Genomic DNA, 55,251 nt, shown 5'->3' on the forward strand with positions numbered 1-55,251 from the left:
CATTCCGACAATGTCCAGGCGACCGGCTTCGTCGAGCATCTGAAGCTGCCGCACTATGTCGACTTCCAGGCCGAGCTCGGCCTCGTTCGCCGCATGCGCGCCGAATACGAGGCGCGGGAAAACGAGGACAAGACCGCCGAGGAAAAGCGGGAGGCGGCGGAATGACCCTAACGCCCGCCGCCACCGAACCACAAGCCGATAAAACCACGCGCGCCAGCAACGGTCTCGCCACGTGGAGGCGCCTTTGGCGCGGGCAGGACCATCTTCCACAGCACAAAGGCCACGATGCCGGCAAACAACAGCAGCAGCACGCCAAGATGCAACCAGCCGGTGGAGTCCATGTGGGCCCGCTCCCGCGTCTTAAGCACCAATTTCTTACCACAGAGCGGACGTGATCGCCATGACCGACATCGCTACCTATAACTTCGCCTATCTCGACGAGCAGACCAAGCGGATGATCCGCCGCGCCATCCTCAAGGGCATCGCCATTCCCGGCTACCAGGTGCCTTTCGCCTCGCGCGAGATGCCGATGCCCTATGGCTGGGGCACCGGCGGCGTGCAGGTCACCGCCTCGATCATCGGCCCGGATGATGTGCTGAAAGTCATCGACCAGGGCGCCGATGACACCACCAACGCCGTCTCGATCCGCGCCTTCTTCAAGAAGGTCGCAAATGTCGCTGTCACCACGGAGACGGCGAAGGCCACCATCATCCAGACCCGCCACCGCATCCCGGAACAGCCGCTGACGGCCGGCCAGGTGCTGGTCTTCCAAGTGCCGATCCCCGAGCCGCTGCGCTTCCTCGAGCCGCGCGAGACCGAAACGCGCAAGATGCATGCGCTGGAGGAATACGGGCTCATGCATGTGAAGCTCTATGAGGACATCGCCAGGCACGGCCGCATCGCCACCACCTATGCCTATCCGGTCAAGGTCGAGGGCCGTTATGTGATGGATCCTTCGCCGACGCCGAAATTCGACAATCCGAAGATGCATCGTTCGCCGGCTTTGCAATTGTTCGGCGCCGGCCGCGAGAAGCGCATCTACGCGGTGCCGCCTTTCACCGATGTTGTCAGCCTCGATTTCGAGGATCATCCGTTTGAGGTGCAGACCTTCGACCAGCCCTGCGCGCTCTGCGGCGCCGAGAATGTCTATCTCGACGAGGTCATCCTCGACGACCATGGCGGCCACATGTTCGTCTGCTCGGACACCGACCACTGCGAGAAGCGGCGTGAAGAAGGCCATCGCGGCCACCTTTCCCCCGAGACGATGGAGCCGGCCGAATGACCGACGAACCGCTGCTGCGCGTCTCGGCGCTGTCCAAATTCTACGGCTCGCGCGTCGGCTGCGAGAACGTCACCTTCGACCTCTGGCCGGGCGAGGTGCTGGCGGTGGTCGGCGAGTCCGGCTCCGGCAAGACGACGCTGCTCAACTGCCTGTCGACCAGGCTGCTGCCGTCTTCCGGCACGGCGAGCTACCGCGTGCGCGATGGCCAGTGGCGCGAGCTTTACCGCATGAGCGAGGCCGAGCGCCGCTTCCTGATGCGCACCGACTGGGGCTTTGTCCACCAGAACCCGGCCGATGGCCTGCGCATGACGGTGTCCGCCGGCGCCAATGTCGGCGAAAGGCTGATGGCGGTCGGCGACCGCCACTACGGCAAGATCCGCGCCACCGCGGTCGACTGGCTGTCGCGGGTCGAGATCGACGAGGATCGCATCGACGACGAGCCGCGCGCTTTCTCCGGCGGCATGCGCCAGCGCCTGCAGATCGCCCGCAACCTGGTGACCGGACCGCGCCTGGTGTTCATGGACGAGCCGACCGGCGGCCTCGACGTTTCGGTGCAGGCGCGCCTGCTCGACCTGTTGCGCGGGCTGGTCACCGATCTCGGCCTTGCCGCGATCGTCGTCACCCATGACCTCGCCGTCGCGCGGCTCTTGTCGCAGCGCATGATGGTGATGAAGGACGGCCGCGTCGTCGAAAGCGGCCTCACCGACCGCGTCCTCGACGACCCGCGCGCGCCCTACACGCAGTTGCTTGTTTCTTCGATCCTGCAGGTGTGATGATGGCGCTTGAACACCCCCCTCTGGCCTGCCGGCCATCTCCCCCTCAAGGGGGGAGATTAGCAGCTTTCATGCCCCGCTCGTTCTGCAACGCGGGCGAGTGGCGAAACCGAATGCGACAGCCGATCTCCCCCCTTGAGGGGGAGATGCCCGGCAGGGCAGAGGGGGGTGCTGTCCCGCTAACGAATGATGATTGGAGCACCTTCTGATGGCCACGCCACTCGTTGTCTCCGATGTCGAGAAAAGCTTCACCATGCATCTGCGCGACGGTGTCACGCTGCCGGTGGTGGCGGGCGTCTCCTTCTCGATCCGCGCCGGCGAATGCGCCGTGCTCGGCGGCCCGTCCGGCGCGGGAAAGAGCTCGATCCTGAAGATGCTCTATGGCAACTACGCCGTCGATGAAGGCCAGATCATTGTTCAGCACGAGAACGGCCTGATCGATCTCGCCAGCGCCAGCCCGCGTACTGTACTTGCCGTGCGCCGCCGCACCATCGGCTATGTCAGCCAGTTCCTGCGCACCGTGCCGCGCGTCTCGGCGCTCGACGTCGTCGCCGAGCCGCTGGTCGAGCGCGGCGAGGACAGGGAGGCGGCGCGAGCGAAGGCTCGTTCGCTGTTGGCGCAGCTCAACCTGCCGGAAAAGCTTTGGGCCCTGCCGCCCGCGACCTTCTCCGGCGGCGAGCAGCAGCGCGTCAACATCGCGCGCGGCTTCATCACCGAGCATCCGATCCTGCTGCTCGACGAGCCGACTGCGTCGCTCGATGCGAAGAACCGCGATGTCGTGGTCGAGCTGATCGCCGCCAAGAAAGCGGCGGGCGTCGCCTTGCTCGGCATCTTCCATGATCTGGACGTGCGCGACGCTGTCGCCGATCGCGTCATCGACGTCACCGCTTTCGCCGCAGGCAAGGTAGCCGCATGATGAAGCTTTCGGAAACGCCGCTGATCCATCCGACGGCGCAGGTCGAGAACTCGACGCTCGGCCGCTGGACCGAGATCGCCGAGCGCAGCCGCGTCGCCGAATGCGAGCTCGGCGACTATTCCTACATGATGCAAGACTGCGCCGTCTGGTGCGCGACCATCGGCAAGTTCTCCAACATCGCGGCAAGCGTGCGCATCAACGCCACCAACCACCCGACCTGGCGGCCGACGCTGCACCACTTCACCTACCGCGCTTCCGATTATTGGGACGACGCCGAGCACGAGAGCGAATTCTTCGCTCAGCGCCGCGCCAAGCGCGTCACCATCGGCCACGACACCTGGCTCGGCCACGGTTCGACGATCCTCCCCGGCGTGACCGTCGGCGACGGCGCGGCGGTCGGGGCGGGTGCGGTGGTGTCGAAGGATGTCGCGCCCTACACAATCGTCGGCGGCGTGCCGGCAAAGCCGATCCGTGAGCGCTTCGACCGCCGCACCGCCGAACGCTACCAGGCTTTAGCCTGGTGGGATTGGGACCATGCAAGGCTGCGCGCCGCGCTCGATGATTTTCGGGAACTGCCGGCCGAAGCGTTTCTGGAGAAACACGGCGGCTGAAGACGGGCGTGTTTTCGCGTGTGTCCATGAACATGCGCATATGCTAAAATGAGGTATGTTTGAGGGGTTCATGCAGCCCTTGCGAAAAGACGTGCCGGCCCGCCGACAGCCGCTGCGGAGCCGGGAATGGTGACTGCCTTTGTGGTCCTGGTCTTTCTCCGCCGTATCCTTGCCGCTATTTGGTTCTGATCCGTTTCCATCTCGCGCGAGACCCTGCCCGTGCCGATCATTCGTCCCGCCACACCGGCCGACACAAATGCGATCTGGTCCATTCTCGAACCTGTCCTGCGGGCCGGTGAAACTTATGCGCTGCCCCGCGACTGGAACCGCGACCAGGCGCTGGGCTACTGGTTTTCCGATGGCCACGACGTGTTCGTGGCCGAGGAAACCGGCGACGTGGCAGGCTGCTACTATCTCCACGCCAACCAGCGCGGTGGCGGCGCGCATATCGCCAATTGCGGCTACGTGACATCGGCCGCATCGACCGGGCGCGGCATTGCGACCGCGATGTGCGAGCATTCCTTGCAGCGGGCCGTCGAACTCGGCTTCCGCGCCATGCAGTTCAACTTCGTCATCAGCAGCAACGAGCGCGCGGTGAAGCTGTGGCAGCGGCTCGGCTTCGACATTGTCGGCACGATCCCGCAAGCATTCGACCATCCGCGGCTCGGCTATGTCGATGCGTTCGTGATGCACCGCATGCTGTAGACATATATGGGTTTCACATCCTTGACACATGAGTCGGACACGAGACGATCTCCCCCAGGAGATCGCCATGCTCGACACAATCAGACCCTCGCTCGCCGGATTCTTTGAAGGCACCAACCCGGCGCCGCCCACGCATCTCGGCACCCGTTACGACGCGTCGGGCAACTTCCTCCTCGAACCCGGCAACACGGTCGTCTGCCATCTGGTCGAAGGCTCGCCTTCGCAAGCAGCAATTGTCGAGGTACGCGAGCGCATGCTCGCAATGCCCGATGCAGATCGCCTCGCCTTCACGCCGATCTCCAGCCTGCACATGACGCTCTTCCAGGGCATCATCAAATACCGGCGGCGCCTCCCCTACTGGCCTTCGGACGTGCCGCTCGACACCGACATCGACGGCATGACCCGCCTCTATCTCGAACGGCTGCAAGGCTTCGAGAGTCACGATCCCTTCAAGATCAAAGTTGTCGAAGTCGTGCCGACCGGCCTCACCGTCGCCGGCGCCACCGAGGAAGACCGCAGGATCCTGAAAGCCTGGCGCGACGCGCTTTCGGTGCCGTTCGGCTACCGCCACCCGGACCACGACGCCTATGTCTTCCACGTCACCTTCGCCTACCAGATCCGTCGGCTCGCCGACGAACGCGCGGCCGCCTGGCAGGATCTGTTCGACGATTGCCTGTCGTTCCTCGAACGCGAGGCTTCGGTGATCGAATTGCGCCCGCCGGCCTTCTGCAGCTTCAAGGATATGAAGCATTTCGAGGAATTGCTTATCCTGGAGTAACCCCGCCAAGCCTGTGGGCGGTAACAAAACTGACATCAATCCGACACCCCAGCTTCACGTGCCTGCGCTAGCGAAGGTTAACAGACCTTCAAACGGCGACGGACTGGAGTTTTGGTATGTCAGCATCATCGGCCTCGCTCGAAATCCGCGGCGTAACCCGACGATTTGGCAAGAACACCGCTGTCAGCGACATCAACATTTCCATACCGCGCGGCCAGATGGTCGGCATCATCGGCCGTTCCGGCGCCGGCAAGTCGACGCTGCTGCGCATGATCAACCGGCTCATCGATCCCAGCCATGGGTCGATTTTCTTCGACGGCGCCGAGGTGTCGAGCCTGCAGGGTTCGCCGCTGCGCCGCTGGCAGCGCGACTGCGCCATGATCTTCCAGCAGTTCAACCTGGTGCCGCGCCTCGACGTTTTGACCAATGTCCTGCTCGGCCGCCTCAATCACCGCTCGACGGTTTCCAACCTGCTCGGCATGTTCACGCGCGTCGAATGCGCCGAGGCTGTCGCCGCGCTCGAGCGCCTCGACATCGCTCGCACCGCATTGCAGCCAGCCGGCACGCTGTCCGGCGGCCAGCAGCAGCGCGTCGCGATCGCCCGCGCCATGATGCAGCAGCCGAAGGTGCTCTTGGCCGACGAGCCGATCGCCTCGCTGGACCCGCTCAACGCCAGGGTGGTGATGGACTCTCTGCGTGATATCAATCTGCGCGAAGGCATCACCGTCGTCACCAACCTGCACACGCTGGACACGGCGCGCGCCTATTGCAACCGCATCATCGGCATGGCCGCCGGCAAGGTCGTCTTCGACGGCGCTCCGGAAGACCTCGACCGCGACGCCGTGCGCACTGTCTACGGCGCCGATGCCAGCGGCGCCGAGATCTCCGAAGCCATCACGTCGACCAGCGTGACCATCAGGCCGAAGATCACCGCATCCGCCGGACCGCTTGAACCAGCCTTCCCTGGCTACTGAGTCCACCGCCTCGAGCCGATGGCTCGAGCCAATCGTGGATTTCAGCAGAGCAACCCGGATCGCCCGCCAGCGTCAAAGGCAAGACTTGGAAAAATCAGAACGCCGCCGGCGCGCAGCCGGAACAACAGGAGAGAGATCAAAATGTTCAGGAAGATGGTTTTTGGAGCAGTTTCGCTGCTCGCCATGGCGGCAAGCGCCGCGCACGCCGCTGACATCAAGGAGTTCCGCGTCGGCATCCTCGGCGGCGAGAACGAGACCGATCGCTTGCGCAACTACCAGTGCCTCGCCGACCATTTGAAGTCGGAATTCGGCTTCGAGAAGGTATCGCTGTTCCCGGCCGCCGACTATGACGGCGTGATCCAGGGCCTGCTCGGCGGCACGCTCGACTTCGCCGAGCTCGGCGCATCCGGCTACGCCAGCGTCTATCTCAAGGACCCGAAGGCGGTCACCCCGATCCTCACCACCAAGCAAACCGACGGCTCGACCGGCTATTATTCGGTTGGCCTGGCGCTGAAGACGTCCGGCATCACCGACATCAAGTCGGCCAAGGGCAAGAAGCTCGGCTACGCCGATCCGGACTCGACCTCGGGCTACCTGATCCCGCTGACCCAGATTCCGAAGGACACCGGCGCCTCCAACGAGACCTATTTCGCCTCGACCCAGTTCAACGGCGGCCACGAAAACAACGTTCTGGCCGTGCGCGACGGCAAGGTCGACGTTGCCGTGGACGATTCCTCTGGCATCGGCGACTTCAAGAACGGTTACACCTCGGGCACCTTCCACAAGGAAGTCGCCAAGGGCGCCGTCGACCCGAACGATTTCGTCGAAGTGTGGCGCTCGGGCCTGATCCCGAACGGCCCGCTGGTTGTGCGCACCGCGCTCGGCGACGACATGACCGCCAAGCTCACCGCCTTCTTCACCGCCCTGCCGGCCAAGGACAAGGCCTGCTTCGAAGGCGTCGAGGGTGGCGATTTCACCGGCTATGTTCCGGTGAAGCCGGACTTCTACAGCGTCATCGTCGAGGCCCGCAAAGCCGCTATCGGCGGCTGACGGCATCAGAAAAGGGCGGCGTGGTGAAACGCCGCCCTTTTTGCATGTTCCAATCATGACAGTCTCGGCGACAATCCATTCCGAAGCCACCCGGCAGCAAGCCAACGCCTGGCGGCGCCAGACCTCGCTGCGCCGCTTCTACACCGCGCTCGGCATCGCGCTGCTGCTTGTCGCCATGTGCGCCACGATGTGGTTCGCCGACGAGGCCAATGCCGGGCATTTCTTCGACCGGCTGCCGCATATTCTCGACTTCCTGAGCTGGCTGGTACCGAAGGACTGGAGCGATGTTTGGCGGGCGCTTTTCGATATCGCCTCGCCGAATGACAAGGGCACGCAGGAGTTCAACTTCCCGCTTGGCCGCGTCTACGTCTGGGGCGGCTTCTATATCCCTGAATATTTCGAGCTGATGCTGACCACGGTGAACGTGGCGCTGGTCTCGACCTTCATCGGCTTCGTGTTTGCCGTGCCCTTCTCCTTCATCGCCGCGCGCAACCTGACGCCGAGCCCGGTCCTACGGCTTGTCGTCAAGCGCTTCATGGAATTGCTGCGCGCCTTCCCCGAGATCGTCATCGCCGGCCTGTTCGCGGCCATCGTCTCGATCGGCCCGGTCGCCGCCATCATCGCCATCGGCCTGCATTCGATCGGCGCGCTGGGCAAGCTTTTCTACGAGATCAACGAGAACATCGACATGCGTCCCGAGGAGGGCCTGCGCGCGGTCGGCGCCAACTGGTTCGAGCGCGTGCGCTTCGCCGACCTGCCGCAGGTGCTGCCCAATTTCATGTCCTATACGCTGCTCCGGATCGAGATCAACGTGCGCATCTCGACCATCATGGGCGCGGTCGGCGGCGGCGGCATCGGCGAGGAGTTGAAGCTTTCGATCTCGCGCGGCTTCGGCGCCAAGACGCTGGCGCTCGTGCTGCTGCTCTTCATCACTATTTTCCTCGTCGACCAGTTCTCCGCCTGGCTGCGCCGCAAGCTTGTCGGCGAGCAGGCTTTCCTGATGAGCGCTTGATATGGCTGCTATGACCGCCGACGAAATCAGCGCGATCGAACGACGCTTTCCGGACGTATTCCACCGCCCTGCCTACAAGCGCTTCTGGCCGCTGTTTCTGATCGCCGGCACGGTCCTCTATCTCGTTTACGCCTTGTGGTTCTTCAGCCTGCCGCAGGTGCTGCGTGAGTCGCATTGGGAGCGCCTGCCGCTCTTCCTGTCGCAGTGGATCAGCTACGACCTGCAGCCGGAATTCCGTCTCGACCAGCCGCAGATCACGCCCAAATATCCGCGCTTCTCGGCGCTCGGCGAAAACCCCAATCCCGATTGGGTGATCAAGAACCCCGACGGCACGTTCACGGTTCAGATCGACGGCGATGCAAAGTCCGTCACCTTCGACAAGACCAGGGCGACGATCACCCACGATGGCGTGACTGTGCCGATAGCGCTGACCGGCGGCAAGCCGGTCGTCACCGGTCCGGTGCCTGACTGGGTGACCGTCCATGACGATGAAATCGTCGCTAGGATGGGTTTTGCCGGCGAGGTGCGCGTCACCGTCGACCGTGTCAAGGTGCGCAAGCGTTTCCTCGGCTGGGCGAACTTCGTCTTCGACACGCGCTCGCCCTTCTTCGGCAAATCGGCCGGCGAAGTGATCTCGCTGATCGTCTCGGGACCTGAGCTCCGGCCCGGCACGTCGAACCTCGCTCTTGCCGCCGACAACATCTGGAACAACGCGCAGTGGCAGCATGGCGACGTCTGGACCAAACTGTTGCAGACCATCGTCATGGCGTTCCTCGGCACGCTGCTCGGCGGCATCGTCGCCTTTCCGCTCGCCTTCTTCGCCGCCCGCAACATCACGCCGAGCGGCCTGCTCAGCCAGGTGCTGAAGCGCTTCTTCGATTTCATGCGCTCGGTCGACATGCTGATCTGGGCGCTGTTCTTTACCCGCGCCTTCGGCCCCGGACCGCTGGCCGGAAGTGCGGCGATCTTCTTCACCGAGATAGGCACGCTCGGCAAAACCTATTCCGAGGCGCTGGAGAACATCGACGACAAGCCGCGCGAGGGCGTGGCCTCGACCGGCGCCAACGGCCTGCTGGTGCAGCGCTACGGCGTGCTGCCGGAAGTGGTGCCGGTCTTCATCAGCCAGACGCTCTACCAGTGGGAATCAAACACCCGCGGCGCGACCATCATCGGCGCCGTCGGCGCCGGCGGCATCGGCCTGAAATTGTGGGAAGCGATGCGCACCAACTCGAACTGGGCCAACGTCTTCTACATGGTGCTGTTAACGCTGATCGTCGTTTTCATCTTCGACAACATCTCGAACTTCCTGCGCCGCAGGCTGAGCCGCACGCTGCATGATTACAATCGGCTGCAGGCTGCGCAGGGTTAGCTCGTACGCCGTGATATGACATCTCACGACAGGTCGGCCGGACAGCACCCCCCTCTGTCCTGCCGGACATCTCCCCCGCAAGGGGGGAGATCGGCTGTCATGTCGGCCTTCGCAATCTCCAGCGTTGGAAAGAAGGCGTCGCCAGCGGAACCGCCAATCTCCCCCCTTGCGGGGGAGATGTCCGGCAGGACAGAGGGGGGTGTGAAGGAACGCGGCGGAGGGTGTTGAACGGCTTGGCTCCACCCACGATGACGAAGGCGCCTAAGCCGCTCTCTTCCACCCATCCCTGATATGCCTGTACCCCTCGCGGTAAACCGCCTCCGAGCTCTCCGCAAAATCGCGCCACACCTTGGTCGCCGCCGCTAGGTCCTTCAGCGAACGCCCAAACGACTCGATGGTCAGCCAGTCGTCATAGCCGCTCTTGCGGATCGCCGCGAAAGTCTCCTTCCAGGGGATGTTGCCGCGCCCCGGCACGCCGCGGTCGTTCTCCGAAATGTGGATATGGACGACATTCCGGCGGTTGCTTGTATAGGCGCCGATCGGGTCGGCTTCCTCGATATTGGCGTGGAAGGTGTCGTACATCGACTTGATATGTGGCCTGTCGATCGCGTCGATATGCTCCGACAGGTCGGCCATGGTGTTGACCAGATAGCATTCGAAACGGTTGAGCGCTTCCAGCCCGATGGTCACGCCCTTCTTGCCGGCATGGTCGCCGATGGCGCGCTGCGAGGCGACCGAGCGCTTCTTCTCGGCCGCCGTCGGGCCGCTGCCGGAAAAGGCGCCGAGCGTCGAATGCAGCGGCCCGCTCAACCTGTCCGCGCCGAGCGCGGCGCTGCAGTCGATCGCCCATTTCATGTAGTCGATACCGGCCCGACGCGTCGTGGCGTCCGGCGAGATCAGGTTCATCGCCGGATCGCCCATGGCCGAAACTGCCGTGCGCTCGAGGCCGATGCGGTCGAGCATCTCGCCGAGTTTCCTGTAGTCGTCGGGCACCCCGGCGAAAACCGGTATCTCGACGCCGTCGAAGCCGGTCGCTTTGATGTCCTTCAACAGCGCCTCGTGTTTCTTCGAGACGCTGGTCGTCCACAAGAACATGCACATGCCGATTTTCATCGACATCCTCCCCTCTACAGCCAGCGGCTCCCTCCCCGCCGGCCTCGCCACATGCTCTTGGCTACAGTTTGGTCCACGCCCCGTTCTTCTTCGACGACTTCACGCAAGCCTCGATGAAGGCCATGCCCTCGACGCCGTCCGCGATCGTTGGGAAGACGACATCCTTAGCCGGCTTGCCGCCTTTGCGCCTTGCTGCCCGGATCGCTCGCGCGGCCTCCTGGTAGATGTTGGCGAAACCTTCGAGATAGCCTTCCGGATGGCCGGACGGCACGCGGCTGACGCGCGCCGCGACCGGCATCGCGCCGGCGCCGGCACGCGTCAAAAGCTGCTTCGGCTGACCGAACGGCGTATACCAGAGGTAGTTCGGGTCGGCCTGCACCCATTCCAGCCCGCCCTTTGAGCCGTAGACGCGCAGCTTCAGCCCGTTCTCATGGCCGGGCGCCACCTGGCTTGCCCAGATCATGCCCTTGGCCGGATGCTTGCTGCCGACCGGCTTGAAGCGAAGCATGACGTTGATATTATCGTCGAGCTGGCGGCCCGGCACGAAGGCGTCGAGGTCGGCCGCCAGGGTATCGAGCTCCAGCCCGGACACGAAGCGGGCAAGGTTATAGGCATGCGTGCCGATGTCGCCCAGCGCACCGCCGGCGCCCGCCTGCTTGGGATCGGAGCGCCAGGAGGCCTGCTTCTGGCCGGTGGCGGCGAGATCCTCGGTCAGCCAATCCTGCGGGTATTCCGACTGCACGATGCGGATGTCGCCGAGCTGGCCCTTGGCCACCATCTCGCGCGCCTGGCGGATCATCGGATAGGCTGTGTAATTGTGGGTAAGCACGAACACCTTGCCGGTCTTCTCGACAAGGGCGGCAAGCTTCTTCGCCTCGGCCAGCGAGGTCGCCAGCGGCTTGTCGCAGATGACATGGATGCCGGCCTCCAGGAAGGCCTTTGCCGCGGGCACATGGACGTTGTTGGGCGTGACGATCGCCACCGCCTCGATGCCGTCCGGGCGCTTGGCTTCGGCTTTGGCCATCTCGGCATAGGAGCCGTAGCTGCGCGACGGATCGAGCCCGAGTTCCTCGGCCGAGGCCTTCGCCCGCGCCGGGTCCGACGACAGCGCGCCGGCCACCAGCACGAAGTCGTTGTCCATGCGCGCCGCTATGCGGTGCACCGCGCCGATAAAGGCGCCCTGCCCGCCGCCAACCATGCCGTAGCGGATCGGGCCGCCTCCCGCTTCCGACTTCGATGCGCCGACCATGTTTGTCTCCCTCGTCTGAGATTCCCCTCCCCTAAAGGGGGAAGGTTTAAGCGCTAGATTCCCATCATCGCCCGCAACAACTTCTTGTCGGTCGTGCCGGCGGCGAAGTCATCGAAGGCCTTCTCGGTCACCCGGATGATGTGGTGCTGGATGAAGGGCGCGCCTTCGGCGGCGCCGTCCTCGGGATGCTTGAGGCAGCATTCCCACTCCAACACCGCCCAGGAATCGTAGTTGTACTGGGTGAGCTTGGAGAAGATGCCACCGAAATCCACCTGACCGTCGCCCAGCGAGCGGAAGCGGCCCGCCCGGTTCACCCAGCCCTGATAGCCGGAATAGACGCCCTGCCGCCCGGTCGGGTTGAACTCGGCGTCCTTGACGTGGAACGCCTTGATCCGCTCGTGGTAGATGTCGATGAACTCGAGATAGTCGAGCTGCTGCAAAAGGAAATGCGACGGGTCGTAGTTGATGTTGCAGCGCTTGTGGCCGCCGACCGCGTCGAGGAACATCTCGAAGGTCGCGCCGTCGAACACGTCCTCCGAGGGATGGATTTCGTAGCCGACGTCGACGCCATTGTCCTCGTAGACATCGAGGATCGGCTTCCAGCGTTTGCCGAGTTCGCCGAACGCTTCCTCGATGAGTCCCGCCGGCCGCTGCGGAAAGGGGTAGAGGTAGGGGAACGCAAGCGAGCCGGTAAACGACACCGAAGCATTCAGCCCAAGATTGCGCGATGCTTTGGCGCCGAACTTCATCTGCTCGACAGCCCACTTCTGCCGCGCCGTGGGATTGTTGTGCACCTCGGCCGGCGCAAAGCCGTCCATTTGCGCGTCATAGGCCGGATGAACCGCGACCAGTTGCCCCTGCAGATGCGTCGACAATTCGGTGATCTCGACGCCCGCCTCAGTGCAGATTCCTTTCACCTCGTCGCAATAGGCCTTCGACGACGCCGCTTTCTTGAGGTCGAACAGGCGTGCGTCCCAGGTCGGGATCTGCACGCCCTTGTAGCCCAGGCCGGCCGCCCATTTGGTGATCGAAGCCAGCGAGTTGAACGGCGCGGCGTCGCCCGCGAACTGCGCCAGAAACAGGCCGGGACCCTTCATCGTTGTCGGCATCGGCATCCTCCCTCTCTTGTTTTCACGACCAAGCATAGCGCCGATTGGAGCGAGGGCCAGCCTGTTTGGTCAATCCTGCCAGCATCTCAGCGCTATGCCATTCTGGTATTACCAAATCTCATATTTCGGTCAAGCGCCCGAAAACCTCCAGGAAGCGACGAACGCGCTGTCAGACGGGCAAAATTACCTTATAAAATCATGGCATTGCCTGACAGACAGGGCATCCCCTGCCCACTTCTTGCCGCGCATGAAAATTTACTGTAGAGGTCATGGTGGACCCAATTGGTCGAACCAGTTTCAGGGAAAATGCTGGCAACGCCTTGGGGAGGAATCATGCGGCCGCCTCGTCGGAGGCGTCGCGGGGTAAGTGTGACTGGCGAATTCTGGGAAGGATAGACCATGCATCTTTCGACGCACAATTGGATGCGGGCGGAGCCGCTGGAGGTAACGCTCAAGCGCATCAAGAAATTCGGCTACGAATCGATCGAGATTTCCGGCGAGCCCGAGCAGTACAAGACCAAGGAGACGCGCGCGCTCCTGAAGGAGCACGGCATTCGCTGCTGGGGTTCGGTGACGCTGATGCTGGGCGAGCGCAACCTCGCCGCCAGGGACCAGGGCCAGCGCGAGCGCTCCGTCAAGTACGTCAAGGACGTGCTCACCATGGTGAGCGAACTCGACGGCGAGATCATCACGCTGGTGCCCGCGACCGTCGGCAAGGTCGTGCCGGACGGCACCGAGGCGGAGGAATGGGGCTGGGTGGTCGACGCCACGCGCGAATGCTTCACGCACGCCAAGAAGGTCGGCGTCAGGATCGCGGTCGAGCCGCTCAACCGCTTCGAGACCTACCTATTCAACCGCGGCGCCCAGGCGCTGGCGCTCGCCGACGCGGTGAGCCCCGAATGCGGCGTGTGCCTCGACGCCTACCACATCCACATGGAGGAATTTAACGTCTATGACGCGGTCCGTCAGGTCGGAAAGCGCCTGTTCGACTTCCATGTCGCCGACAACAACCGCTTCGCCGCCGGCCTTGGCCAGATCGACTGGCCAAAGATCGTGCGCACGCTGAAGGAGGTCGGCTATGACGGCGCGCTGACCAACGAGTTCGTCGCGCCCGTCGACCGCACACCGGCCGCACCCTATCCCGAGATGGTCGAGCGCAATCCGGTCGACATCTCGCCCGAGCAGCTCAAGTTCATCCAGGACCACGGCTCAAGCGTGCTCACGGAAAAATTCTACACGGACCAGATGCGCATCACCGCCGAAACGCTGCTGCCGCTGATCAAGTAGACCTCCGATTGAAGCTTATCCCTTCCGCCCGACGGGCGGAGGGGCCGAAGGGAAAACATGCGCATCAAAAGCGTCCAGGCCTGGTGGGTTCGTGTCCCGATCGAAGTCGCGAAGCAGCATCGCAGCGACTTCGGTCAGGTGACGACGTTCGACGCCGCCATTCTGCGCATCGAGACCGTTGACGGCCTGGTCGGATGGGGCGAAGGCAAGAACGCCGCCGGCAGCGCCGGAAGCTATGGCGCGCTCGTCCATATGCTCAACCACGAGATCGCCCCGCAGCTCATCGGCCGCGATCCAGCCGACATCGGCATCATCTGGGAAATGCTCTATAACGGCGTGCGGCATGAAACGGCGGCGCATGCCGGCCACGCCATGCCGCAGCTGGCGCGGCGCGGCATGAGCGTGGCGGCGATCAGCGCCGTCGACATCGCGCTCTGGGACATCCTCGGCAAATCGCTCGGGCAGCCGGTGTGGCGGCTGCTCGGCGGCCGCAAGGTCGAGCGCATGCAGGCCTATGCCTCGGGCGGCTGGGCCCCAGCCGACGCGATCGGCGAGCAGTTGAAATCCTACATCGCCAAGGGCGGCTTCAAGGCACTCAAGATGCGCGTCGGCGCCATGGACGGCGCCCCGCATGTTTCGGCCGCGCGCGTGCGTGCCGCAAGGCAGGCGATCGGCCCGGATGTCGAGCTGATGGTCGACGCGCACGGCACCTACACCGTCGCCGAGGCCAAGCGTTTCATCGGCCTCACCGCCGATCTCGACCTCGCCTGGTTCGAGGAGCCGCTGATCGCCGACGACAAGTCGGGCATGGCCGAAGTGCGCGCCTCGGGCTCGACGCCGATCGCCACAGGCGAAAGCGAGGCGACGCGCTATGCCTTCCGCGATCTGGCGGTGCTGAAATCGGCCGACATCTTCCAGCCGGATCCGGCGTTTTGCGGCGGCATCAGCGAGGCGATGAAGATCGGCACCATCGCCAGCGCCTTCAACCTGCGTTTCGCGCCGCACCTGTGGGCCGGCGCGCCCTGTTTCTTTGCCGGGCTGCATGTGTGCGCCGCCTCGCCCGCCAGCTTCATCATCGAATATTCGCTCGGCGCCAATCCGATGATCCACGACCTGGTCGAGGAGACTGTCGAAGCGAAGAACGGTATGATAGCGATCCCTGAAAAGCCTGGACTGGGATTCACCATCTCGGAGCGGTTCCTGGAGGCGCACGCGCAACGCGGCTGACGATGAAAGAAAAGAACCTTCTCGCGGAACTTGCCGCCTATCTCTTCGCCAACTCGGACAACGAGTCCGGCCGCACGCCGTCTGAACGCGAGCTGGCGGAGCATTTCGGCGTCAGCCGCGGCCAGATCCGCGAAGCGCTCGCCATCCTCGAGGCCATGCGCATCGTCGAGCGACGCGCCAAGTCCGGCATCTATATCGACACCAAGCAGGCGAGCGTGGAAGCGCTGGCGCTTTTCGCCCGCGCCGGCCTGCCGCTCGATCCGGTGCAGATCTACGAGACCGTCGAGCTGCGCAAGATCCACGAGATCAAGGCGGCCGAGCTTGCCTGTTCGCGCGCCACCGAAGAAAACTTTGAGCGACTGCGCGAAATCCTCAAGGCTTCCGAAGAGCGCATTGCCGCCGGCGAAGGCCTCGCCAAGGAGGATCGCGAGTTCCACCTCGAGATCGTGCGCGCGACCAAGAACAGCGTATTTCACAACATCTGCAGCGTCTATTACCTGATGGGCGAGCAGCGCCTGCCGATCTACTTCAACGATCCCGAGCGCAGCGTACGCTCGCATGCCGAGCACATCCAGATCTACGAGGCGCTGTTGCGCCGCGACGGCAATCTCGCCCAGGCGCTGATGAGTGCGCACCTGCAGGGCGCCGAGAGCTACTGGAAGGGCATCATCGAAGGCCGCGCAATGGAATCGAAAAGCGCGACGCTCGAAAAGGCTTGAGTTGATGCGCAAAATCCTGTCGACGCATCCGCTGCACCCGCGCGCCACGGCCATGCTGGCCGGCGCCGGGCGGCTCGCAATCGCTTCCGCCCTCGATCCCAAAACCCTGGCAGCCGAAGCCCGCGACGCCGACATCGTCATCGTGCGCGCGCCGCTGCCGCCGGAGCTGTTCGCCGGCGCGGCGAGCCTGCGCGCCGCGATCCGCCACGGCGCCGGGCTGGACATGATCCCGGTCGAGGCCGCGACCGCCGCCGGCGTGCTGGTCGCGAACGTGCCCGCGGTCAATGCCCGCTCGGTCGCCGAGCATGTGATGTTCACCGCGCTCGCGCTCGCGCGGCGCTTCCGCGTGATGGACCGCGACCTGCGCGCCAAGGGCTGGCTCGCCGGGCGTGAGCACGCCAACTCGACCAGCGAGCTGGCCGGCAAGACGATCGGCATCGTCGGCCTCGGTGCGGTCGGCCAGGCTGTCGGTCATATCGCCGCCAATGGCTTCGATCTCAACGTCGTGGCGACGACGCGCAGCCTGCGCCCGGCGCCCGAGCGTGTCGGCTTCCTGTCGATCGACGCGCTGGTCGAGCAGAGCGACATTGTCGTGCTGTGCTGCCCGCTGACCGAGGAAACGCGCGGCCTGATCAGCCGCGAGCGCATCGCCCGCATGAAGCCCGGTGCGCTGCTGATCAATGTCTCGCGCGGCCCGGTAGTCGACGACGAGGCGCTGATCGAAGCCCTGCAGAAAGGTCGCATCGGCGGCGCCGCTTTGGACGTCTTTTCCACGCAGCCGCTGCCGTCGAACCATCCCTATTTCGGCTTCGACAATGTCATCGTCACCCCGCATATGGCCGGCATCACCGAGGAATCGATGATGCGCATGGGTGTCGGCGCCGCCGGCGAGGCATTGCTGGTGCTCGCCGGCAAACTGCCCGTCAACTTGCGCAATCCGGAAGTCATCGAGCACTACCGGCGACGCTTTGCGCTCGGCGGTTAGACCATCGCGGTTTCGCCCCAATTGTTCGCGACGTTGTGCTCATGTCCGGTCGCCGTTTCGCATTGCTGGGTTTCGTCGCCGCATCGATCTGCGCCACGCCGGCATTTGCCGCGGCCGAAAGCAGCTATGTCTATTGCGACAACGGGTTGCGCTGCTTCAAGGCGCCCTGCCCCTCCAACAGCGCGCTCGACCTCACGACCGGCAACATCATCAAGGGTGTCTCGATCGACACCGATGGCTTGCCGCAGGAGGACAAGGCGCTCGACCTTTCTGGCAAGCTCTACGCCGGCAAGATCGTTGTCAGAGGCTCGATCGAGAATCGGAAGCAGACCGTCACCGGCAAGGAATATACCTTGCCCTGGCTGCTCGCGACCCGCGTCGTGCGCGCCGCCAAGGACAGCGAACGCAAGCATTGTTCGGCGCATTGATTACCCGCGCAGCAACGTCTCGATCCCCGCGGCGATGCGCAGCAGATGGCGGTCGTGCCCGTTCTTGCCCACCAGCATCAATCCAGCCGGCAGCCTGGTGCCGGGCATCGGCAGGGAAATCGCGCAAAGGTCGAACTGGTTGGCCACCTGCGTGTTGCGCAGCAGCAGTCCTTCCGTCCTGTCGCGCAGCGCTTCGTCGCCGGCCATGGCGGCAATGGACGGCGCGACCATCGGCACGGTTGGCAATGCCAGTACATCGACCGTCTCCAGCCGTTCCGCCATGGCTGCCACGAGTTCGCCTCGGCGGCGGATCGTGCGGATATAGGCCGAAGCAGGAACAGCCAGCGCGCGCGACAATGGCCCGGTGACGTGTGGATCGACCGGCACGGAGGCGCCGCTCGCCAGCCAGTCGGCATGCACCTCGGCGCCTTCCATCGAGGCGATCGTGCCGCGTCTTGTGGTCGCGCGCATCTCCGCGATGAGGTCATCGATGGACAAATCGTTGGCGCGGGCGCCGGCCTTCCCGATCCTGTCGATGCAGCCCTCGAAAGCTTCCGCGACCTCGGCTTGCGTCTCGCCAAACAAGACGCCATGTGGGATGCCGATGCGCAGGCCGGCGAGCGAGACCGGCTGAAGGACCGCCGGCTCTTCTCCCGCCATGATCGCATCGGTGATGGCGCAATCGGCGACGCAGCTGGCAAGCGGACCGATCGAATCCAGCGTCATCGACAGCGGAAACGCGCCGGTCAAAGGCACGCGTCCCGCCGTCGGCTTGAAGCCGACGACACCGTTGAGCGAGGCCGGAATGCGCACCGAGCCGCCGGTGTCAGAGCCGATGGAGATGTCGCTCGTACCCTCGCCGACCGCAACGCCCGCCCCCGATGATGAGCCGCCGGGTATCAGGCTCGCATCGGCGGCATTGCCCGGCGTGCCGTGATGCAAATTGTCGCCGATCGCGGTGAAGGCGAACTCGGTCATGTTGGTCTTGCCGAGGATGACTGCGCCGGCCTGGCGCAGCCTCCGCACGATCGCCGCGTCCCGTGCCGCCGGTGCGGCGCCGGCGTGGATCAGCGCCCCGGCCGCCGTCGGCTCGCCGGTGACATCGAACAGGTCCTTGATCGAAACGATGCGCCCATCGAGCGGCCCAAGGCTGACACCGGCTTTGCGACGGGCATCGGATGCATAGGCGGCTGCCCGCGCGGCCTCGGCATAGAGCTTCGTGTAGACCTTCTCGTCGGCGGCGCGCTTGGCAAGACGTGACAGGATGGTTTCGAGACGGTCGCGGACGGATTGCATGTCGATGTCGGACTCCGCAAGGATGTAGCGTCTTTAAAGCAATTCCAGGAAAAGTGCGTAGCGGTTTTCCGTCCGGAATTGCGCAGAAACAAGAAAGGCAATTCCAGGAAAAGCGTGGAGCGGTTTTCCGTCCGGAATTGCGCAGAAACAAGAAAGGCAATTCCAGGAAAAGCGTGGAGCGGTTTTCCGTCCGGAACTGCGCAGAAACAAGGACTTTGGGCTGGCTAAGCCCATGCAAGAGATAAACCGGCAAGCGTGCCTTTGCACCCTGCCAGCGATAGGAAGATGCTGATGCTGTACAAAGGCAGCTGCCACTGCGGCAAGGTGGCGTTCGAGGTCCAGGGTGAGCTCGGCATGGCCGTGCGCTGCAATTGCTCGATCTGCTCGCGCAAGGGTGCGTTGTTGTGGGCCGTATCGCATGACAAGCTAAAGCTGGTCGCCTGGGGCGACGACCTCGGCCGCTACACCTTCGGCAAGGCTGCGATCGCGCACCGGTTCTGTCGCACCTGCGGCATCCATCCTTTCGCCGAGGACGTCAGCCAGGGCAGCGAACGGTCCGCCTATATCAACATCAACTGCCTGGACGATGTCGACCCCACGACCATCGAAGTTTACGAGTTCGACGGCCGCTCGGCCTGAGTGAGCAGAGCCGGCCGCCTTGCGATCACGACCCGGCGCTCCTGGGAACCGCGGGGCCGATGCTTGAGAGGGCGAGCGGGCTTGGCTACTCGGCGGCCTGCTTCGGTCCCATCAGGAAGGCCACCAGCGCCGCGAGCAAGGTCGCCACGCCGCCATAGGCGAAGGCTGTGGCGACACCGGCATGATCGACCAGCAGGCCGCCGACAATGGCGCCGAGCGCGATCGCCACCTGGAAGGTCGCGACCATCAGGCCGCCGGCGCTCTCGGCCTGATCGGGCGCGGCGCGCACCAGCCAGGTCTGCAGGCCGACCGGCACGGCGCCAAAGGCAAAGCCCCAGGCGGTGACCGCGGCCGCCGCAATTATCGGCGAAGCGCCAAGCACAAGCAGCGCCACCGCGGACAAGGCAATCAGCAGCGGCGCCAGGCCGACGGCCATCTTCAGATTGCGCTCGGCCAGGAAGGCGCCGGCGAAATTGCCGAAGAAGCCGCCGATGCCATAGGCGAGCAGCACCAGCGAGATCGTCTCGATCGGCATCACCGGAACCGTCTCCAGGAACGGCCGTACATAGGTGAAGCCGGCGAACTGCCCGGACGCGACCAGCAGCACCACGAGGAGCGCCACGCGGATCATCGGCCGCTTCAGCACCGCTATCAGGGTGCGGAAGCTTGCAACGGTTGTGGGCGGCAGGCTGGGAAGGGTGGCGAGTTGCACCAGCAGCGCCAGCGCGCCGACGACCGCCGCGATCATGAAGGCGGTGCGCCAGCCCCAGATATCGCCGACATAGGCGCCGACAGGCGCTGCGGTGACGGTGGCGACCGAGACGCCGGTCAGGATGATCGACATAGCGCGCGGCATCAGCCGCATCGGCACAAGCCGCAGCGCCATGGCCGCCGACATCGACCAGAAGCCGCCCAGCGCCACGCCAAGAACGACGCGGGCGAGAAGCAGCATGGTGAGCGAGGACGCGAAGGCGGCGAGCAGGTTGGAGACGATCAGCAGGACGGAGAGGATCCACATGACCAGCCGCCGGTCGAGCCGCTTGGTGACGATCGCCATGGTCGGTGCGGCGATCGCGCCGACGACGGCAGTCGCCGTCACCGCTTGGCCCGCGGCGCCTTCGCTGACGCCGAGATCCTGCGCCAGCCGCGTCAGCAGGCTGGCGGGCAGGAATTCGGCGGTCACCAGGCCGAAAACGCCGAGCGCCAGCGAGACCACCGCGCCCCACGCTGGTTCTGTTCGTTCGTCGGGTTCGGTCTTGTCGAGGACAACAGCGTCGATGGCGCCTGTGGCGGGCTCGGTCATGGCAGGTCTCCGGTGAGTTGCAGCGCAACATTTGGCTGCACTGCAACATAGGGAGTGACTGTCTGGAGTTTCCATGCTAGAAACGCCGAAATGAATTACAATTCGTCCAAAATCGTTCTGCAGGCTTCCGGCGATCCGCTCACCGACATGCTGCGCGGTTTGCGCCTCGACGGCGTCGACTATGGCCGCTGCGTGCTGGGCCAGCCCTGGGCCGTTTCCTTCCCCGCGCAGAAAGCGGCGCGGTTCCATTTCATCGGCCAACAGGGCTGCTGGCTGTTCTCGCCGGCCAAGGAATGGATAGAGCTCTCGGTGGGCGACGCGCTACTGATCCCGCGAGGTGACGAGCACGTGCTGGCAAGCGCGCCCGGCGTGCCTCCGGTGCCGATCGGCCGCTACGCCATCGAGCCGGTCTGCGAGAACATCTACGACGTCTCCAACGGCTGCGACGGCTGCAAGACCCTGCTGTTTTGCGGCAGCATGCATTTCAACCTCGACGGCTCGCACCCGCTGCTGGAGATGATGCCCGATCTGATGCAGGCGCATAAGCTGATGGCGAACGCGCCCGGCATCCAGCATCTGCTCGACGCGATGGCCGGCGAGGTGACGATGGACCGGGTTGGCTCCGGCGGCATCCTTGCCCGCCTGGCCGATGTGCTCGCCGCCACCATCATCCGCTCCTGGGTGGAGAATGGCTGCGGTGACGCCACCGGCTGGATCGCCGCGGTGCGCAATCCTGATGTCGGCAAGGTGCTCGCCGCCATTCACCTGCAGCCGGAGCGCGACTGGACGGTCGAGGCGCTGGCCAGGATGATGGGCGCCTCGCGCTCGGCCTTTGCGCAGCGCTTCGCCACCGTGGTCGGCGAAACGCCGGCCAAATATGTGCTGCGCGTGCGCATGCACCAGGCGCGGCGATGGCTTGCCCGCGACGGCATGAGGGTCTCGGTGGCGGCATCGAGGTTGGGCTACGATTCCGAAGCCTCCTTCAGCCGCGCCTTCAAGCGGGTGATGGGCGTGGCGCCGAGCCATTTGCGCAACGCTGGCGCGGAGCAATCCTGACATCCGGCAGGCAGCTGCCGCCGGCTGGAGGAACTGCCAAGTCTTTTGGACGCCGTGTCATTCCCCACCGGCCGAAGCCGCGTAAGCTGGTTGGCGGAGGAAACCGCCATGCCCAATCATCTCGCATCGCTTGCGCTTGCCGCGGCCGCCATCCTGCCTGGCCGGGCCTTCGCGCTCGAGGACAGCTACCTACCCGCCGGCAAGATCCCCTATGCCGTCGAAGTTCCGGGCCAGCCGCAGCGCCTTGGTCCGCTATGGGGCGAAAGGGCGAAAGGCCCGGCCGGAACGCTGCTGAAAGTTCCTGGGAACTGGCGCGCGCCCGTCCATGCCCATACCGCCGACTACCGCGCCGTGGTCATCAAGGGTCTCTGGGCGCATTGGCAGATGCAGGGCGGCGAGGCGACCAAGGTCGAGCTGCCGCCCGGCTCCTACTGGACCCAGAAGGCCAACGAAATGCATGACGATGCCTGCCTGTCGGACACCGAATGCGTGATCCTGCTGATCAACGACACGCCTTACGAGACCTATCTGCCGAAGTAAGGCCGCTATCCGGCGTGCCGCAAGCTGACGCCGCTGCCCTTGTCGAACATCACCACCTTGTCGGGATTCCAGGCAAAGCGCACCGGCTGCTCGATCGCGACATCGGTCCTGGCCGGCACGGTGGCCCTCAGCATCGTGTCGCCGACCCTGAGCGTCAGGATCTTTTCCACGCCGTGGTTCTCGACATCGTGGACGCGTGCTTCGACGGGCGCGCCGCTCTCCAGGTAGACATCCTCCGGACGGATGCCGAAGACGAGCGGGCGACCGTCGGTCGCGCCGCTCGTCCTGGCTCCCCCGAAAGTCTTGGCCCCAATTGTGAGCGGCAGTTCGAAATTCATCGGCGCCATCACCGCACGGTCGTTGACCAGCCTGCCGTCGATGAGGTTCATCGGCGGCGAACCGACGAAGCTCGCGACATAGGTATCGCGCGGATTGTTGTAGATCTCCTGCGGCGTGCCGGTCTGGACGATGTGGCCGTGGTTGAGCACGCCCACCTTGTCGCCCATCGACATGGCCTCGATCTGGTCATGCGTGACGAACAGGAACGTGGCGCCGAGCTGCATCTGCAGGTTCTTCAGCTCCGTGCGCAGCGCCTCGCGCAGCTTGGCGTCGAGCGCCGACAGCGGCTTATCCATGAGGAACACACGCGGCTTGCGCACGATGGCGCGGCCGATCGAGACGCGCTGCATCTCGCCGCCGGAGAGCCGGTCGGTCTTGCGGTCGAGCAGGTGTTCGATCCTGAGCGTGCGGGCGGCGCGCGCGACACGGTCCTTGATCTCGGCATCGGGTCCTCCGGTCAAGCCGGAGGATGACGGCGTGAGAGCTGAGAGGGCGACGCACACCGACCGGCGCGGACCGGCGCGAGCGCGACCTGCCGGATAGCGTCAGCTGCTGATCATCGCGCTGTCTTGTTGAGAGCGGTGACGACCAGCGCGAGAATCACCGCCGCGGCGGCGATTTCCCACACGAAAGCCTGCTTGTAGAAAGGCGGCGTGGCGAGCTGCGCCTTGCCGGCGAGAGTGTTGGGGTCCGGTGGATTGAGGAAGAAAACGCCGTAGAGATGCGCCGCCGTGATCGAAACCAGCAGCGTAATGCAGAAGACCAGCGCCACGACCAGCGCTACGGTCACCACACTGCGCACCTTGACGCCCGGCTGGGCCAACGGCAGCAGGTTGTTGATGAGTCCGGCAAGCACCACGAGACCGCTGCCGACCGCGTACAGGCCGATGGAAAAGGGTTGGAAGATCAGCACCAGCGCCATGACGCCGAGGCCAATGATGAAGACCTCGAGGCAGTACGCGCCGGCCCGGCTCATCCCGGAAGAACTGTCGCTCATGACCGCACCGCCTTTCCGGCGCCATCGAAGACATGGGTTTGCCTGGGATCGGGGCGTAGATTCAGCGCCTCGCCGACCTTGACCCGCTGGCTTCTCGTCACCACGACGCGGATGTCGGCGCCTGCCGCCGTGCGGGCATGAATAAGGGTTTCGGCGCCCATGGGCTCGATGAGCTCAGCCCGGGCGGAGATGGTGCCACGGTCCCCCGTATCGGTCGCGGTGAAGGCGCGGGGGCGGACACCGATCGTCACCTTGCCGGGCTGCAGGCGCGCGACTGCCGCGTCCGTGCGGATCGCCAGATTAATGCCGGCCACGGTCATCTCCGCCGTGCCATCGGCGAAGGTCTTGAGGTCGGCCTCGAGAAGATTCATCTGCGGCGTGCCGATGAAGCTCGCCACGAAAGCATTGGCGGGTTTGGCAAAAACCTCGTGCGGTGAGCCGACTTGCTCGATCAGGCCGTCCTTCATGATGGCGATGCGGTCGGCCATGGTGAGCGCTTCGAGCTGGTCATGGGTCACGATCACGGTCGCTTTGGAGAGGCCCTGCAGCACTTCCTTGATCTGGCCACGCATGCTCTGGCGCAGTTCGACATCGAGACGCGACAAGGGCTCGTCGAAGAGGAAGCAATTGGGGTCGCGGACGATGGCGCGGGCCATGGCGGCGCGCTGCTTTTCGCCCTCGGATATCTGGTTCGGCAGCCGGTCGAGAACGTGCTCCAAGTGGAGGATCGCGGCGACGCGGTTGACGCGGGCAGTCCGCTCAGCCCCGGAAATGCCGTCATGATAGAGAGGGAAGGCGATGTTCTCGCCGACCGATGCCGACGGGTAGAGCGCGTAGAACTGGAACACCATGGCGATGTCGCGCTTTTCGGGCGGCAGGTTGTTCATCACCTTGCCGGCGATGACGACCTCGCCGTCAGTGACGCTTTCCAGCCCGGCGATGACGCGCAGGGTCGTCGTCTTGCCACAGCCGGACGGGCCGAGAAGGCAGACGACCTCACCGGCGGCCACCGACAGGTCAACGTTCTTGACCGCGGTGAAGGAGCCGAAACGCTTGGTGACTTTGCGGAGTTCGATGGTTGACATCTCAGCGCTTCACGGTGCCGAAGGTAACGCCACGCAACAGATGGTTTTGCAAGAAGAAGGTGACCAGGAAGACTGGGATGAGGAACAGGGTTTCGATGGCGGCAAGCAAAGTCCAGTCGGTGCCGCGTCCACCCGACGACACGGCCTGGTTCATGGCGACCGGGACCGTCCTCGTGTCGGGCCCCGAGAGCAACAGGGCGAAGAGGAACTCGTTCCAGGTGAGGATCAGGCCGAACACGAACGTGGCGGCGAGCCCGGCAATGACCTGGGGCAGGCAAATCTTGAAGAACACCCGCATTCCGGACGACCCGTCGATGCGGGCGGCATCCTCGACGTCTGGCGACAATTCATCGAAGAAGCTCTTCATCATCCAGATGGTGAAGGCCAGGTTGAAGGCGGTGTAGAGCATGATGATGCCGAGATACGAGCCCGACAGGCCCACTACGCGGAACATCAGGATCACCGGAATGATCACCACAATCGCCGGCAGCATGCGCGTGGTCAGGATGATGAACAGGTAGGTGTCATTGCCTTTCAGCGGATAGCGCGAAAAGCCGAAGGCCGCCAGGGTGCCGATGACCAGCGCCAGCAGCACCGACGCCGAGGCGATGAAGATCGAGTTGAAGAAATAACGGTCGAATCCTGTCGCTTCCGGGGCACCGTCCGGCGTCATCGAGCGGGAAAAGACGGACCCAAAATTTTCGAGCGTGGGCTTGAACACAAAATGGTCCGGAATCAAGCCGAACAGCGACGTGGGCGACAGCGTCGGAGGCACCAGGAGCGCGTCGCCCTGCGGTTTGAAGGCGGTGAATATGATGAACAGCACCGGCAGAAAATAGATAAAGGCGACGACGGCCACGGCGAGCGTCCGCCCCCAGCCGGCCTTGTCTACTCCGCTGGCCCTGCCGAAGCCGAGCTTTCCCAATATCGATTCGGCCACGGGTCAGGCTCCTTGCGTACGGCGGTTTGCGAGGTACAGGTAGAGGTTGGTGAGAACGATCACCATGAACAGCATCAGATAGGAGATCGCCGCGCCCTCACTCGTCTTGTTCTGCTCGTTGGCGATGCGGATCAAGTGATAGGAGATCGTCAGTGTGTCGTTGCCGCCCTTGGTGAGGAGGATGACGAGATCCGCCAGCTTGAATGCCTCGATGGTGCGGAAGAGAAGGGCCAACATCAGAAGGCCGCGGATGTAGGGGAAGGTGATCATCCAGAATTGCCGCCAGCTGGAAATACGGTCGATGGCAGCGGCCTCGTAAAGGTATTTCGGCACCGAGACGAGGCCCGCCAGCACAAGGAGCATGACGAAGGGCGACCACATCCATGCGTCGGCGAAAACGATTCCCGCCACGGCACCGACTTTGTTGCTCATCAGGATGAACTGGTTGCCGGAGATGGAATTGATGACGTAGCTGAGAATCCCGAATGTCGGGTCATAGTAGTAGGTGAAGAACACGCCAGAGGCGACAACCGAAAGCATCATCGGTGTCAGCACCAGGATCAACAAATACTTGCGCAGCGGAAATTGCTTGGAGAACAGGATGGCCAGCAGAAAGCCGACGATCATCTGCGCGGAGACGGTGAACACGACGAACATGGCGGTATTGATCAGCGCGCCCCAAGTCGCGTGAGCAGCGAGATCGTTGGTAAGGATCCGGACGTAGTTCCCGAGTCCGACGAAGCGGATCGTCTGCTGGTTTGCCTGGTAGGCGAAGAACGAAAGGCCCAGCGACCACAGCAGGGGGAAGATATTCATCACAAACAGAACGGCGATTGCCGGAGCGACCAGCAGGGCGCCGAAGTAGTGGCGGCGATACGCGTTGACGGTAAATGCGGCCGCGACCAACGCCGCCGCGGCGCCCACCACCCAGAAGGAGACAGCCGCCGGCAAGCCCGCCATTGATATGGCCGACACGACGACAGCGACAGCGATGGCGAGTTTCCAGTTGTGGGCAACAACCGCGGTAAGGCGTGGTGTCGGCAGCGTGCTTGAAACAGCGGTCATGGGAGTCCGAAATATGGGCGCCTGACGTGGCAATGACGGGGAGCGGCTTTTGCCCGCTCCCCGCAGCTATGTCGGAAGGTTACTGGATAAGGCCATCGTTCTTCAGGAGGTCCTCCTGGAACTTGGCGATGTTATCCAGGGTGGTCTTGGCGTCCTGCTTGCCAGTGATGGCTAGGTCGTACTGGTCCTGCTGCTGGGTGAGCAGTTCGAAGAACTGCGGCACGTGCCACATGTCCTTCTGCCAGTCGAGCGAGTTCGCCCAGGCGCGGTCCCACGGACGATAGGTCACATACTTCGGATCGCTGTAGACCGACTTGATCGCGGATTGGCCGCCGGCGGCGGCGAACTGGTGCTGGATATCGGGCGAGAGCCACCACTTCACGAAGCCCACCGCTTCCTTGATTTGCTCAGGCGTCGTCCAGGTGGTGAGAACGAAAGGCTGTCCGCCGATCTGTGACGTACGATTCACCTTGCCGTCGGGGCCGCGCAGGCCTGGCGCCAATCCGAACACCAGCTTGTCGGCAACCTTCGACGTCTTGGGATCGAGTGAGGCTTCGCCGAGACCGATCCAGTCGATGTTCATGGCCACCTTGCCTTCACGGAACAACTGGTCCGAGACGAAGATGTCCATGGTGCCGGTCTTGACCACCGGCGGCATGTACTTCAGCAATTTGAGGAAATGCTCCATGCCCTCGATGGACTTCGGGGAGTTTACGACGCCTTCGGCATGTCCGGTCGGGGCCTTGGTTTCATCCCAGATGCCGCCGCCATGCTCCCAGACGAACGTGTGGACCGAGCTCGTCGAGAAGTCGTAGCCTTTGCCTGCCTGATAGGCGATGCCGTAGAAATCGTCATCCAGCACCTGGCCGGCGAGCTTGTCGCCCTTCTTGCGCTGGAAGAATTCGCCAACATGCTCGAACGTGTTCCAGTCCATGGCGTCGATTTCTTCGCCGGTGCAGGGTAGCTTCTCATTGTACTTCGCCTTGAAGGCGGCCTGCTCGTCGTCGTTGCAGAGCACGTCCTTGCGGCCGTAGGTGACCAGCACGTCCGGGAACTGCGGGAAGCCGTAGTAGTTCGGCGTGCTGTTGGGATAGGTCGAGTAGGCGTTGAGCACGGCGGGATGCATCGACTCCATCGTCGCCTTGAGTTCCGGGTCGGCATCGATGAGATCGTTGATCTTGCGGAAGTAGCCGCCTTCGACGAAGGCGCCCAGCCACTGCGAGTCCGACACTATGAAGTTGTACTTCTTTTCGCCCGAGGTCAACGAGGCGTTGACGCGGGTGTAGAAATCCGGCCACGGAATGAAGTCGACATCGAGCTTCACGGTATTGCCAGACTTGGGCTTGTACTGCTCGTCGAAGAACTTCTTCATAATGCGGGTCGGGGGCCAATCCGGCACCGCCATCGTCAACGTCACTTCTTTGGCAGAGGCATAGGTCACGCCTCCCACCAGTAGCGTGGCAGCGAAGCTTGCGGCTGTCGCTAACCCTTTCACTTTGGTCATCGCCGTCATTCGCGTTTCCTCCCTTGGTTAACCGGATTGCTTCTCGCCGTTCGCGTCAGGTCATTGCCTGGCCGCTCACGGCGCGGAAGACGTGGATTTTCCTGTTATCGATGGCGATCGATGCCGAATCGCCGGTCCTGATGCTGGCGGCGATCGCTTCCGGCAGCACCATGCGCAACATCTCGCCGCCGGCCTCGACCGAGACGATCGTGATGTCGCCGAGCGGTTCGACCAGATGCACCTTCGAGGCAACCCCGGCTTCGCCCTTGGCGGCGAGCCGAATGTCGCTCGGGCGAATGCCGATCAGCGCGGCCTCGCCGGCATCGGCACTCTTTGGCGCCGTCGCCGGAACCAGAGTCCCGAGCGGCGTGTCGAAAGACCTGGTGTCGGCGCGCACCGAGGCCGTGAACAGATTCATGTGCGGCGAGCCGATCTTGCTGGCGACATAGGTATGGATCGGCTGCTCGTAAAGCTCGTCCGGCGTGCCGATCTGGACGATGCCGCCATCGCGCATGACGGCGATCGTCTCGCCCATCGAGAGAGCCTCGAGCTCGTCGGGCGTGGCATAGATCACGGTCATGCCGAACTGGCGGTGCAGCCGCTTCAGCTCGGCGCGCGTCTCGTGCCGAAGCTTGGCGTCGAGATTGGTGAGCGGCTCATCGAGGAGAAGAATCTTTGGCCGGCGGATCAGGGAGCGGCCGAGCGCGACGCGCTGCTGCTCTCCGCCGGACAGGGTTGCCGGCTTGGCCTTCAGGCGGTGTGTCAGCTTCAGGATCTCGGCGGTCTCTTTCACCCGCTTGTCGATCTCGGCGCGCGCGGCTTTCTCCTCGCGCAGCGGATAGGCGAGATTGTCGTAGACCGTGAGGTGGGGGTAAAGCGCGAAAGACTGGAAGACCATCGAGATGCCGCGGCCGGCGATCGGCGCATGGGTCATGTCGCGGCCGCCGATCTCAAGCGTGCCGGAGTCGGCCTGGACGAGGCCGGCGATAGTGCGCAGCGTCGTCGTCTTGCCAACCGAGCTCGGCCCGAAGAGTACGAAGAAGCGGCCTTCGTCGACGGCGAAGCTCAGGTCGTTGATGGCGCGCACGGATCCATAGGCCTTGCTGAGCCCATCGAGGCGCAGCGCAATCCCCTTGCCGGCACTGGCGCGAGGCGACGTCTGCGTCACGATGCGCCACCTCGTGCGGACGGAACACGCGCCATCCGTGTGATCCTCCTCGCCCTGCCGAAATGGACTGCGGCTGTCATTCCCGATCCGCCTTTTCTTTCCTAATCTGGTATTACCAATTTAAGATGCCCGTCAAGCGCTTTCTTAAAATTTGCCGTCACCAAAATAAGCTGGAAACGTCCGCTATATGTTCGTATTTCCTTCATTTTTGGCAGTTCTCCACCTTCATCCCGTTCGCAAAACGCCAATCCCCAAAATCAGTGAAATCGCCGACCTTCAAATCTGGTCGAACCAGATTCGCTCCGAGCTACCGCGGCGACCGCCCCGGATTGCCCTCGACGACCCCCCAATCCGGTCCGCGTCGGGAGAAGTCTCATATCCTGCATCCGCCTTCGTCCAGCCCTCCTCCATGCCCAACTCACGGCGCCACCACCCCTGGTCAGGATGGCGTCCGGAGCCGCGCCTGGCGCACCAGCGCTGAGGCCGCCCACCGGGCGACGGCCAGGGTCTTGCCGCTGTCCAGGCCCCAGATGTCCTTCAGCACAATCAGCAGTTCGACGCCGAAAATCAGCGACAGCGCCTGCGCCAGGCGCTCGAATTCGCGCGGCGGCAGCTCGCCCCTCAGTGGCGCAAGCGCATCCTCCAGCAGGTCCATGCGATGGCCACGGGTGAAGGGTGGCTCGCCGCCCAGCGTGCCTGCCTGCCCGCGCGCCCATTGGTCCAGCGACAATTTCAGCGCTGCCTTGAACGTTGCCTCGAAGGCCTCGATGCGCGGCATCGCGCTGTCTATCAACTCCGCCACGCGGCGTTCGGCATCGGACGAATCGGATCGCCACTCGAGTATCGGGCCTAGCCCTTCGTCGACCACCGCGTGGACCAGGGCTGTCTGGCTCGGGAAATAGCGATAGGCGGTGGCGCGGGAAACTTCTGCCGCTTCCGCGACCTCGCTAACCGAAGGTGTGACGCCCGCCTGCATCAGCCGTGTCGCTGTCTCCAGCATCAGCCGTTTCGTGCGCGCACGCGGTCCACGCGCGACGACCGGGCCGCTTCCGCGCTCTGTGTCGTCGCTTGCTGTGGATTGTTGACGTGAGACATCCATATCAATACGATACGCGCGTCTCAAAAATTTGCAATGACCTCCCCCATTTTCGGAGTGGTTACTTTGACGCTCTATGCCCCAAGCGACGCCACCCCTGAGCCGACCGGCACAGGGAGGCGCTTATGAAGCGTATCTATGTGGTGGGCACCGCTGACACCAAGGGCGAGGAAGTCGCCTTCCTGGCCGATGCGATCGCCGCCACGGGCGCCGCCGTCTCCCGCGTCGATGTCGGAACGCGCGACGCAACCATCCCTGTCGACATCAGCGCGAAGGAAATAGCCGCCCACCACCCCGGCGGCGGTGACGCCGTGCTCGGCGGCAATGACCGTGGCGCCGCGGTCGCCGCAATGGGCGTCGCCTTCGCTCGCTTTGCCCAATCGCGAAACGACATTGCCGCCATGATCGGCATTGGCGGTGGCGGCGGCACATCGATCGTGACGTCGGGCATGCGCGCGCTGCCGCTTGGCTTGCCCAAGATCATGGTCTCGACGCTCGCCTCCGGTGACACCGCCCCCTATGTCGATGTTTCCGACATCATCATGATGCCATCTGTGACCGACATGGCCGGGCTGAACCGGCTCTCCCGTGTCGTCTTGCACAATGCCGCCCAGGCGATATCAGGCATGGCAGCAAGGCCGGCGCCGCCGCCCGACGGAAAGCCGTCGATCGGCCTTACCATGTTCGGCGTCACCACGCCTTGCGTGACCGCCATCGCCGATGCGCTTCGCTCGACCTATGACTGCATGGTCTTCCACGCCACCGGCACCGGCGGCCGCAGCATGGAAAAGCTGGCCGACAGCGGCCTGCTTGCCGGCGTCCTCGACATCACCACGACCGAGGTCTGCGATCTGCTGTTCGGCGGCATGCTGCCGGCGACCGAGGATCGGTTCGGCGCGATCGCCCGCACCAAGCTGCCCTATGTCGGCTCGGTCGGCGCGCTCGACATGGTGAACTTCTGGGCGCCGCCCACGATCCCCGAGCGCTATCGCGGACGGCTGTTCTACGAACATAATCCCAATGTCACGCTGATGCGCACAACGGCCCACGAATGCCGCCGGATCGGCGAATGGATCGGCGGCCGCCTCGCCCGCTGCGACGGCCCGGTTCACTTCCTGATCCCGGAAAAGGGCGTTTCGGCGCTCGATATCGAAGGCGGCGCCTTCTTCGACGCTGAAGCCGATCAAGTGCTGTTCGAAGCGATCGAGCGCACCATCAAGCCGACCAGGAACCGCACCGTGACGCGCCTGCCGCTGCACATCAACGACCCCGCATTCGCCAAGGCCGCGGCAGCGGCCTTCCTCGACATCGCCAAGAAGTGAGACACGACAAGCATGGCCGCAATTCCACGCAAGGAAATCCTGGAAAAATTCCGCAAGATGATCGCCGATGGCGTGCCGATCGTCGGCGGCGGCGCCGGCACCGGACTGTCGGCCAAGGCCGAGGAAGCCGGCGGCATCGACTTGATCATCATCTACAATTCCGGCCGCTACCGCATGGCCGGACGTGGCTCGGCCGCCGGCCTGCTCGCCTATGGCAATGCCAACGAGATCGTCAAGGAAATGGCCTACGAGGTGCTGCCGGTGGTGAAGAAGACGCCGGTGCTGGCCGGCGTCAACGGCACCGACCCCTTCGTCATCATGCCGCTGCTGCTCGCCGAGCTGAAGACGATGGGCTTCTCCGGCGTGCAGAATTTTCCGACCGTCGGTCTGTTCGACGGCACCATGCGCCAGAGTTTCGAGGAGACCGGCATGGGCTTTGGCCTCGAGGTCGACATGATCGCCGAGGCGCACAAGCTCGACCTCCTGACCACCCCTTACGTCTTCAATCCGGACGAAGCGCGCGCCATGACGAAAGCCGGCGCCGACATCGTCGTCGCCCATATGGGCGTCACGACCGGCGGCTCGATCGGCGCCACCTCGGCGAAGACGCTCGACGCCTGCCTGAAGGAGATCAACGCCATTGCCGATGCCGCGCGTTCGGTGCGCAAGGACGTCATCCTGCTTTGCCATGGCGGGCCGATCTCGATGCCTGACGATGCGCGCTACATCCTGGAGCGCTGCGAGGGCCTGCACGGCTTCTATGGCGCAAGCTCGATGGAACGGTTGCCGGCGGAAGCCGCGATCGCCAGGCAGACGGCGGATTTCAAGGCGGTCGCGATCACGAAAAGGAAGGGATGAGGCAATGACCGACAAGGAGAAGGTGTTCGTCTACCCGAAGGATGTCAGCGCCTTCGGCTTCGACTGGGGCAAGCTGTCGCTCACCGTCGCGCCGGAAGTGAATGGCGCCGCCCGCTTCTCAGGCGGCGTCGTCGACCTGCCCTCCGGCAAGGGCCACACCCGCCACAACCATCCCGGCGCCGAAGAGATCATCTTCGTCATCTCCGGCAATGGTGAGCAGATGGTCGAGGACGAGAAGGGCAATCCGGTGGTGGCCAAAGTCGGCCCCGGCTGCACCATCTACGTACCGGAAAGCCGCTTCCACTCGACGCTCAACACCGGCGACCAGCCGATGCAGCTCTTCGTCGTCTATTCGCCGGCCGGGCCGGAACTGGTATTGCGCGACTTGCCGGATTTCAGGCTGCTGCCGGCAGGGCAGTGACGAACTTTCCTTCTCCCCGTTCCACGGGGAGAAGGTGCCCGAAGGGCGGATGAGGGGCAGCGCCGGCCTTCGGCTCTACGAAGCCCCGCCTCTGTTCCATCCGCGCCCGCGATCACCGAACATCACATAGCCGTCGCCGGTCACCGCCACGGTATCCTCTAGCTTGATGAAGCCGCGTGTCGGGTGGAGCATGGTCGTCTCGACCGAAAGCACCATGTTCTTTTCCAGCGGCTTTGCCGCATAGGTGCCTTCATAGGCGACCGGATGATTGGTCATCAGGAACGGCGCCTCATGCGTGATCAGCCCCATGCCATGCGCGAAGAAATCCGTGTAGGCCGCGACCTTCGAGGCCTTCAGCACGCCCTCCGCATGCGAAATCATGTCGCCGCCCAGCGTGCCCGCCTTCACTTTGGAAAAGGCCGCCTGCTGCACCGTTTCAACCTCGGCCAGCAGATCCTCCAGCTCGGCATCCGGCTCGCCGAGCACCCCCATGCGGCAAAGGTCGCCGATATAGCCGTGATAATTGCCGCCGGAATCGATCGACATCACCTCGCCCTTCTTCCACGCCTGGTCCGACGCCGCGCGGTTATGGCTGGAGCCCAGCGTCAGCAGGCAGTACTCGAAATGCGCGCCGCGATTGGTCTCCTCCCGCCGCAACTGCTCGATGATCTCGGTCTTGCTGGTGCCCTCGCGCGCCCAGCCAATCGTCGCCAGCATCGAATCGGTGATCAGCTCGGAGGCGATGCGCAACTGTTCCAGCTCCGCCTCGGTCTTGATGGCGCGCATGCGCTCCAGCATGTCGGTCGCGTCGATCAGCTTCGCATCCGGCAACGCCTTGCGTATCAGCGTATAGGCGTCGGACGGCAGGAAACCCGGCTCGATGCCGATGCGGGCCGCCGACTTGCCGATCTTGCCTAGGTGCTCCACCGCAAGATTAGCGGCGTCGAGCGTGCCCCAGCAGGCCGCATGCAAGGTCGGCGTCCAGAACGGGTGGTTCTGGTGCTCGCCGCCTTCCATCTTGTTGCCGATATAGGCGGCATGCTCCGGCCCGCCCTTCTCGTAAAGGACGATCGGCAAATAGCGGCTGTGGCCGATCGCATCCATCGCCGCGAAGAAGATGAATTTGTAGCCGCCGAGCAGGTATTGGGTGTTGTGCTTGGACGTGGCGAACAGCACGTCGATGCCGGCCTCTTCCATCAGCCGGTCCACCCGCGCCTGGTCGAACGGAACGCTGCTGACCTCGGTTTTGCCCGGAGCGATGTTCATCTGCCTCTCCCTATTTTTCATCGGCCGCAGGGGCGCCGAACGCCACGATCCATGGCTGTCGGCCAAATCTGCATCATCTTGGCCACTCTGGTCCAGCCAGAACTGATCACCTTCGCGCCAAAGGCACCCTTCCGTTCCGATACTGATCCAGCTTCTGCATCATCTGGTCCTACCAGATAATGACATAGCGCCTCTTTCGGCTGACTGGTCCAGCGGACGGAAATTTCAAAGCCAAGCCATGATGCGCCAAATCCGTCTCTGGCGAAACCTTTGCCAAGGGCCATAATCACCGGATTGCCGCGCCTGTCATGGCGCGAAGAGGGGAGTTTGAGCGATGTCTGAATTGACGATTTCACGCCGCGGCCTGCTGGCCGGCTCGGCGCTGCTTTTGGCCTCGACCGCGCTGCCGACCATCGGCTTCGCGCAGACGCCGAAGAAGGGCGGCCGGCTGATCGTCGCCGCCGACTCCGAGCCGCGCAACCTCAACCCGGCAATCGTCGCGTCGAACGGCGTCTTCTTCATCTCCAGCAAAATCGTCGAGACGCTGGCCGAGGCCTCCTTCGACGGCAAGGACGGGCTTGAGCCGCGCCTGGCGCTTTCCTGGGAAGGCACCGCAGACGGCCTCTCGGTGACCTTCAAATTGCGCGACGGCGTCAAATGGCATGACGGCAAGCCGTTCACCTCGGCCGACGTCGCTTTCTCGGCGCTGCAGATCTGGAAGCCGCTGCAGAATCTCGGCCGCACCGTATTCAAGGACCTTGAAGCCGTGGACACGCCGGACGAACTCACCGCCGTCTTCAAATTCGCCAAGCCGACGCCATTCCAGCTGATCCGCAACGCGCTGCCGGCGCTGTCGAGCGTCGTGCCGAAGCACCTTTATGAGGTGGGAAAGATCGAGGAGAACCCGGCCAACAACGCGCCGGTCGGCACCGGTCCGTTCAAATTCGCTGAATACAAGGCCGGGCAATATTACCGGCTGGCCAGGAACGACGCCTATTGGGGCAAGGACGAGCCCTATCTCGACGAGATCGTCTACCAGGTGCTGCCCGATCGCACGTCCGCAGCCGCGGCGCTCGAGGCGGAAGAGATCCAGCTCGCCGCCTTCTCCGCCGTGCCGCTCGCCGACCTCGACCGCATCTCCAAGGTGCCCGGCCTGAAAGTCATCACCAAGGGCTATGAGGGGCTGACCTACCAGCTCGTCGTCGAGATCAACCACCGCCGCAAGGAACTTGCCGACCTGAAAGTGCGGCAGGCGATAGCACACGCCATCGACAAGGATTTCGTCGTCAAGACGATCTTCCTCGGCTATGCGGCGACCGCGACCGGTCCGGTGCCGAAGAACGATCCGCAATTCTACACCGCCGACGTGCCGACCTATGCCTTCGACGTCGCCAAGGCCAATGCGCTGCTCGACGAAGCCGGCTACAAGCGCGCCGACGACGGCAAGCGCTTTGCTCTGAAGCTGCTGCCGGCTCCGTACTTCAACGAAACAAAGCAGTTCGGCGATTATCTGCGCCAGGCGCTCTCCGCCATCGGCATCGACGCCGAGATCGTCAACAACGACTCGGCAGCCCACATCAAGGCCGTCTACACCGACCACGCCTTCGACCTCGCCGTCGGCCCGCCGGTCTTCCGCGGCGACCCGGCGATCTCGACCACCATCCTGGTGCAGAGCGGCATTCCGGACGGCGTGCCCTTCTCCAACCAGGGCGGTTACAAGAACGCCGACCTCGACGCGCTGATCACCAAGGCATCCGAGACGCTCGACACATCGGCCCGCACCGAGCTCTACAAGGAGTTCCAGAAGAAGGTCGCCGCCGACCTGCCGTTGATCAATGTCGCCGAATGGAGCTTCATCTCCGTCGCGCGCGACACGGTCAGGAATGTAGCCAACAACCCGCGCTGGGCGGTGTCGAACTGGGCGGATACCTATTTGGAATCGTGACACACTCGTGCGGATGAGAATTCGCGAAGAAATCGGAATTTGGCCGGAGGCCGCGTTCCGTCACCCCCCTCTCTGTCCTGCCGGACATCTCCCCCTCAAGGGGGGAGATCAGCAGTTTGTCGGTCCCGCCAGTTCTGCAACGTCGAAAATTGGCGAAGCCGTTTGCGACATCCAATCTCCCCCCTTGAGGGGGAGATGTCCGGCAGGACAGAGAGGGGGGCCTGGGCTCGGCTTTTCCTATAGCCAGCGTATCGCCAACCCGTCGAGGCGCGCATGACCCGCGGCCTCGCCCTCCTGCGCCGCCGCCTCGTCGGCAGCGCATTCGTCCTCCTCATCGTCGTCATCGGCAGCTTCCTCCTCCTCGAAGCCGCCCCCGGCGATGCGGTCGACGCCTATATCGTCTCGACCGGCGGCGATGCCGGCATGATCGAATTGCTGCGTCACCGCTGGGGCCTCGACCAGTCGGAGCTGACGCGGCTTGCCAACTATCTCTGGGCGTTGCTGCATCTCGACCTCGGCCAATCGGTCACCTTCTCGCGGCCGATCCGCGAAATCATCCTCGAACGCCTGCCGACCACGCTGATCCTGATGGGCAGCGCCACCGCGCTCTCCTTCGGCCTCGGCTCGGCGCTCGGCATCTATGCCGGCGCACGGCCCGGCAGTTTTCGCGATCGCTTCCTGTCGATCGGCTCGCTGGCGCTTTATGCGGTTCCAGGCTTCTGGCTGGGATTGGTCCTGATCGTCGTCTTCGCCGTCGATTTGCGCTGGCTGCCGATCGGCGGCATCGAGACGATCGCTTCCGGCAAGACCGGGCTGGCGCGGGCAGCCGACATCGCCACCCATCTCGTGCTGCCGGTCTCGGCGCTCGGCTTCATCTATCTCGCACTCTATCTGCGCATGATGCGCGCCGGCATGGCCGAGGCCTGGCGGCAGGATTTCGTGCTCGCCGCCCGCGCCAGGGGCTTGTCGCGCCGCCGCATCGTGCTTGCCCATGTCGCCCGCAATGCGCTTCTGCCCTTGGTCACCATGCTCGGCCTGCAATCGGCGCAGATGCTGGGCGGCAGCGTCGTCATCGAAAGCGTCTTTGCCGTGCCCGGCCTCGGGCGGCTGGCACAGGAAGCCGTCGCTGGACGCGACACGCCGCTGCTGCTCGGCATCATCCTGGTCAGCGCCGTCCTGGTCGTCGTCATCAACCTCCTGGTCGATCTCGCTTACGCTTTCCTCGATCCGCGCGTCGGCGCCAGCGAGGCCGGCGCATGAACCGCCTGCGTCGTTTCTTCCGCTCGCCCGAAGCAATCGCGGGCGCCTTGATCCTCGCCTTGCTCATGATGATGGCGTTGGCGGCGCCGCTGCTGTTTCCCGGCGACCCGCAGGCGATCGCTGGCCCGGCGCTGCTGCCGCCGTTCCAGGACTGGCCGCTGCCGCTCGGCACCGATCGGTTGGGCCGCGACGTTCTGGCTGAGCTTTTCCATGGCGCCCGCACCTCGCTGGCGGTCGGGCTGGCCGCAGCCGCCGCGGCGCTCCTCATCGGTGCGGTCGTCGGCACTTCAGCCGGCTTTGCCGGAGGCCTGGTCGACGAAGTGCTCATGCGCATCACCGACGCGTTCCAGACCGTTCCGAGCTTTCTGCTGGCGCTCGCCTTCGTCAGCATTGTCGGCCCCTCGCTCGGCGTGGTCGTCGCGGCGATCGCGCTTGGCGCCTGGACCGGGCCGGCGCGCGTCGCCCGTGCCGAAGTGCTGTCGATCCGCGAGCGCGACTATGTCGCCGGCGCCCGCGTCATCGGCATGCACCCGCTCGAGATCGCCTTCCGCGAGGTGCTGCCCAATGCCTTGCCGCCGGTGCTGGCGCTGTCGTCGGTGATCGTGGCGGCAGCCATCCTCACCGAAGCAGCGCTTTCCTTCCTCGGCCTCGGCGACCCCAACCGCGTCACCTGGGGCGGCATGATCGCCGAAGGCCGCACGGTACTGCGCACCGCACCGTTTCTGTCGATCGTTCCCGGCGTGGCGCTCGTGCTGACGGTGCTCGGCGTCTATCTTGCCGGCGAAGGCGTGGTGGAAAGCACAGCCGTGCGCAGGAGCCTGTCGTGACGGCGCTGCTCTCGATCCGCGATCTGTCGGTGCGGTATCGACGTGACGGCGTCGAGGTGCAGGCGCTGAAGGGCATCGGCCTTGGAGTTCTCGCCGGAGAACGCCTGGCGATCATTGGCGAAAGCGGCTCCGGCAAGAGCACGCTGGCGCTGGCTGTGGCGGGGTTGTTGGCGAGGGGTGCTAGGATTGACGGAACGATTGACTGGCAAGCAAGCCAATTTCAAACGCCTCGTTCCGTCACACCCCCCTCTGTCCTGCCGGACATCTCCCCCGCAAGGGGGGAGATTGGCAGCTCCGTCGGTGGCCCACCTTCTGCAACGTGGGAGATTGGCGAAAGCGGAGATGACGGCCTAATCTCCCCCCTTGCGGGGGAGATGTCCGGCAGGACAGAGGGGGGTGCGAAGGATCGCCAACGTCTCCCGCCAACCAACAACACCCCGGTAAGCGGCCGCGATATCGGCTTCGTCTTCCAGGACCCATCCTCCAGCCTCGACCCGGTGATGCCGGTCGGCAAGCAGATCGCCGAAGTCGCCCGCACCCATCTCGACCTCAATTGGCAAGCCGCCAACGCCAAGTCCAAAACCCTCCTCGATCGTGTCCGCCTTCCCGAAGCCACCCTCCACGCCTACCCGCACCAGCTCTCCGGCGGCCAGAAGCAGCGCGTGGCCATCGCGGCCGCCATTGCCGCCGGCCCCAGACTGCTCATCGCCGATGAAGCGACCAGCGCGCTCGACACCATCGTCCAGGCTGAGATCGTCTCCCTGATCCGCAGGCTGGTGGCCGAGGACGGCATGACGCTGCTCTTCATCAGCCACGACATCGCGCTTGCAGCGACGCTCGCCGATCGCATCGCGGTGCTGCGCCATGGCGAACTGATCGAGCTCGGCGAGACCCGCCAAATCGTCGAAGCGCCGCGCCATGCCTATACGCGCGCCCTGCTCGACGCCCATCTCGGCCTCGACGCGAAGCCTTTGCTTGACCGGCAAGGCGCTTCGGCATGAGCGTGCTGGCCGTCTCCAATCTTGCCAAGCGCTATCGCCGGGGCGGCGAGCCCTTCGCCGCGGTCGACGATGTGTCCTTCGAGATCGAACAGGCGGAGACGCTGGCGCTCGCCGGCCCGTCCGGCAGCGGCAAATCGACGATCGCAAGGCTGGTGCTGCGACTGATCGGACCCGACGCCGGCCGCATCGATTTCGAAGGGCACGACTTCCTAGCGCTGTCGGGCGCCGCGCTGCGCGCGCGCCGCGCCCGCCTCCAAATGGTCTTCCAGGACCCGCTCGCCGCCTTCAATCCGCGCGCCACCGTGGCACGCGTGCTGGACGATCCCTTGCGCATGCACAACATCGCCTCGCGCACCGAGCGCCCGCGCCATATCGCGGCGCTGCTGCAGCGCGTCGGCCTCGATGCCGGTCTCGCCGCGCGCGCCATCCACGAGATTTCCGGCGGCCAGCGCCAGCGCGTCGCGATCGCCCGCGCCATCGCCACGCGGCCTTCGCTGATCGTCCTCGACGAAGCTGTGTCGGCGCTCGATGTCTCGGTGCGCGGTCAGATCCTGGAATTGCTGCTCGACCTGCAAAGGCAGGAACGGATCGCCTATCTGTTCATTTCGCATGACCTCGGCGTCATCCGCGCCATCGCGCATCGCGTCGTCATCCTCGATGCCGGCCGGGTCGCCGAGAGCGGCGATGCCCGCACCGTCATCGCCAATCCGCAATCGGCGATCGGCAAGGCGCTGGTCGCGGCGACACCAAGATTGATCAGGAACCGACCATGATCCCGCAAAGTGGCAACCGGTTTGCAGACAAGGTCATGGTCAGACAACAAAATCAGGACGCACCATGACCGATCCCGAAGCAGCCAGAGCCGAAAAACTGTCGCGCGAGTTGGACTCCGCCTTCCGCAATCGTGCCGATCTGTACCGTCTCCTCCTCGACGAACTGACCGCCGAGCTCGGCGCCGAGAAGGCCGAAGCGGTGATGATCCGCGCCATCGAGAAGCGCGGCCAGGAAGTCGCCGCGGCAGCCTTCGCCGGCTTCAGCCCCAACGATGCGCCGGCGATCGGCGAAGCATTCCTCGCCGTCAGCCCGGATGGCGGCCGCATGTATCCAACCGATGTCGAGCGCGGCCCGGAGCACATCGCTTTCAAGGTGAAGCGCTGCCCACTGAAGGACGCCTGGGTCGAGGCCGGCGTCGGCACGGAAAAACTCGCCACGCTCTGCCGCATCGCCGGCGCCTTCGACCGCGGCCTGTTCGAGGCGACCGGCGTGCGCTTCGAGAATGTCACCTGGACGCCAGGCCATGGCTCCGGCTGCTGCCACATCGCGCTGAGCAATCGGGATGCTTAACCAGCTACCGGTTCAGCTTGCGGCAAAGACGTGCAGCTCGCCGCCCGCTTCGTCGATCGCAGCGCGCAGTTCCGCTGCCGGCTCGCTGTCGGTGACGACATCGGAAATCTCATTCAGCGCGCAGACGCGTTCGAGGCCGCTGCGGCCAAACTTGTCGTTTGTGACGACCAGCATGGTCGACAGCGACCGCGCCATCATCGCCCGCTTCACCGCCGCCGCGCCCGAGATCATGTCGCTCGGCCCCTCCGCGTTCAGCGCCGAGGCGCCGATGATGGCGACGTCGGCATTGTAGCGGCGCACGAATTCGACCGTGTCCTCGCCGAGCACGGCGGCCTCGCGGCTGTCATAGGTGCCGGGGCAAAGGATGACGCGGAAACCGGGATTGGCGCCGGCCACCGAGGCGACGCCGATGGAGTTGGTGATGATGGTCAGGTCCCGGCCGAGCTGTGACAGGCTGCGCGCGACCTCATAGGTGGTCGACCCGCCGTCGATCATCACGATGCGGCCTTTCTCGACCAGTCCGGCGGCGCCGTGCCCCACGCGGGCCCGCTCCTCGACCATGGTGAGGCCGCGTTCGGCGATCACGGGTTCCGACGTCACCAGGGAAATTGTCGCGCCGCCATAGGTGCGGTTGATGAGCCCCGCATCGCCAAGCTCGATCAAGTCGCGGCGGATGGTCTCGCCGGCGACGCCGATGCGGCGCGCAAGCTTCGAGATGCGGATCGATGCCGAACGGCGAACCTCCGACAGGATCAGCTCGTGTCGTTCCTTCTTGGTCAGTCGACCCGGCTCGATATTCATCGCCCTTCCTTCCCGGGATTTCGTTCCCGGCGTCAGGACATTAGCCACGCCGGGGACGGGAAAGCCAGCCCGGAGCGGTTCATCGTTCACGAGAACGATGAACCGCTCTATCTCTCTGTTCGACACAATTCCGGGCGGAAAACCGGCTCGCACTTTTCCTGGAATTGCTCTAATGCCGGAGCCGATCGCGCATGGCGTACCACAGCATGCCGAGCACATAGAGCGGGCCGCGCAGCGCCGTGCCGCCCGGGAACGGCAGCGGCGTCAGCGTCGAGAACAGGTCGAGCCGCGAGGCATCGCCCGTGATTGCTTCCGCGAGCAACTTGCCCGACAGCGTCGACAGGATGACGCCCTTGCCGGAATAGCCATGCGCGAAATAGACCTCGCCGTAGTGTCCGACATGCGGCAGGCGCGACGTTGTCACCGACACCAGCCCGCCCCAGGCATGGTCGATCCGGCAGCCCTTGAGTTGCGGAAAGGTCTTTTCCATATGCGGCCGCACGAAGCCGGCAATGTCGGCCGGCGGCGAAGGTGTGTAGCGCTCGCCGCCGCCGAACAGCAGGCGGCCGTCCGCCGATTTCCGATAATAGTTGACGACAAAGAGCGTGTCGGAAACCGCGACGTTGGCCGGGATAACGTCGGCCTTGCCATCCAGCGGCTCGGTGGCGGCGATATAGTTGCCGACCGGCATGATGCGGCTGTTGACGCGCGGCTCCAACCCCTTGAGCAGCGCATCGCCGGCCAGCACCACATGCCTGGCGCGGATCGAGCCCTTGTCGGTGAACACCCGGATGGACGGCTCGCGCTCTAGCCGGACAGCAACCGAGTTCTCATGGATGACAACGCCGGCGGCAGAAGCGGCGCGAGCGAGCCCAAGCGTGTAGTTGAGCGGGTGCATGTGGCCGCCAAGCCTCTCGAAGACCGCGCCCTGATACGGCGTATCCACCATCTGCCGCGCCCGCGCCGCCGACAGGATCTCGACATCGGTGAACTTCATCACCTTGGCGAGGCATTCGGCTTCTTCCTCAAAGTCGCGCATGTCGGAACCATTGACGGCGCCGACCAGATGGCCGGTCTGGCGCAGGTCGCAATCGATGGCGTGGCGTTCGATGATGTCGAGCACCAGCCCGCGCGCCTCGAAGGCCAGATCGAACAGCGCCTTCGCCCGTTCCGGCCCGAACGTTTTGACCAAGCCCCTGGCGCCCTTGCGCAAGCCCGGGATCATCTGGCCGCCATTGCGCCCGGAGGCGCCCCAGCCGATCTTGCCGCCTTCCAGCAGGACCACCTTCAGGCCGCGCTCCGCCGCATGAAGCGCCGCCGAAAGGCCCGTGCAGCCGCCGCCCACCACCACCAGATCCGCCTCGACATCGCCCGCAAGCGCGGCATGGTCGGGCGCCGGATTGGCGGTGGCGACATAATAGGACTTGCCGATATCGAGACCGGAATTGAAACCTGTTGAACGCGAGGCCATGGTCACACCTTGAGCAGCAGATGGTCGCGTTCCCAGGACGTCACGACGCTCTGGAACAAATCGAGTTCGACGCTCTTCACGCGCAGGTAAGTCTGGAAGAAATCTTCGCCGAGCAGCGCCCGCACAGGCTCGCAGGCGGCGAAGCGCTCCAGCGCCTCCTCCATGGTTTTCGGCAGTGTGCTCTGGCTGCGATAGGCATTGCCGAAGGCTTCCGGCGAGCGCGCAAGCCTCCCCTCGATGCCGAGATAGCCGGCGATCAGCGAACCGGCCATTGCGAGGTAGGGATTGGCATCGGCGCCGGGCAGCCGGTTCTCGATCCGCCGCGCGGCGCGCCCGCCGATCGGCACGCGCAGGCCGCAGGAGCGGTTGTCATGCGACCATTCGATGTTGGCCGGCGCGCTGTGGTTCGGCCGGATGCGCCGGTAGGAGTTAACGTTGGGCGCGAACAGCGGCATGATTTCAGGGATGTATTTCTGCAGGCCGCCGATGAAATGCGCGAACATCTCGCTGTCATCGCCGTCCCTGCCTGCAAACAAAGGCTCGCCCGTCTCGTCGACGATCGACATGTGCAGGTGCATCGAGCTGCCGGCCTGCGCCGCGATCGGCTTGGCCATGAAGGTGGCGTGCATGCCATTTGCTTGTGCGATCTGTCGCGCCAAGCGCTTGAACAACACCACCTTGTCGGCGAGCGCCAGCGGATCGCCGTGCAGGAAGTTGATTTCCAGCTGTGCCGTGCCGGATTCATGGATCAGCGTGTCGAGCGGCAGACCGGCGATTGCGGCATGTTCATAGAGCTGCCGCGTCACCGCCTCGAATTCCTCCAGCGCCTGCATGTCGTAGGGATGCTGCACGCTTTCCGGCCGGCCGTTGCGCCCGACAGGCGCGGTCAGCGGCCGGTCCGGATCGGGGTTGGGTGCTGTCAGATAGAATTCCACTTCCGGCGCCATCACCGCGTGCCAGCCGCGCTTGCGGTAAAGTTCGAGCACGGCTCTCAGCACGTGGCGCGGCGACGCCATCCAGGGCCTGTCGTCCATATGGAAGGTGTCGGCAAAAACATAGGCCCTGCCGGCGCTGCCCGGTGCCACACACAGCGTGGAGGTGTCCGGCACCATACGCATGTCCGGATCTGAATAGGCAAAGCCCTCGTCGACAGAGCCGGAATAGCGGCCGTCGATGGCGACCAGGAAGGCGCTGCTTGGCAGATAGAGCGCCCGGTCCTCCAGCGACTTCAGGAATTTGGCCGTCGGCAAGGTCTTGCCGCGCAGCACGCCGTTGACGTCGGGCACGAGGCACTCGACCTCGTTGATCGCATGCGTCTTCAGCCAGCTTTGCGTGTCCGCGCCGGCGAATGAGGTGTTCAGATTGTCAGGCATTGGTCATGTCCGTACGAAGGAGAAATCGCTTCGGCGGGCATATCCGTTCCGGTAGGGCGTTATCTAAGCTGCGTTATTCGAGGACGGACGCCCGCCTGATGACCGGCCGAAAGGCCGGGTTCAGCGCACCCTGCACCCCTTCGGTCCAGCCGTCGCGGACGACATGCGAGCCGACCTTCGTCTCTTCCGCACGCTGCAAATTCTCGTGGCGGCAGCAGCGCATGATCAGTGGTCCCCCGCGCGCGCAAACGAAACACCGCCGGCAAAAATCGAATGCCTGGCGCGGTATCGCTGTGTTGCAGCTTGCATGACGGTCTCGCTAAGGTGGAGCTATGGTTTGACCGATCATCGCCGCCGGCGCAAGCCCGCTTCGCTGGACTAGGTCAACCAATGCTCTCGCCGCCATCCACCACCAGCGCCTGCCCGGTCATGAATGACGAACGGTCGGAGACGAGGAACAGGATGGCTTCGGCGATCTCCTCCGCGCTCGCCCAGCGCCCCATCGGGATCTTGGTGCGGACATAGTTCTCGATCGCATCGCGCCCGCCCATCTGGGCGATGAACGGCTCGTTGAACGGCGTGTCGACCCAGCCGGGGCAGAGCGCGTTGATACGTACATTGTGTTTCGCGTAATCGAGCGACATCTGCCTGGTCATCGCCACCACGGCATGTTTGGAGGTGGCATAGGCAATCATCTCGCGATCGTAGAAGACACCCGAGTTCGAGGCGGTGTTGAGGATGACGCCGCCGCCTTGCGCGATCATCGCCGGCATGACGGTCTTCGCCGCCAGGAACTGGGCTCGCACGTTGATGCGCCACGAGGCGTCCATCCCGTCTGTGCCCACCTCGGTCAGCGTGCCGCCCACCTGGATACCGGCGTGGCTATGCAGGATATCGATCCGGCCATGCTTGCCAAGCGTTCCCTCGATGAGACCCTCGACCGCTTTGTCATCGCCGACATCGGTGGCGACCGCTTCTGCGCGGCCGCCGGCTTCGCGGATTTCGGAGGCCGTGGCTTCGCCTGCCGCCGGATCCCGGTCTGCGATCACTAGGAAGGCCCCTTCCCTAGCCATGATCATGGCGCCGGCGCGACCGATGCCCGACCCGGCGCCCGTCACCACGGCGATACGGTCTTTCAAAATCATCGATTTGTCTTTCAAGGCGATGGCTTCCGACGCCCGAGCTGCCATTGGGCAAGCAGCACCAGCAGGACCGAGGCGGCGAGCACGATCGTCGCGATGGCGTTGATCTCCGGCGTCACGCCGCGCCGGATCGAGGCGAAGACATAGATCGGCAATGTCGTCTGCGCGCCGGCAACGAAGAAGGCGATGATGAAATCGTCGAAGGAGAAGGTGAAGGCGAGCAGGAAGCCTGCGATCACCGCCGGCATGATCTGCGGCAGCACGATCGAGCGGAATGTCGTCAGCGGCGTGGCGTAGAGATCGCTCGATGCCTCGACCAGATTGCGGTCGAGGCTGCTGAGCCGCGTGCCGACGATCATCGTCACCAGCGCCATCGAGAACAGCCCGTGCGCGGCGATGATCGAGCCATAGCCAAGCGAAAGCCGCGGCGGTTGGTCGGTCGGCCATAGCGAGGCGAGGAACGGATTGACGACGGCGAAGAGCTGTACCAGCGCGACCAGCGTCGAGATGCCGATTACGACACCCGGAACGACGATCGCCGCGCCCAGCAACGCGTCGAAGAGAGCCCGCGTCCGCGCGCCGACGCGCTGCAGGCCGAGCGCCGCGGCGGTGCCGCAGAAGGCAGCGAGCAGCGCGCTGGTGGTGGCGATGAACAGGCTGTTCTTCAGCGCCTCGACCAGGAACGGGTTCGACAATGCCTTGCCGTACCATTGCACCGAGAAGCCGGTGAATTCGCTAGCATGGTGGCCGGCATTGAAGGAGAACAGCACGACCAGCGCGATCGGCAGGTAAAGGAACGCAAAGACGGCGACGACGAAGGCGCGCATCAGATCAGGTCCACCCGGCGTGCGCCCGACAACCGGGTCGAGATGCGGTTGGCGACGATCAGCACCACCACCGAGACCAGCACCAGCGTGATGGCGATGGCCGATCCGAACGGCCAGTTGCGCGATTGCAGGAAGAGGTCGACCAGCGCATTGCCGATGAAGAACACCTTGCCGCCGCCGAGCAGCGTCGGGATCAGATATTCGCCGAGCAGCAGGATCATCACCAGCGAGAAGCCGGTCGTCACGCCCGGCAGCGACAGCCTGAGCGTCACGCCGAGAAAGGTCGACAGCGGCGTGGCACCCAGATCGGCGGAAGCCTCCAGCAGCCGGCGGTCGAGCCGTTCCAGGCTGACATAGATCGGCAGGATCATCAGCGGCAGGTAGCCATAGACGATGCCGAGCAGCACCGCACCCGGCGTGTTGATCAGCCTGAGATCCTCGATGCCGACATAGGCCAGCAAAGCCGGAATGCCGCGCCCCCCAAGGATGTACATCCAGGCATAGGTGCGCATCAGAAGGCTGGTCCAGAACGGTATGACGATCATCGCGAGCAGGATCAGCCGCCAGCGCTGCGGCGCGCGCAGCGCCAGATAATAGGCGACGGGATAGGCGACGAGCAGGCAGGCAAGCGCACCGGCCGGCGCGAGCACCATCGTGTTCCAGAAGGCGGTCGCCCGCGCCGGCAGGTTGGCGTATTGCGCGAACGTCAGCGCCGCCTGGTAGCCGCCCTCCGGCGCCCGCTCGCCGACGCTGAAGATGGCGATCGCGACGAAAGGCAGGACCAGGAAAACGACCAGCCACAGCGCCGCCGGAGCGAGCAGCAGCGCCGTCACGAGATTCTTGCGAAAGAGACTGCCGCGCATCGAGAGAGCCATTTCGGCGCCGGCGGACTTTCGTCCGCCGGTCGCATTGCCTTGATCGTGTTTGTGGCCGTTCCCGCTCAAGCCGACTTGAAGCGCGCCATCAGCTCGGCGCGGCCCGGATCGGTGAGCGTCGCGGCGGCGCCGAATTCGAGCGGCTTCAACAGATCGGCCGCCGGATAGAGGATCGGGTTGTCGAGCACCTCCTTCGGCAGCAGCGCGTTGACCCGCGCGTCGGTCGAGGGCGCGCCATTGGCCAGGTGCTCCTTCACCGCCACCGCCGGGTTTATCAGATAGTTGAGCAGCGCATAGCCGGCCGGCTTGTTCGGCGCGTCCTTCGGGATGGCGTAGAAGTCGGTCCAGATCTCGCCACCCTCGTTGCCGAGCACATAGGCGATCTCGGGAATGTCGCGATGGAGCTGCGCTCCGTCATTGGTCCAGCACATCGTCATCCAGGCATCCCCGGCGCGCATCCCCGGCTGGTAATCGCTCGACACCGCGAACAGATGCGGCTTGACCTTGAGCAGCAGTTCCTCGGCCCTGGCGAGCTCGTCCTGCTTCAGCGAGTTGAAGGAATAGCCGTAATATTTCAGCGCGTTGCCGATGGTGGTGAGCTGATAATCGTGCACCATGGTGCGGCCGTCGCCTTCGGCCATCGCGGTGTCCCAGAACTCCTTCCAGCTCGACATCGGCTTGGCGAGCTTCTTGGTGTTGACGGCGAAACCGGTCGTGCCCCAGTTCTTCGGCACCGCATAGATCGTCCCGTCGATCGTGCCTTCTGCTGTGAAGCGTGAATCTTCCTTGGTGCCGTCGTAGTTCGCCAGCTTGGCCATATCGAGCGGCTCGATGATGCCGAGCTTCTTGTAGGTCGAGATCGTGTAATTGGTCGGCACGAACAGGCTCCAGCCCGAGCCGCCGGCCTGCAGCTTGGCCAGCATCTCCTCGTTCGATCCGAAGACGTTGACCTCGACGGCGACGCCGGTCTCTGCCTTGAAGTTCTCGAAGGTCTGCGGGTCGTGGTAGTTCGGCCAGGTGGCGATCGACATGCGATCGCCCAGGTTCTCGGCGGCGAAGGCCGGCGTCGGCATGATGCCGAGCTCGCGCGCCATGACGGCGGTCGCAACGCCGAGGCCGGTGAGGCCAAGGAAATCGCGCCGGCCGATCGAGCCGCGCTTCAGGCGCATCAACTGGTCGACGAATTTATCGGGGGTTATCGGCAGTCCGTCACGATAGGATTTCGACATTTTGGTCTTCCCTCTGGTTGGTCCCGTTGTTCTTGGCATGCGGAAACGCCAGCGGCGCTCCGGCGGCAAAGCCGATGGCGACGGGTTCGCCCGGCCTGAAGAGATTGCCCTGGCCGATCACGTGGTCGGCCTTGGCGAGCAGTGATCCGATGCCCTGGACCTCGATCGCGTATTCCGCCGTCGAGCCGAGGAAAATCCGGTTGCGGACGATGCCGTTCAAGGCGCCGCTTCCGGGCGCCGAGAGGCTGAGCGATTCCGGCCGCAAGCTCACGGAAACGGCATCGCCACGGCTGAGCGGCAGCCGCTTGCGCGCCGAAATCACCGTGCCGTCGGCAAGCACGACATCGACGAGATCGCCGGAAAGACCAGCCACCTTGCCGCTGACGAGATTGGTCTTGCCGACGAAGTCCGCGACGAACAGGTCGGCGGGCTCGTCATAGATCTCGCTCGGCTGTCCGATCTGGACGACGCGCCCGCCATTCATGACGCAAACGAAATCGCTCATCGACAGCGCTTCTTCCTGGTCATGCGTCACCAGCACGAAGGTGATGCCGATCTCGCGCTGCAGGTTCTGCAGCTCGATCTGCATATCGGTGCGCAGCTTCTTGTCGAGCGCCGCCAGCGGCTCGTCGAGAAGCAGCACCGCCGGCTTGTTGACCAGGGCGCGGGCGAGTGCCACGCGCTGCTGCTGGCCGCCGGAAAGCTCGTGGATCTTGCGGCGTCCATAGCCGGCGAGCTGCACCATGGAAAGCGCTTCGCCCGCCCTCTGGCTGATCTCGCGCGACGACAACCGCGGCCTCGCCTGGCGCAGCCCGTAGGAGATGTTCTCCTCGACATCGAGATGCGGGAACAGCGCGTATTGCTGGAACACCATGTTGACCGGGCGCCGGTAGGGCGGCGTGCCGGCCATGTCGCGGCCGCGGATCAGCACCTGGCCTTCGCTCGGCTGCTCGAAGCCGCCAATCATGCGCAGGCAGGTCGTCTTGCCGCAGCCGGAGGGGCCGAGCAACGCAACGAAGGCCGAAGGCGGGATGGCAAGGTCGATGCCGCTGACCGCGGTGACCGCGCCGTAGCGCTTGGTGACCGTGCGAAACTCGATATCGGGCACTGCAGTCAAGCCACGGCTCCAGCGACAGCGTGAGGCAATGTCTTGACGCTAGCAGAGCCAATGGCGCCTAGTATATACCTCACGGGTGGTATATTTAGCCGATTTTATCGTTTAGAGGGGTATGAATGGCCGCCTCCCGCAGTGACGACTACAATTCTTTGGCCGCCGTGATCGCCACGGCGCGCGAGACCGGCGGCGACCTTTTCGGCAAAGCGATCGTCGGCTGGCTGCGCGGACATGTCCGTTTCGACCACTGCGTGATCTTCGGCTATCGCGGTGCTGCGCGGCCGCCGCTGCTGTTCGAAACCTTCTCGCCGGCCGAAAGCCACATCTTCGTCGCGCTTTACCAGGAAGGGCCGTATCTGCTCGACCCGTTCCATCACGCCGCGGTCGAGCGCAAGGAGGGTTTCTGGCGCATGCGCGAGCTTGCGCCGGATCGCTTCTATGCCAGCGAATACTATCGCTCCTATTACAGCCAGACCAAGCTTGCCGAGGAAGTCGGCTTCTTCGTGCCGCTGGCCGGCAAGGATGCGCTGGTGCTGTCGCTGATGCGATTGCGCGCCTCGGGCCCGTTCGGAACGGCGGACGCCAGGCTGCTGCGCGATATGGCGCCGGCGGTGATCGGCTTCTGCAAGCAGCGCTGGCCGTCGCTGCCCGCCGAAGAGGTCGCGGCCCCGCCCTCCGGCGAAACCGTCGCGATGGCCAACGAGCTCGACCGCGCCCATATCTGGAAGAGCCTGTCGCTGACCTCGCGCGAAAAGCAGGTCGTCGATCTGGTGCTTCAGGGCCATTCCACGGAATCGATCGCCAGGGCGCTCAGGATCGTGCCGGGGACCGTGAAGGTCCACCGCCGCAACATCTATCGCAAGCTGAAGATCAAGTCGCAGGCCGGCCTCTTCGCGCGCTTCGTCGAGATCATCGACGCGCGGATCGGCTGAGCTTCGGTTCCATCGGGTCGGCGGCCGCAAACACCGCGCTTGCCTCGCTGACGATCGAAACATGATCCCGGGCCGCCTTGCCCGCGGCCGCCGCGTCACCGCGCATGATCGCGGTGACGATCAGATCGTGCTCCTGCCAGGATTTGGCCAGCCGGCCCGGCAGCATGAACTGCGCGCGCCGGAACGGCGCCAGCCGGCTGCGGGTCGTCGTGGTCAGCTCATGGATATGTGTGTTGTGGGCGCCGCGATAAAGCCTGCTGTGAAACTCGGTGTTGAAATATTCGTAGTCCTCCTCGGCGCCGAGTTGCACGAGCCGCGCCGATGCCTGATGCTCGGTTTCCAGCGAGCGGCGCTCGGCGCCGGTCATGCGCTCGGCGGAGAAGCGGGCGCAGATCGCCTCCAGCTCGGCCATGCTCTCGAACATCGAGGCCAGATGTTCCTGCGTGACCACCGCGACGATGGCGCCGCGGTTGGGCCGCCTCTCGACCAGTCCGATGGCGCTTAACTGGCCGAGCGCCTCCCGCACCGGCGTGCGCGAAACGTCGAAGCGAGCGGCCAGCGAGGCCTCGTCGAGCCTTTCACCGGGACGCAGATAGCCGGTGACGATGCGGTCGGCGATCGCCCTCACCATCTGATCCGCGGTCGTGCCCGACCTGACCAAGCTGCGCTTTCCCGACACGTCTCCTCCCGTCCAGTTTATTGCGGATGGCCCGCAAGGTGGACGCTCCCCGGCTATCTCGACTCAAGGTCGCACACCCTGTATGCCTAGATTTTAGCCTCAATGTCAAATTGATCATTTTTAAGGCAAAAAGTGCATGCACTTGCCTTGGGTTTATGCAGGCCTGCTAAAATCGCCCATTGATTTTATTACAGAAAACTACGCTGAGGAACTGGCACAGCGATTGCATGCACTTTCTTGACAGCACGTCAACCGACCCCTGCCGGGGTCCAAGAAAGGGGAGCACTCGATATGACCGACAAATTCCTGCTTAGCCGCCGCGACCTGCTCAAGACCTCCGCCGCCGGAGCGGCGCTCGGCCTGGCCTCGGCAGCCTTTCCGATCCGCGCGGCGCGCGCCGCCGCCGCGACCGTCGGCTTCATCTATGTCGGCCCGAAGGACGACTACGGCTACAACCAGGCGCATGCCGAGGGCGCCGCTGCGCTGAAGGGCATCGAGGGCATCTCCATCGTCGAGGAAGAGAACGTCCCCGAGACGGTCGACGTCCAAAAGACGATGGAATCGATGATCAACCTCGACGGCGCCTCGCTGATCTTCCCCACCTCTTTCGGCTATTTCGATCCCCACATGCTGGCCATGTGCGCCAAGTTCCCCGACGTCCAGTTCCGCCATTGCGGCGGCATGTGGAACAAGGACAAGCACCCGATGAACGCCGGGTCCTATTTCGGCTATATCGGCATGGGCCAGTATCTCAACGGCGTCGTCGCCGGCCACACCACCAAGTCAAAGAAGCTCGGTTTCGTCGCCGCCAAGCCAATCCCGCAGGTTCTGCTCAACATCAACTCCTTCCTGCTCGGCGCGCGCTCGGTCGATCCGGCGATCACCTGCCAGGTGATCTTCACCGGCGAATGGTCGCTGGCGGTCAAGGAGGCCGAGGCCACCAACGCGCTGGTTGACCAGGGCGCCGACGTCATCACCTGCCATGTCGACAGCCCGAAGGTGGTGGTCGAGACGGCCGCCGGCCGCGGCGCCTTCGTCTGCGGTTACCATGCCAACCAAAGCCCGCTGGCGCCGGAAAAATACCTGACCGGCGCGGAATGGAACTGGGCCAAGGTCTACAAGATGTTCGTCGACGACCTCGTCGCCGGCAAGCCGCTGCCAAATTTCACGCGCGGCGGACTAGCCGACGGCTTCGTCAAGATGAGCCCGCTGGGCCCAGCCGTCGGCGAAGCGGCGCGCAAGCAGTTCGACGCCACTTTGGCCGAAATGATGAAGGGAGGCTTCTCCGTCATCAAGGGACCGTTGAAGAGCAACAAGGGCACCATCGTCGCGACCGAGGGCCAAGCCTTCGTCGAGACCGCCATCGAGCTCGAAAGCATGGACTATCTCGTCGAGGGCGTCGTCGGCTCGACAGCCTGAGGCATTGCGTGTCGCCCAAAAGTGCGCAGCGGTTTTTGGGATGACGACACGCATCCGAACAAGAGCTTGAAGCACGCTTCAAGCGCTGGCCGAGGGAGACGGGACATGACGGACACGGTGAGCAGCCCGGATGTGGGGACTATCCTCGCTGCGAGGGGATATCGGCCGGCGCTCGAATGGATCGCCAGGCGGGCGGAGGCCTTCGTCATTCCGCTCGCGGCGCTGGTCGCCGGCATGGTGCTGTTCAGCCTGTTCATCCTGGCTGTCGGCAAGTCGCCGGTCCAGCTCTACGAGACGATGTGGCGAGGCGGCTTCGGCTCCTGGTTCTCGATCCAGAACTCACTGTCGCGCGGCGCGCCGCTCTTGCTGGCGGCGCTCTGCGTGGCGCTTCCCGCACGCCTTGGCCTTGTGGTCATCGGCGGCGAAGGCGCGATCGTGCTGGGCGGCGTCGCCGCGGCCGCCGTCGGCGTGGCGCTGAACGGCGCGCCGTCCTTTCTCGTCATCCTTCTCATGGGCGTGGGGGGCGCAGCCGCCGGCGGCATCTGGATCGGTGCCGTCGGCGCGCTTCGTCATTACCGCGCCGTCAACGAGACCATCTCAAGCCTGCTGATGGCCTACATCGCGATTGCGCTGATGAACCATCTGGTGGAAGGACCGCTGCGCGACCCGGCTTCCCTCAACAAGCCTTCGACCCAGCCGCTGGCCGACATCTACCGTGTCGGCAACATTCCCGGCATGGAGGTGCATTGGGGCCTCGTCGTCGGCGTCATCGCCTGCGTGCTCTCATGGCTGCTGATCGAGAAGACCCGCTGGGGCTTCGCCGCGCGCATCGCCGGCGGCAATGTCAGGGCCGCGCAAGTCCAGGGGCTTGCCGTCGGGTCGCTGATCGTCGGCTTCACCGCGCTCGCAGGCGGCTTCGCCGGCCTCGCCGGCATGCTGGAAGTCGTGGCCGTGCAAGGCAGCGCCAACGCCTCGCTTGCCGCCGGCTACGGCTATACCGGCATCCTCGTCGCCTTCCTTGCCCGCCACAATCCGCTTGCCATCATCCCCGTCGCCATCCTGCTTGGCGGCATCGATGCGTCCGGCGGCCTGATCCAACGTCGCATGGACCTGCCGGACGCAACCGTGCTGGTGCTGCAGGGCATGCTCTTTATCGTCATCCTGTTCAGCGAGACCTTCTACGGCCGCTTCAAGCCCTTCAACCCCGACCTCTGGCAGAGGAACACCTGATGGAGACGACCGATATCGGGCTGTGGGGCGTACCGCTTGCCATGCTGGGCGGCGCCATCCGCGTCTCCACTCCCTTCATCTTCGTGTCGCTCGGCGAAGCCATCACCGAGCGGTCCGGCCGCATCAATCTCGGCCTGGAAGGCACGCTGGTGTTCGGCGCCATGAGCGCCTACGCAGTCGCGGTGATGACCGGCTCGCCATGGCTCGGTCTGCTGGCCGCGGCTGTCGCCGGCCTCTGCTTCGGTCTCTTCCACGGTTGGATCTGCAAATTCCCGAAGGTCAACGATATCGCCATTGGCATCGCCCTGATGCTGTTCGGCTCTGGACTAGCCTTCTTCTTCGGCAAGCCCTTCATCCAGCCCTCGGCGCTGGATCTGCCGGCGATCCCGTTCGGCTCCTGGTCCGGTATCCCTCAGGTGCAGGCGGCACTCAACGTCAACGTGCTGTTCCTGATTGGTGCCGCCCTCGCCGTCTTCCTGTGGTGGGCCTTCCGCAACACCAGGATCGGCCTGATCGTGCGCGTGGTCGGTGACAGCGCCGACGCCGCGCGCGCCATGGGCCTCAACCCGAACACGGTGCGCCTCCTCGCCACCGGCGTCGGCGGCGCGCTCGCCGGCATCGGCGGCGCCTATTTGTCGCTCTACTATCCCGGCAGCTGGACCGAGCGCATCTCGTCCGGCCAGGGGCTGATGGCGGTGGCGCTGGTCATCTTCGCGCGCTGGAACCCGCTTGGCTGCTTTGCCGCGGCATTGCTGTTCGGCGGCGCCGGCGCGCTCGGCCCGGCACTGCAGTCGGTCGGCGTCACGCAGGGCTACTATCTCTTCTACGCCGCGCCCTACATCCTCACCCTCGTCATCATGATCGCCACCTCGTCGCCGAGCCGCACGCTCGCTGGCGCGCCGGGCGAACTGTCGATCACCAAATGACCGCGACCAGACTGGAGTTTTTGCCATGAACGCCAGAGCCGGGATCACCCAGCGCTACATCGATGCCGATCCCTATCCATGGCCGTACAATGGCGAACTTCGGCCCGACAACACGGCGCTGATCATCATCGACATGCAGACCGATTTCTGCGGGCCTGGCGGCTATGTCGACCATATGGGCTACGACCTGTCGCTGGTCCGCGCGCCGATCGAGCCGATTAAGTCGGTGCTGTCGGCGATGCGGGCGAAGGGCTACACCATCATCCACACGCGCGAGGGCCATCGCCCCGACCTCGCCGATCTGCCGGCCAACAAGCGCTGGCGCTCGCGCCGCATCAATGCCGGCATCGGCGACCCCGGCCCGTGCGGGCGCA

General features: G+C 64.4%; 57 protein-coding genes and 1 pseudogene (2 of these 58 running past the window's edge). 33 read left to right on the plus strand and 25 right to left on the minus strand.

The features are described 5' to 3' along the window. Positions 1-165: the final stretch of a carbon-phosphorus lyase complex subunit PhnI gene (locus YU3_RS0106140; RefSeq protein ID WP_027165425.1), read on the plus strand. It extends 951 nt beyond the left edge of the window; 165 of the gene's 1,116 nt are visible here — the last part of the coding sequence; the start codon falls outside the window, past its left edge; it ends in the stop codon at positions 163-165. Between the two features lie 2 nt (positions 166-167). Here the strand turns inward: YU3_RS0106140 and YU3_RS40405 are convergent, their stop codons facing one another. Further along, a complete protein-coding gene (locus tag YU3_RS40405; protein WP_156913365.1) occupies positions 168-341 on the minus strand; it encodes a hypothetical protein in 174 nt (57 codons plus the stop codon). Between the two features lie 59 nt (positions 342-400). On the opposite strand from YU3_RS40405, the gene YU3_RS0106150 reads away from it, so the two are divergent. The 10 genes from YU3_RS0106150 (at position 401) to phnE (YU3_RS0106200) (ending at position 9,470) form a co-directional block, all read left to right on the plus strand. Further along, positions 401-1,282 carry an alpha-D-ribose 1-methylphosphonate 5-phosphate C-P-lyase PhnJ gene (locus YU3_RS0106150; RefSeq protein ID WP_027165426.1) on the plus strand — a complete coding sequence of 294 codons (882 nt, stop codon included), beginning with the start codon at positions 401-403 and terminating at the stop codon, positions 1,280-1,282. Then, positions 1,279-2,055, plus strand: a complete 777-nt coding sequence (phnK, locus tag YU3_RS0106155) for a phosphonate C-P lyase system protein PhnK (RefSeq protein WP_027165427.1) — start codon at positions 1,279-1,281, stop codon at positions 2,053-2,055. Before YU3_RS0106150 ends, phnK begins: the two co-directional genes overlap by 4 nt. A gap of 208 nt (positions 2,056-2,263) precedes the next feature. Then, positions 2,264-2,971 (plus strand): phosphonate C-P lyase system protein PhnL, encoded by a 708-nt coding sequence (phnL, locus tag YU3_RS0106165; RefSeq protein ID WP_027165428.1) that lies wholly within the window; start codon positions 2,264-2,266, stop codon positions 2,969-2,971. Continuing rightward, the gene (locus YU3_RS0106170) at positions 2,968-3,582 is read left to right on the plus strand and encodes a DapH/DapD/GlmU-related protein (RefSeq protein ID WP_027165429.1); all 615 of its coding nucleotides are present in this window, start codon (positions 2,968-2,970) and stop codon (positions 3,580-3,582) included. The genes phnL and YU3_RS0106170 overlap by 4 nt, the downstream gene beginning before the upstream one ends. 219 nt (positions 3,583-3,801) lie before the next feature. After that, positions 3,802-4,287: an N-acetyltransferase gene (locus tag YU3_RS0106175; protein ID WP_245273434.1), complete on the plus strand. Its 486-nt coding sequence runs from the start codon at positions 3,802-3,804 to the stop codon at positions 4,285-4,287. A 67-nt stretch (positions 4,288-4,354) separates the two neighbouring features. After that, the gene (locus tag YU3_RS0106180) at positions 4,355-5,065 is read left to right on the plus strand and encodes a DUF1868 domain-containing protein (protein ID WP_027165431.1); all 711 of its coding nucleotides are present in this window, start codon (positions 4,355-4,357) and stop codon (positions 5,063-5,065) included. Between the two features lie 116 nt (positions 5,066-5,181). Further along, positions 5,182-6,039: a phosphonate ABC transporter ATP-binding protein gene (gene phnC / locus YU3_RS0106185; protein WP_027165432.1), complete on the plus strand. Its 858-nt coding sequence runs from the start codon at positions 5,182-5,184 to the stop codon at positions 6,037-6,039. Between the two features lie 141 nt (positions 6,040-6,180). After that, the gene (phnD, locus tag YU3_RS0106190; RefSeq protein WP_027165433.1) at positions 6,181-7,089 is read left to right on the plus strand and encodes a phosphonate ABC transporter substrate-binding protein; all 909 of its coding nucleotides are present in this window, start codon (positions 6,181-6,183) and stop codon (positions 7,087-7,089) included. A 55-nt stretch (positions 7,090-7,144) separates the two neighbouring features. Beyond that, complete coding sequence (gene phnE / locus YU3_RS0106195) at positions 7,145-8,101, plus strand: phosphonate ABC transporter, permease protein PhnE (RefSeq protein ID WP_027165434.1); 957 nt, start codon at positions 7,145-7,147, stop codon at positions 8,099-8,101. A gap of 1 nt (position 8,102) precedes the next feature. Beyond that, on the plus strand, positions 8,103-9,470 hold the full coding sequence (gene phnE, locus YU3_RS0106200; RefSeq protein WP_027165435.1) for a phosphonate ABC transporter, permease protein PhnE: 1,368 nt from the start codon (positions 8,103-8,105) through the stop codon (positions 9,468-9,470). A 261-nt stretch (positions 9,471-9,731) separates the two neighbouring features. Here phnE (YU3_RS0106200) and YU3_RS0106205 read toward each other — a convergent pair whose 3' ends face one another. The 3 genes from YU3_RS0106205 to YU3_RS0106215 all read right to left on the minus strand — a co-directional run bounded on the left by YU3_RS0106205 (position 9,732) and on the right by YU3_RS0106215 (position 12,941). Further along, positions 9,732-10,583, minus strand: coding sequence for a sugar phosphate isomerase/epimerase (locus tag YU3_RS0106205; RefSeq protein WP_027165436.1), 852 nt, complete (start codon positions 10,581-10,583; stop codon positions 9,732-9,734). A 61-nt stretch (positions 10,584-10,644) separates the two neighbouring features. Next, on the minus strand, positions 10,645-11,832 hold the full coding sequence (locus YU3_RS0106210) for a Gfo/Idh/MocA family oxidoreductase (protein ID WP_027165437.1): 1,188 nt from the start codon (positions 11,830-11,832) through the stop codon (positions 10,645-10,647). 53 nt (positions 11,833-11,885) lie between these two features. After that, positions 11,886-12,941: a sugar phosphate isomerase/epimerase gene (locus YU3_RS0106215; RefSeq protein WP_027165438.1), complete on the minus strand. Its 1,056-nt coding sequence runs from the start codon at positions 12,939-12,941 to the stop codon at positions 11,886-11,888. 399 nt (positions 12,942-13,340) lie between these two features. Here YU3_RS0106215 and YU3_RS0106220 point away from each other — a divergent pair, with 399 nt between their 5' ends. From YU3_RS0106220 to YU3_RS0106240, 5 genes are read left to right on the plus strand one after another with little or no spacing between them, the layout of a single operon-like run. After that, positions 13,341-14,228, plus strand: a complete 888-nt coding sequence (locus YU3_RS0106220; protein ID WP_027165439.1) for a sugar phosphate isomerase/epimerase — start codon at positions 13,341-13,343, stop codon at positions 14,226-14,228. A gap of 57 nt (positions 14,229-14,285) precedes the next feature. Continuing rightward, on the plus strand, positions 14,286-15,455 hold the full coding sequence (locus YU3_RS0106225) for a mandelate racemase/muconate lactonizing enzyme family protein (RefSeq protein ID WP_027165440.1): 1,170 nt from the start codon (positions 14,286-14,288) through the stop codon (positions 15,453-15,455). Positions 15,456-15,457: 2 nt separating this feature from the next. Next, the gene (locus YU3_RS0106230) at positions 15,458-16,174 is read left to right on the plus strand and encodes a FadR/GntR family transcriptional regulator (RefSeq protein WP_027165441.1); all 717 of its coding nucleotides are present in this window, start codon (positions 15,458-15,460) and stop codon (positions 16,172-16,174) included. Between the two features lie 4 nt (positions 16,175-16,178). After that, positions 16,179-17,159 carry a hydroxyacid dehydrogenase gene (locus YU3_RS0106235; RefSeq protein WP_027165442.1) on the plus strand — a complete coding sequence of 327 codons (981 nt, stop codon included), beginning with the start codon at positions 16,179-16,181 and terminating at the stop codon, positions 17,157-17,159. Between the two features lie 41 nt (positions 17,160-17,200). Beyond that, the gene (locus YU3_RS0106240) at positions 17,201-17,587 is read left to right on the plus strand and encodes a hypothetical protein (protein WP_027165443.1); all 387 of its coding nucleotides are present in this window, start codon (positions 17,201-17,203) and stop codon (positions 17,585-17,587) included. Here the strand turns inward: YU3_RS0106240 and YU3_RS0106245 are convergent, their stop codons facing one another. Next, positions 17,588-18,883: an amidase gene (locus tag YU3_RS0106245; RefSeq protein ID WP_027165444.1), complete on the minus strand. Its 1,296-nt coding sequence runs from the start codon at positions 18,881-18,883 to the stop codon at positions 17,588-17,590. It abuts the gene before it with no gap. 291 nt (positions 18,884-19,174) lie between these two features. Here YU3_RS0106245 and YU3_RS0106250 point away from each other — a divergent pair, with 291 nt between their 5' ends. Beyond that, positions 19,175-19,522 (plus strand): GFA family protein, encoded by a 348-nt coding sequence (locus tag YU3_RS0106250; RefSeq protein ID WP_027165445.1) that lies wholly within the window; start codon positions 19,175-19,177, stop codon positions 19,520-19,522. Between the two features lie 85 nt (positions 19,523-19,607). On the opposite strand, the gene YU3_RS0106255 is transcribed toward YU3_RS0106250, so the two are convergent. Beyond that, the gene (locus tag YU3_RS0106255; protein WP_027165446.1) at positions 19,608-20,825 is read right to left on the minus strand and encodes an MFS transporter; all 1,218 of its coding nucleotides are present in this window, start codon (positions 20,823-20,825) and stop codon (positions 19,608-19,610) included. A 90-nt stretch (positions 20,826-20,915) separates the two neighbouring features. Between YU3_RS0106255 and YU3_RS0106260 the strand changes: the two genes are divergently transcribed. Together YU3_RS0106260 and YU3_RS0106265 are read left to right on the plus strand one after the other, a co-directional pair. Continuing rightward, positions 20,916-21,881 carry an AraC family transcriptional regulator gene (locus YU3_RS0106260; protein ID WP_027165447.1) on the plus strand — a complete coding sequence of 322 codons (966 nt, stop codon included), beginning with the start codon at positions 20,916-20,918 and terminating at the stop codon, positions 21,879-21,881. A 108-nt stretch (positions 21,882-21,989) separates the two neighbouring features. Continuing rightward, complete coding sequence (locus tag YU3_RS0106265; protein WP_027165448.1) at positions 21,990-22,421, plus strand: DUF4437 domain-containing protein; 432 nt, start codon at positions 21,990-21,992, stop codon at positions 22,419-22,421. A 5-nt stretch (positions 22,422-22,426) separates the two neighbouring features. Here YU3_RS0106265 and YU3_RS36070 read toward each other — a convergent pair. The 8 genes and pseudogenes from YU3_RS36070 to YU3_RS0106305 all read right to left on the minus strand — a co-directional run. Beyond that, a pseudogene (locus YU3_RS36070) lies at positions 22,427-23,209 on the minus strand (ABC transporter ATP-binding protein); the annotation flags it as partial. A gap of 107 nt (positions 23,210-23,316) precedes the next feature. Next, the gene (locus YU3_RS0106275) at positions 23,317-23,757 is read right to left on the minus strand and encodes a hypothetical protein (RefSeq protein WP_027165449.1); all 441 of its coding nucleotides are present in this window, start codon (positions 23,755-23,757) and stop codon (positions 23,317-23,319) included. Further along, the gene (locus tag YU3_RS0106280; protein WP_027165450.1) at positions 23,754-24,842 is read right to left on the minus strand and encodes an ABC transporter ATP-binding protein; all 1,089 of its coding nucleotides are present in this window, start codon (positions 24,840-24,842) and stop codon (positions 23,754-23,756) included. Before YU3_RS0106280 ends, YU3_RS0106275 begins: the two co-directional genes overlap by 4 nt. Position 24,843: 1 nt before the next feature. Continuing rightward, on the minus strand, positions 24,844-25,782 hold the full coding sequence (locus YU3_RS0106285) for a carbohydrate ABC transporter permease (protein WP_027165451.1): 939 nt from the start codon (positions 25,780-25,782) through the stop codon (positions 24,844-24,846). A 3-nt stretch (positions 25,783-25,785) separates the two neighbouring features. Further along, positions 25,786-26,847: a sugar ABC transporter permease gene (locus YU3_RS0106290; RefSeq protein WP_027165452.1), complete on the minus strand. Its 1,062-nt coding sequence runs from the start codon at positions 26,845-26,847 to the stop codon at positions 25,786-25,788. Positions 26,848-26,926: 79 nt separating this feature from the next. After that, the gene (locus YU3_RS0106295; protein ID WP_027165453.1) at positions 26,927-28,360 is read right to left on the minus strand and encodes an ABC transporter substrate-binding protein; all 1,434 of its coding nucleotides are present in this window, start codon (positions 28,358-28,360) and stop codon (positions 26,927-26,929) included. Positions 28,361-28,406: 46 nt separating this feature from the next. Next, positions 28,407-29,519: an ABC transporter ATP-binding protein gene (locus tag YU3_RS0106300; protein ID WP_027165454.1), complete on the minus strand. Its 1,113-nt coding sequence runs from the start codon at positions 29,517-29,519 to the stop codon at positions 28,407-28,409. A 439-nt stretch (positions 29,520-29,958) separates the two neighbouring features. Continuing rightward, positions 29,959-30,618, minus strand: coding sequence for a TetR/AcrR family transcriptional regulator (locus tag YU3_RS0106305; RefSeq protein ID WP_027165455.1), 660 nt, complete (start codon positions 30,616-30,618; stop codon positions 29,959-29,961). A 122-nt stretch (positions 30,619-30,740) separates the two neighbouring features. Here YU3_RS0106305 and YU3_RS0106310 point away from each other — a divergent pair, with 122 nt between their 5' ends. From YU3_RS0106310 to YU3_RS0106320, 3 genes are read left to right on the plus strand one after another with little or no spacing between them, the layout of a single operon-like run. Further along, the gene (locus YU3_RS0106310) at positions 30,741-31,937 is read left to right on the plus strand and encodes a Tm-1-like ATP-binding domain-containing protein (protein WP_027165456.1); all 1,197 of its coding nucleotides are present in this window, start codon (positions 30,741-30,743) and stop codon (positions 31,935-31,937) included. A 12-nt stretch (positions 31,938-31,949) separates the two neighbouring features. Further along, positions 31,950-32,795 carry a phosphoenolpyruvate hydrolase family protein gene (locus YU3_RS0106315; protein ID WP_027165457.1) on the plus strand — a complete coding sequence of 282 codons (846 nt, stop codon included), beginning with the start codon at positions 31,950-31,952 and terminating at the stop codon, positions 32,793-32,795. Between the two features lie 4 nt (positions 32,796-32,799). After that, positions 32,800-33,216: a cupin domain-containing protein gene (locus YU3_RS0106320; RefSeq protein ID WP_027165458.1), complete on the plus strand. Its 417-nt coding sequence runs from the start codon at positions 32,800-32,802 to the stop codon at positions 33,214-33,216. Positions 33,217-33,291: 75 nt separating this feature from the next. Here the strand turns inward: YU3_RS0106320 and YU3_RS0106325 are convergent, their stop codons facing one another. Further along, the gene (locus YU3_RS0106325; protein WP_027165459.1) at positions 33,292-34,482 is read right to left on the minus strand and encodes a Xaa-Pro peptidase family protein; all 1,191 of its coding nucleotides are present in this window, start codon (positions 34,480-34,482) and stop codon (positions 33,292-33,294) included. Between the two features lie 334 nt (positions 34,483-34,816). Here YU3_RS0106325 and YU3_RS0106330 point away from each other — a divergent pair, with 334 nt between their 5' ends. From YU3_RS0106330 to YU3_RS0106355, 6 genes are all read left to right on the plus strand, one after another. Beyond that, the gene (locus tag YU3_RS0106330; protein WP_027165460.1) at positions 34,817-36,427 is read left to right on the plus strand and encodes an ABC transporter substrate-binding protein; all 1,611 of its coding nucleotides are present in this window, start codon (positions 34,817-34,819) and stop codon (positions 36,425-36,427) included. A gap of 273 nt (positions 36,428-36,700) precedes the next feature. Then, positions 36,701-37,687 carry an ABC transporter permease gene (locus YU3_RS0106335; RefSeq protein WP_027165461.1) on the plus strand — a complete coding sequence of 329 codons (987 nt, stop codon included), beginning with the start codon at positions 36,701-36,703 and terminating at the stop codon, positions 37,685-37,687. Beyond that, positions 37,684-38,514, plus strand: a complete 831-nt coding sequence (locus tag YU3_RS0106340; RefSeq protein WP_027165462.1) for an ABC transporter permease — start codon at positions 37,684-37,686, stop codon at positions 38,512-38,514. Before YU3_RS0106335 ends, YU3_RS0106340 begins: the two co-directional genes overlap by 4 nt. Then, the gene (locus tag YU3_RS0106345; protein WP_027165463.1) at positions 38,511-39,515 is read left to right on the plus strand and encodes an ABC transporter ATP-binding protein; all 1,005 of its coding nucleotides are present in this window, start codon (positions 38,511-38,513) and stop codon (positions 39,513-39,515) included. Before YU3_RS0106340 ends, YU3_RS0106345 begins: the two co-directional genes overlap by 4 nt. Beyond that, positions 39,512-40,288, plus strand: coding sequence for an ATP-binding cassette domain-containing protein (locus YU3_RS0106350; protein ID WP_027165464.1), 777 nt, complete (start codon positions 39,512-39,514; stop codon positions 40,286-40,288). Before YU3_RS0106345 ends, YU3_RS0106350 begins: the two co-directional genes overlap by 4 nt. 64 nt (positions 40,289-40,352) lie before the next feature. After that, positions 40,353-40,859 carry an L-2-amino-thiazoline-4-carboxylic acid hydrolase gene (locus YU3_RS0106355; protein ID WP_027165465.1) on the plus strand — a complete coding sequence of 169 codons (507 nt, stop codon included), beginning with the start codon at positions 40,353-40,355 and terminating at the stop codon, positions 40,857-40,859. Between the two features lie 12 nt (positions 40,860-40,871). Here the strand turns inward: YU3_RS0106355 and YU3_RS0106360 are convergent, their stop codons facing one another. The 9 genes from YU3_RS0106360 to YU3_RS0106400 form a co-directional block, all read right to left on the minus strand. Then, positions 40,872-41,660 (minus strand): DeoR/GlpR family DNA-binding transcription regulator, encoded by a 789-nt coding sequence (locus YU3_RS0106360; protein ID WP_245273436.1) that lies wholly within the window; start codon positions 41,658-41,660, stop codon positions 40,872-40,874. 169 nt (positions 41,661-41,829) lie between these two features. Next, positions 41,830-43,131, minus strand: coding sequence for an FAD-binding oxidoreductase (locus YU3_RS0106365; protein WP_027165467.1), 1,302 nt, complete (start codon positions 43,129-43,131; stop codon positions 41,830-41,832). A 2-nt stretch (positions 43,132-43,133) separates the two neighbouring features. Next, entirely contained in the window at positions 43,134-44,504 is a 1,371-nt protein-coding gene (locus tag YU3_RS0106370) for a glutamine synthetase family protein (RefSeq protein WP_027165468.1), read from the minus strand. Between the two features lie 73 nt (positions 44,505-44,577). Then, positions 44,578-44,727 (minus strand): hypothetical protein, encoded by a 150-nt coding sequence (locus YU3_RS40410; protein ID WP_156913367.1) that lies wholly within the window; start codon positions 44,725-44,727, stop codon positions 44,578-44,580. 160 nt (positions 44,728-44,887) lie between these two features. Next, positions 44,888-45,649 (minus strand): glucose 1-dehydrogenase, encoded by a 762-nt coding sequence (locus YU3_RS0106380; RefSeq protein WP_027165469.1) that lies wholly within the window; start codon positions 45,647-45,649, stop codon positions 44,888-44,890. 11 nt (positions 45,650-45,660) lie between these two features. Continuing rightward, a complete protein-coding gene (locus YU3_RS0106385; protein WP_027165470.1) occupies positions 45,661-46,473 on the minus strand; it encodes an ABC transporter permease in 813 nt (270 codons plus the stop codon). Next, a complete protein-coding gene (locus YU3_RS0106390) occupies positions 46,473-47,336 on the minus strand; it encodes an ABC transporter permease (protein WP_027165471.1) in 864 nt (287 codons plus the stop codon). The genes YU3_RS0106385 and YU3_RS0106390 overlap by 1 nt, the downstream gene beginning before the upstream one ends. A gap of 77 nt (positions 47,337-47,413) precedes the next feature. Further along, positions 47,414-48,577, minus strand: a complete 1,164-nt coding sequence (locus YU3_RS0106395) for a spermidine/putrescine ABC transporter substrate-binding protein (RefSeq protein WP_027165472.1) — start codon at positions 48,575-48,577, stop codon at positions 47,414-47,416. Next, on the minus strand, positions 48,558-49,694 hold the full coding sequence (locus YU3_RS0106400; RefSeq protein WP_027165473.1) for an ABC transporter ATP-binding protein: 1,137 nt from the start codon (positions 49,692-49,694) through the stop codon (positions 48,558-48,560). Before YU3_RS0106400 ends, YU3_RS0106395 begins: the two co-directional genes overlap by 20 nt. A gap of 116 nt (positions 49,695-49,810) precedes the next feature. Between YU3_RS0106400 and YU3_RS0106405 the strand changes: the two genes are divergently transcribed. Next, a complete protein-coding gene (locus YU3_RS0106405) occupies positions 49,811-50,623 on the plus strand; it encodes a LuxR C-terminal-related transcriptional regulator (protein WP_027165474.1) in 813 nt (270 codons plus the stop codon). On the opposite strand, the gene YU3_RS0106410 is transcribed toward YU3_RS0106405, so the two are convergent. Further along, the gene (locus tag YU3_RS0106410; protein ID WP_245273441.1) at positions 50,601-51,254 is read right to left on the minus strand and encodes a GntR family transcriptional regulator; all 654 of its coding nucleotides are present in this window, start codon (positions 51,252-51,254) and stop codon (positions 50,601-50,603) included. The two genes, YU3_RS0106405 and YU3_RS0106410, sit on opposite strands and share 23 nt — an antisense overlap. A gap of 339 nt (positions 51,255-51,593) precedes the next feature. Between YU3_RS0106410 and YU3_RS0106415 the strand changes: the two genes are divergently transcribed. From YU3_RS0106415 to YU3_RS0106430, 4 genes are all read left to right on the plus strand, one after another. Further along, a complete protein-coding gene (locus tag YU3_RS0106415) occupies positions 51,594-52,721 on the plus strand; it encodes a BMP family ABC transporter substrate-binding protein (RefSeq protein ID WP_027165476.1) in 1,128 nt (375 codons plus the stop codon). 105 nt (positions 52,722-52,826) lie between these two features. After that, positions 52,827-53,951, plus strand: coding sequence for an ABC transporter permease (locus YU3_RS0106420; RefSeq protein ID WP_027165477.1), 1,125 nt, complete (start codon positions 52,827-52,829; stop codon positions 53,949-53,951). Next, positions 53,951-54,877, plus strand: coding sequence for an ABC transporter permease (locus YU3_RS0106425; RefSeq protein ID WP_027165478.1), 927 nt, complete (start codon positions 53,951-53,953; stop codon positions 54,875-54,877). Before YU3_RS0106420 ends, YU3_RS0106425 begins: the two co-directional genes overlap by 1 nt. 25 nt (positions 54,878-54,902) lie before the next feature. Continuing rightward, positions 54,903-55,251, plus strand: partial view of an isochorismatase family cysteine hydrolase gene (locus tag YU3_RS0106430; protein ID WP_027165479.1) — the beginning only. It continues 353 nt past the right edge of the window; 349 of the gene's 702 nt are visible here — the first part of the coding sequence; its start codon is at positions 54,903-54,905; the stop codon falls past the right edge of the window.

Origin of the sequence: Mesorhizobium sp. WSM3224, assembly GCF_000427725.1 — a bacterium.
Taxonomy (GTDB): domain Bacteria; phylum Pseudomonadota; class Alphaproteobacteria; order Rhizobiales; family Rhizobiaceae; genus Mesorhizobium.

Bases quoted from the DNA above. Each gene is read 5' to 3' on its own strand.
- YU3_RS0106310 (WP_027165456.1), top strand. From the start codon at position 30,741: ATGAAGCGTATCTATGTGGTGGGCACCGCTGACACCAAGGGCGAGGAA.
- phnD (WP_027165433.1), top strand. From the start codon at position 6,181: ATGTTCAGGAAGATGGTTTTTGGAGCAGTTTCGCTGCTCGCCATGGCG.
- phnK (WP_027165427.1), top strand. From the start codon at position 1,279: ATGACCGACGAACCGCTGCTGCGCGTCTCGGCGCTGTCCAAATTCTAC.
- YU3_RS0106410 (WP_245273441.1), bottom strand. From the start codon at position 51,254: ATGGTGAGGGCGATCGCCGACCGCATCGTCACCGGCTATCTGCGTCCC.
- YU3_RS0106295 (WP_027165453.1), bottom strand. From the start codon at position 28,360: ATGACGGCGATGACCAAAGTGAAAGGGTTAGCGACAGCCGCAAGCTTC.
- YU3_RS0106390 (WP_027165471.1), bottom strand. From the start codon at position 47,336: ATGCGCGGCAGTCTCTTTCGCAAGAATCTCGTGACGGCGCTGCTGCTC.
- YU3_RS0106325 (WP_027165459.1), bottom strand. From the start codon at position 34,482: ATGAACATCGCTCCGGGCAAAACCGAGGTCAGCAGCGTTCCGTTCGAC.
- YU3_RS0106170 (WP_027165429.1), top strand. From the start codon at position 2,968: ATGATGAAGCTTTCGGAAACGCCGCTGATCCATCCGACGGCGCAGGTC.
- YU3_RS0106395 (WP_027165472.1), bottom strand. From the start codon at position 48,577: ATGTCGAAATCCTATCGTGACGGACTGCCGATAACCCCCGATAAATTC.
- YU3_RS0106230 (WP_027165441.1), top strand. From the start codon at position 15,458: ATGAAAGAAAAGAACCTTCTCGCGGAACTTGCCGCCTATCTCTTCGCC.
- YU3_RS0106380 (WP_027165469.1), bottom strand. From the start codon at position 45,649: ATGATTTTGAAAGACCGTATCGCCGTGGTGACGGGCGCCGGGTCGGGC.
- YU3_RS0106245 (WP_027165444.1), bottom strand. From the start codon at position 18,883: ATGCAATCCGTCCGCGACCGTCTCGAAACCATCCTGTCACGTCTTGCC.
- YU3_RS0106210 (WP_027165437.1), bottom strand. From the start codon at position 11,832: ATGGTCGGCGCATCGAAGTCGGAAGCGGGAGGCGGCCCGATCCGCTAC.
- YU3_RS0106275 (WP_027165449.1), bottom strand. From the start codon at position 23,757: ATGAGCGACAGTTCTTCCGGGATGAGCCGGGCCGGCGCGTACTGCCTC.
- YU3_RS0106260 (WP_027165447.1), top strand. From the start codon at position 20,916: ATGAATTACAATTCGTCCAAAATCGTTCTGCAGGCTTCCGGCGATCCG.
- YU3_RS0106240 (WP_027165443.1), top strand. From the start codon at position 17,201: ATGTCCGGTCGCCGTTTCGCATTGCTGGGTTTCGTCGCCGCATCGATC.
- phnL (WP_027165428.1), top strand. From the start codon at position 2,264: ATGGCCACGCCACTCGTTGTCTCCGATGTCGAGAAAAGCTTCACCATG.
- YU3_RS40405 (WP_156913365.1), bottom strand. From the start codon at position 341: ATGGACTCCACCGGCTGGTTGCATCTTGGCGTGCTGCTGCTGTTGTTT.
- YU3_RS0106280 (WP_027165450.1), bottom strand. From the start codon at position 24,842: ATGTCAACCATCGAACTCCGCAAAGTCACCAAGCGTTTCGGCTCCTTC.
- YU3_RS0106420 (WP_027165477.1), top strand. From the start codon at position 52,827: ATGACGGACACGGTGAGCAGCCCGGATGTGGGGACTATCCTCGCTGCG.
- YU3_RS0106335 (WP_027165461.1), top strand. From the start codon at position 36,701: ATGACCCGCGGCCTCGCCCTCCTGCGCCGCCGCCTCGTCGGCAGCGCA.
- YU3_RS0106365 (WP_027165467.1), bottom strand. From the start codon at position 43,131: ATGGCCTCGCGTTCAACAGGTTTCAATTCCGGTCTCGATATCGGCAAG.
- YU3_RS0106250 (WP_027165445.1), top strand. From the start codon at position 19,175: ATGCTGTACAAAGGCAGCTGCCACTGCGGCAAGGTGGCGTTCGAGGTC.
- YU3_RS40410 (WP_156913367.1), bottom strand. From the start codon at position 44,727: ATGCGCTGCTGCCGCCACGAGAATTTGCAGCGTGCGGAAGAGACGAAG.
- YU3_RS0106330 (WP_027165460.1), top strand. From the start codon at position 34,817: ATGTCTGAATTGACGATTTCACGCCGCGGCCTGCTGGCCGGCTCGGCG.
- YU3_RS0106255 (WP_027165446.1), bottom strand. From the start codon at position 20,825: ATGACCGAGCCCGCCACAGGCGCCATCGACGCTGTTGTCCTCGACAAG.
- YU3_RS0106425 (WP_027165478.1), top strand. From the start codon at position 53,951: ATGGAGACGACCGATATCGGGCTGTGGGGCGTACCGCTTGCCATGCTG.
- YU3_RS0106205 (WP_027165436.1), bottom strand. From the start codon at position 10,583: ATGAAAATCGGCATGTGCATGTTCTTGTGGACGACCAGCGTCTCGAAG.
- phnE (WP_027165435.1), top strand. From the start codon at position 8,103: ATGGCTGCTATGACCGCCGACGAAATCAGCGCGATCGAACGACGCTTT.
- YU3_RS0106385 (WP_027165470.1), bottom strand. From the start codon at position 46,473: ATGCGCGCCTTCGTCGTCGCCGTCTTTGCGTTCCTTTACCTGCCGATC.
- YU3_RS0106305 (WP_027165455.1), bottom strand. From the start codon at position 30,618: ATGGATGTCTCACGTCAACAATCCACAGCAAGCGACGACACAGAGCGC.
- YU3_RS0106225 (WP_027165440.1), top strand. From the start codon at position 14,286: ATGCGCATCAAAAGCGTCCAGGCCTGGTGGGTTCGTGTCCCGATCGAA.
- YU3_RS0106220 (WP_027165439.1), top strand. From the start codon at position 13,341: ATGCATCTTTCGACGCACAATTGGATGCGGGCGGAGCCGCTGGAGGTA.
- YU3_RS0106265 (WP_027165448.1), top strand. From the start codon at position 21,990: ATGCCCAATCATCTCGCATCGCTTGCGCTTGCCGCGGCCGCCATCCTG.
- YU3_RS0106290 (WP_027165452.1), bottom strand. From the start codon at position 26,847: ATGACCGCTGTTTCAAGCACGCTGCCGACACCACGCCTTACCGCGGTT.
- YU3_RS0106320 (WP_027165458.1), top strand. From the start codon at position 32,800: ATGACCGACAAGGAGAAGGTGTTCGTCTACCCGAAGGATGTCAGCGCC.
- YU3_RS0106415 (WP_027165476.1), top strand. From the start codon at position 51,594: ATGACCGACAAATTCCTGCTTAGCCGCCGCGACCTGCTCAAGACCTCC.
- YU3_RS0106235 (WP_027165442.1), top strand. From the start codon at position 16,179: ATGCGCAAAATCCTGTCGACGCATCCGCTGCACCCGCGCGCCACGGCC.
- YU3_RS0106405 (WP_027165474.1), top strand. From the start codon at position 49,811: ATGGCCGCCTCCCGCAGTGACGACTACAATTCTTTGGCCGCCGTGATC.
- phnC (WP_027165432.1), top strand. From the start codon at position 5,182: ATGTCAGCATCATCGGCCTCGCTCGAAATCCGCGGCGTAACCCGACGA.
- phnE (WP_027165434.1), top strand. From the start codon at position 7,145: ATGACAGTCTCGGCGACAATCCATTCCGAAGCCACCCGGCAGCAAGCC.
- YU3_RS0106150 (WP_027165426.1), top strand. From the start codon at position 401: ATGACCGACATCGCTACCTATAACTTCGCCTATCTCGACGAGCAGACC.
- YU3_RS0106360 (WP_245273436.1), bottom strand. From the start codon at position 41,660: ATGAATATCGAGCCGGGTCGACTGACCAAGAAGGAACGACACGAGCTG.
- YU3_RS0106350 (WP_027165464.1), top strand. From the start codon at position 39,512: ATGAGCGTGCTGGCCGTCTCCAATCTTGCCAAGCGCTATCGCCGGGGC.
- YU3_RS0106355 (WP_027165465.1), top strand. From the start codon at position 40,353: ATGACCGATCCCGAAGCAGCCAGAGCCGAAAAACTGTCGCGCGAGTTG.
- YU3_RS0106180 (WP_027165431.1), top strand. From the start codon at position 4,355: ATGCTCGACACAATCAGACCCTCGCTCGCCGGATTCTTTGAAGGCACC.
- YU3_RS0106370 (WP_027165468.1), bottom strand. From the start codon at position 44,504: ATGCCTGACAATCTGAACACCTCATTCGCCGGCGCGGACACGCAAAGC.
- YU3_RS0106340 (WP_027165462.1), top strand. From the start codon at position 37,684: ATGAACCGCCTGCGTCGTTTCTTCCGCTCGCCCGAAGCAATCGCGGGC.
- YU3_RS0106315 (WP_027165457.1), top strand. From the start codon at position 31,950: ATGGCCGCAATTCCACGCAAGGAAATCCTGGAAAAATTCCGCAAGATG.
- YU3_RS0106215 (WP_027165438.1), bottom strand. From the start codon at position 12,941: ATGCCGACAACGATGAAGGGTCCCGGCCTGTTTCTGGCGCAGTTCGCG.